Source organism: Streptomyces sp. NPDC029164, from assembly GCF_055563995.1.
This window is the reverse complement of record NZ_JBVHWW010000025.1, coordinates 55,672-110,956: the sequence shown is the minus strand read 5'-3', so window position 1 is coordinate 110,956 and position 55,285 is coordinate 55,672. Positions and strand designations below refer to the sequence as shown.

Annotated in this window: 54 protein-coding genes, 1 pseudogene and 1 riboswitch (2 of these 56 running past the window's edge); of the genes and pseudogenes, 24 read left to right on the top strand and 31 right to left on the bottom strand. The window is 72.7% G+C overall.

Going from position 1 to position 55,285, the window contains the following annotated elements:
• The 7 genes and pseudogenes from ACZ4VT_RS24015 to ACZ4VT_RS23985 all read left to right on the top strand — a co-directional run.
• A protein-coding gene (locus ACZ4VT_RS24015) for an inorganic phosphate transporter (RefSeq protein ID WP_467952527.1) crosses the window boundary here: on the top strand, positions 1–167 show its final stretch. The gene continues 1,102 nt to the left of window position 1, outside the view; only the last 167 of its 1,269 coding nucleotides appear in the window; the start codon falls outside the window, past its left edge; the stop codon is at positions 165–167.
• 46 nt (positions 168–213) lie between these two features.
• Positions 214–435 carry a hypothetical protein gene (locus ACZ4VT_RS24010; RefSeq protein ID WP_030012731.1) on the top strand — a complete coding sequence of 74 codons (222 nt, stop codon included), beginning with the start codon at positions 214–216 and terminating at the stop codon, positions 433–435.
• A gap of 112 nt (positions 436–547) precedes the next feature.
• A riboswitch (cobalamin riboswitch) is annotated at positions 548–701 on the top strand.
• Between the two features lie 37 nt (positions 702–738).
• Complete coding sequence (locus ACZ4VT_RS24005; RefSeq protein ID WP_467952525.1) at positions 739–1,734, top strand: cobalamin biosynthesis protein; 996 nt, start codon at positions 739–741, stop codon at positions 1,732–1,734.
• Positions 1,731–3,272, top strand: a pseudogene (locus ACZ4VT_RS24000) (cobyric acid synthase); the annotation flags it as partial. The gene ACZ4VT_RS24005 and the pseudogene ACZ4VT_RS24000, both read left to right, overlap by 4 nt.
• A gap of 130 nt (positions 3,273–3,402) precedes the next feature.
• Complete coding sequence (locus tag ACZ4VT_RS23995; protein ID WP_467952523.1) at positions 3,403–5,541, top strand: putative cobaltochelatase; 2,139 nt, start codon at positions 3,403–3,405, stop codon at positions 5,539–5,541.
• Positions 5,541–6,140, top strand: coding sequence for a cob(I)yrinic acid a,c-diamide adenosyltransferase (cobO, locus tag ACZ4VT_RS23990; protein ID WP_030716897.1), 600 nt, complete (start codon positions 5,541–5,543; stop codon positions 6,138–6,140). The genes ACZ4VT_RS23995 and cobO overlap by 1 nt, the downstream gene beginning before the upstream one ends.
• Positions 6,134–7,525: a cobyrinate a,c-diamide synthase gene (locus ACZ4VT_RS23985; RefSeq protein WP_467952522.1), complete on the top strand. Its 1,392-nt coding sequence runs from the start codon at positions 6,134–6,136 to the stop codon at positions 7,523–7,525. Before cobO ends, ACZ4VT_RS23985 begins: the two co-directional genes overlap by 7 nt.
• A 2-nt stretch (positions 7,526–7,527) precedes the next feature.
• Here the strand turns inward: ACZ4VT_RS23985 and ACZ4VT_RS23980 are convergent, their stop codons facing one another.
• Positions 7,528–8,253: a ZIP family metal transporter gene (locus ACZ4VT_RS23980; protein WP_376614064.1), complete on the bottom strand. Its 726-nt coding sequence runs from the start codon at positions 8,251–8,253 to the stop codon at positions 7,528–7,530.
• 131 nt (positions 8,254–8,384) lie between these two features.
• On the opposite strand from ACZ4VT_RS23980, the gene cobC reads away from it, so the two are divergent.
• Positions 8,385–9,830: an Rv2231c family pyridoxal phosphate-dependent protein CobC gene (gene cobC, locus ACZ4VT_RS23975; RefSeq protein WP_467952520.1), complete on the top strand. Its 1,446-nt coding sequence runs from the start codon at positions 8,385–8,387 to the stop codon at positions 9,828–9,830.
• Between the two features lie 91 nt (positions 9,831–9,921).
• Positions 9,922–11,157 (top strand): CapA family protein, encoded by a 1,236-nt coding sequence (locus ACZ4VT_RS23970; protein WP_467952519.1) that lies wholly within the window; start codon positions 9,922–9,924, stop codon positions 11,155–11,157.
• 119 nt (positions 11,158–11,276) lie between these two features.
• Here the strand turns inward: ACZ4VT_RS23970 and ACZ4VT_RS23965 are convergent, their stop codons facing one another.
• The 11 genes from ACZ4VT_RS23965 to ACZ4VT_RS23915 form a co-directional block, all read right to left on the bottom strand.
• Positions 11,277–12,251, bottom strand: a complete 975-nt coding sequence (locus tag ACZ4VT_RS23965) for an SCO1860 family LAETG-anchored protein (protein WP_467952517.1) — start codon at positions 12,249–12,251, stop codon at positions 11,277–11,279.
• Between the two features lie 283 nt (positions 12,252–12,534).
• The gene (locus ACZ4VT_RS23960) at positions 12,535–13,620 is read right to left on the bottom strand and encodes an amidohydrolase family protein (RefSeq protein ID WP_362805629.1); all 1,086 of its coding nucleotides are present in this window, start codon (positions 13,618–13,620) and stop codon (positions 12,535–12,537) included.
• Between the two features lie 42 nt (positions 13,621–13,662).
• On the bottom strand, positions 13,663–14,724 hold the full coding sequence (locus ACZ4VT_RS23955; protein WP_467952515.1) for an aminotransferase class V-fold PLP-dependent enzyme: 1,062 nt from the start codon (positions 14,722–14,724) through the stop codon (positions 13,663–13,665).
• 70 nt (positions 14,725–14,794) lie between these two features.
• Positions 14,795–15,502 carry a DsbA family oxidoreductase gene (locus ACZ4VT_RS23950; RefSeq protein ID WP_467952513.1) on the bottom strand — a complete coding sequence of 236 codons (708 nt, stop codon included), beginning with the start codon at positions 15,500–15,502 and terminating at the stop codon, positions 14,795–14,797.
• Between the two features lie 236 nt (positions 15,503–15,738).
• The gene (locus ACZ4VT_RS23945) at positions 15,739–15,945 is read right to left on the bottom strand and encodes an antitoxin (RefSeq protein ID WP_467952511.1); all 207 of its coding nucleotides are present in this window, start codon (positions 15,943–15,945) and stop codon (positions 15,739–15,741) included.
• A gap of 31 nt (positions 15,946–15,976) precedes the next feature.
• A complete protein-coding gene (locus tag ACZ4VT_RS23940; RefSeq protein WP_467952510.1) occupies positions 15,977–16,528 on the bottom strand; it encodes a GNAT family N-acetyltransferase in 552 nt (183 codons plus the stop codon).
• 63 nt (positions 16,529–16,591) lie between these two features.
• Positions 16,592–18,040 (bottom strand): peptidoglycan D,D-transpeptidase FtsI family protein, encoded by a 1,449-nt coding sequence (locus tag ACZ4VT_RS23935; protein WP_467952507.1) that lies wholly within the window; start codon positions 18,038–18,040, stop codon positions 16,592–16,594.
• Positions 18,041–18,102: 62 nt separating this feature from the next.
• Positions 18,103–18,825, bottom strand: coding sequence for a response regulator transcription factor (locus tag ACZ4VT_RS23930; RefSeq protein WP_467952504.1), 723 nt, complete (start codon positions 18,823–18,825; stop codon positions 18,103–18,105).
• A complete protein-coding gene (locus tag ACZ4VT_RS23925; protein ID WP_467952503.1) occupies positions 18,822–20,111 on the bottom strand; it encodes a sensor histidine kinase in 1,290 nt (429 codons plus the stop codon). The genes ACZ4VT_RS23930 and ACZ4VT_RS23925 overlap by 4 nt, the downstream gene beginning before the upstream one ends.
• Positions 20,108–21,091, bottom strand: coding sequence for a hypothetical protein (locus ACZ4VT_RS23920; RefSeq protein WP_467952501.1), 984 nt, complete (start codon positions 21,089–21,091; stop codon positions 20,108–20,110). Before ACZ4VT_RS23920 ends, ACZ4VT_RS23925 begins: the two co-directional genes overlap by 4 nt.
• 199 nt (positions 21,092–21,290) lie before the next feature.
• Positions 21,291–22,073, bottom strand: a complete 783-nt coding sequence (locus ACZ4VT_RS23915) for an IclR family transcriptional regulator (RefSeq protein WP_467952499.1) — start codon at positions 22,071–22,073, stop codon at positions 21,291–21,293.
• Between the two features lie 127 nt (positions 22,074–22,200).
• Here ACZ4VT_RS23915 and ACZ4VT_RS23910 point away from each other — a divergent pair, with 127 nt between their 5' ends.
• The 4 genes from ACZ4VT_RS23910 (at position 22,201) to ACZ4VT_RS23895 (ending at position 25,650) form a co-directional block, all read left to right on the top strand.
• Positions 22,201–23,724: an aldehyde dehydrogenase (NADP(+)) gene (locus ACZ4VT_RS23910; RefSeq protein WP_467952497.1), complete on the top strand. Its 1,524-nt coding sequence runs from the start codon at positions 22,201–22,203 to the stop codon at positions 23,722–23,724.
• A 128-nt stretch (positions 23,725–23,852) separates the two neighbouring features.
• Positions 23,853–24,041 (top strand): hypothetical protein, encoded by a 189-nt coding sequence (locus ACZ4VT_RS23905; protein WP_467952574.1) that lies wholly within the window; start codon positions 23,853–23,855, stop codon positions 24,039–24,041.
• Between the two features lie 62 nt (positions 24,042–24,103).
• Positions 24,104–25,372, top strand: a complete 1,269-nt coding sequence (locus ACZ4VT_RS23900) for a TerD family protein (protein ID WP_467952495.1) — start codon at positions 24,104–24,106, stop codon at positions 25,370–25,372.
• A gap of 101 nt (positions 25,373–25,473) precedes the next feature.
• Positions 25,474–25,650, top strand: coding sequence for a hypothetical protein (locus ACZ4VT_RS23895; protein ID WP_199808021.1), 177 nt, complete (start codon positions 25,474–25,476; stop codon positions 25,648–25,650).
• A gap of 33 nt (positions 25,651–25,683) precedes the next feature.
• Here ACZ4VT_RS23895 and ACZ4VT_RS23890 read toward each other — a convergent pair whose 3' ends face one another.
• Together ACZ4VT_RS23890 and ACZ4VT_RS23885 are read right to left on the bottom strand one after the other, a co-directional pair.
• Complete coding sequence (locus ACZ4VT_RS23890; RefSeq protein ID WP_467952493.1) at positions 25,684–27,123, bottom strand: alkaline phosphatase PhoX; 1,440 nt, start codon at positions 27,121–27,123, stop codon at positions 25,684–25,686.
• A 242-nt stretch (positions 27,124–27,365) separates the two neighbouring features.
• Positions 27,366–28,892 carry a hypothetical protein gene (locus ACZ4VT_RS23885; protein WP_467952491.1) on the bottom strand — a complete coding sequence of 509 codons (1,527 nt, stop codon included), beginning with the start codon at positions 28,890–28,892 and terminating at the stop codon, positions 27,366–27,368.
• A 391-nt stretch (positions 28,893–29,283) separates the two neighbouring features.
• Here ACZ4VT_RS23885 and ACZ4VT_RS23880 point away from each other — a divergent pair, with 391 nt between their 5' ends.
• From ACZ4VT_RS23880 to ACZ4VT_RS23870, 3 genes are all read left to right on the top strand, one after another.
• Positions 29,284–31,125 (top strand): endonuclease/exonuclease/phosphatase family protein, encoded by a 1,842-nt coding sequence (locus ACZ4VT_RS23880; protein WP_467952489.1) that lies wholly within the window; start codon positions 29,284–29,286, stop codon positions 31,123–31,125.
• Positions 31,126–31,192: 67 nt separating this feature from the next.
• A complete protein-coding gene (locus ACZ4VT_RS23875; RefSeq protein WP_467952487.1) occupies positions 31,193–31,675 on the top strand; it encodes a GNAT family N-acetyltransferase in 483 nt (160 codons plus the stop codon).
• A 143-nt stretch (positions 31,676–31,818) separates the two neighbouring features.
• Positions 31,819–32,073 (top strand): hypothetical protein, encoded by a 255-nt coding sequence (locus ACZ4VT_RS23870; RefSeq protein WP_467952485.1) that lies wholly within the window; start codon positions 31,819–31,821, stop codon positions 32,071–32,073.
• A gap of 35 nt (positions 32,074–32,108) precedes the next feature.
• Here ACZ4VT_RS23870 and ACZ4VT_RS23865 read toward each other — a convergent pair whose 3' ends face one another.
• From ACZ4VT_RS23865 to ACZ4VT_RS23855, 3 genes are all read right to left on the bottom strand, one after another.
• The gene (locus tag ACZ4VT_RS23865) at positions 32,109–32,522 is read right to left on the bottom strand and encodes a hypothetical protein (RefSeq protein WP_467952483.1); all 414 of its coding nucleotides are present in this window, start codon (positions 32,520–32,522) and stop codon (positions 32,109–32,111) included.
• A 151-nt stretch (positions 32,523–32,673) separates the two neighbouring features.
• The gene (gene dapD, locus ACZ4VT_RS23860; protein ID WP_467952481.1) at positions 32,674–33,654 is read right to left on the bottom strand and encodes a 2,3,4,5-tetrahydropyridine-2,6-dicarboxylate N-succinyltransferase; all 981 of its coding nucleotides are present in this window, start codon (positions 33,652–33,654) and stop codon (positions 32,674–32,676) included.
• Between the two features lie 9 nt (positions 33,655–33,663).
• A complete protein-coding gene (locus ACZ4VT_RS23855) occupies positions 33,664–34,893 on the bottom strand; it encodes an MFS transporter (protein WP_467952572.1) in 1,230 nt (409 codons plus the stop codon).
• A gap of 94 nt (positions 34,894–34,987) precedes the next feature.
• Between ACZ4VT_RS23855 and ACZ4VT_RS23850 the strand changes: the two genes are divergently transcribed.
• Positions 34,988–35,866: a winged helix-turn-helix transcriptional regulator gene (locus ACZ4VT_RS23850; protein WP_467952479.1), complete on the top strand. Its 879-nt coding sequence runs from the start codon at positions 34,988–34,990 to the stop codon at positions 35,864–35,866.
• A gap of 37 nt (positions 35,867–35,903) precedes the next feature.
• Here the strand turns inward: ACZ4VT_RS23850 and ACZ4VT_RS23845 are convergent, their stop codons facing one another.
• Together ACZ4VT_RS23845 and ACZ4VT_RS23840 are read right to left on the bottom strand one after the other, a co-directional pair.
• Positions 35,904–36,455: a TetR/AcrR family transcriptional regulator gene (locus tag ACZ4VT_RS23845; protein WP_467952477.1), complete on the bottom strand. Its 552-nt coding sequence runs from the start codon at positions 36,453–36,455 to the stop codon at positions 35,904–35,906.
• On the bottom strand, positions 36,455–36,775 hold the full coding sequence (locus ACZ4VT_RS23840; RefSeq protein WP_030659925.1) for a DMT family transporter: 321 nt from the start codon (positions 36,773–36,775) through the stop codon (positions 36,455–36,457). The genes ACZ4VT_RS23845 and ACZ4VT_RS23840 overlap by 1 nt, the downstream gene beginning before the upstream one ends.
• A gap of 374 nt (positions 36,776–37,149) precedes the next feature.
• On the opposite strand from ACZ4VT_RS23840, the gene ACZ4VT_RS23835 reads away from it, so the two are divergent.
• A complete protein-coding gene (locus ACZ4VT_RS23835; RefSeq protein ID WP_467952476.1) occupies positions 37,150–37,356 on the top strand; it encodes a hypothetical protein in 207 nt (68 codons plus the stop codon).
• On the opposite strand, the gene ACZ4VT_RS23830 is transcribed toward ACZ4VT_RS23835, so the two are convergent.
• The 9 genes from ACZ4VT_RS23830 to ACZ4VT_RS23790 form a co-directional block, all read right to left on the bottom strand.
• Positions 37,340–38,671: a hypothetical protein gene (locus tag ACZ4VT_RS23830; RefSeq protein WP_467952570.1), complete on the bottom strand. Its 1,332-nt coding sequence runs from the start codon at positions 38,669–38,671 to the stop codon at positions 37,340–37,342. The genes ACZ4VT_RS23835 and ACZ4VT_RS23830 overlap by 17 nt on opposite strands.
• A 241-nt stretch (positions 38,672–38,912) precedes the next feature.
• Entirely contained in the window at positions 38,913–39,257 is a 345-nt protein-coding gene (locus ACZ4VT_RS23825) for a metal-sulfur cluster assembly factor (RefSeq protein ID WP_030388904.1), read from the bottom strand.
• Positions 39,254–39,715, bottom strand: a complete 462-nt coding sequence (gene sufU, locus ACZ4VT_RS23820) for a Fe-S cluster assembly sulfur transfer protein SufU (RefSeq protein WP_351291359.1) — start codon at positions 39,713–39,715, stop codon at positions 39,254–39,256. Before sufU ends, ACZ4VT_RS23825 begins: the two co-directional genes overlap by 4 nt.
• A gap of 36 nt (positions 39,716–39,751) precedes the next feature.
• Positions 39,752–41,008, bottom strand: coding sequence for a cysteine desulfurase (locus ACZ4VT_RS23815; RefSeq protein ID WP_362050109.1), 1,257 nt, complete (start codon positions 41,006–41,008; stop codon positions 39,752–39,754).
• Positions 41,005–41,769 carry a Fe-S cluster assembly ATPase SufC gene (gene sufC / locus ACZ4VT_RS23810; protein WP_467952474.1) on the bottom strand — a complete coding sequence of 255 codons (765 nt, stop codon included), beginning with the start codon at positions 41,767–41,769 and terminating at the stop codon, positions 41,005–41,007. Before sufC ends, ACZ4VT_RS23815 begins: the two co-directional genes overlap by 4 nt.
• Before the next feature lie 7 nt (positions 41,770–41,776).
• Positions 41,777–42,094, bottom strand: a complete 318-nt coding sequence (locus ACZ4VT_RS23805; RefSeq protein ID WP_319723179.1) for a bifunctional 3-phenylpropionate/cinnamic acid dioxygenase ferredoxin subunit — start codon at positions 42,092–42,094, stop codon at positions 41,777–41,779.
• Entirely contained in the window at positions 42,094–43,272 is a 1,179-nt protein-coding gene (gene sufD, locus ACZ4VT_RS23800) for a Fe-S cluster assembly protein SufD (RefSeq protein WP_467952472.1), read from the bottom strand. The genes ACZ4VT_RS23805 and sufD overlap by 1 nt, the downstream gene beginning before the upstream one ends.
• Before the next feature lie 60 nt (positions 43,273–43,332).
• Positions 43,333–44,748, bottom strand: coding sequence for a Fe-S cluster assembly protein SufB (gene sufB / locus ACZ4VT_RS23795; protein ID WP_030707002.1), 1,416 nt, complete (start codon positions 44,746–44,748; stop codon positions 43,333–43,335).
• Positions 44,745–45,506 (bottom strand): helix-turn-helix transcriptional regulator, encoded by a 762-nt coding sequence (locus tag ACZ4VT_RS23790; RefSeq protein ID WP_467952470.1) that lies wholly within the window; start codon positions 45,504–45,506, stop codon positions 44,745–44,747. Before ACZ4VT_RS23790 ends, sufB begins: the two co-directional genes overlap by 4 nt.
• Positions 45,507–45,874: 368 nt before the next feature.
• Here ACZ4VT_RS23790 and ACZ4VT_RS23785 point away from each other — a divergent pair, with 368 nt between their 5' ends.
• From ACZ4VT_RS23785 to ACZ4VT_RS23770, 4 genes are all read left to right on the top strand, one after another.
• Positions 45,875–46,801 (top strand): ABC transporter ATP-binding protein, encoded by a 927-nt coding sequence (locus ACZ4VT_RS23785; protein WP_467952468.1) that lies wholly within the window; start codon positions 45,875–45,877, stop codon positions 46,799–46,801.
• Positions 46,798–47,580 carry an ABC transporter permease gene (locus ACZ4VT_RS23780; protein ID WP_467952467.1) on the top strand — a complete coding sequence of 261 codons (783 nt, stop codon included), beginning with the start codon at positions 46,798–46,800 and terminating at the stop codon, positions 47,578–47,580. The genes ACZ4VT_RS23785 and ACZ4VT_RS23780 overlap by 4 nt, the downstream gene beginning before the upstream one ends.
• Before the next feature lie 68 nt (positions 47,581–47,648).
• A complete protein-coding gene (locus tag ACZ4VT_RS23775; RefSeq protein WP_467952465.1) occupies positions 47,649–48,782 on the top strand; it encodes a hypothetical protein in 1,134 nt (377 codons plus the stop codon).
• A 4-nt stretch (positions 48,783–48,786) separates the two neighbouring features.
• Positions 48,787–49,776 (top strand): COX15/CtaA family protein, encoded by a 990-nt coding sequence (locus tag ACZ4VT_RS23770; protein WP_467952463.1) that lies wholly within the window; start codon positions 48,787–48,789, stop codon positions 49,774–49,776.
• 24 nt (positions 49,777–49,800) lie between these two features.
• Here ACZ4VT_RS23770 and ACZ4VT_RS23765 read toward each other — a convergent pair whose 3' ends face one another.
• The 3 genes from ACZ4VT_RS23765 to ACZ4VT_RS23755 form a co-directional block, all read right to left on the bottom strand.
• Positions 49,801–50,901: an amidohydrolase family protein gene (locus ACZ4VT_RS23765; RefSeq protein ID WP_467952461.1), complete on the bottom strand. Its 1,101-nt coding sequence runs from the start codon at positions 50,899–50,901 to the stop codon at positions 49,801–49,803.
• Positions 50,902–50,974: 73 nt separating this feature from the next.
• The gene (locus ACZ4VT_RS23760) at positions 50,975–51,346 is read right to left on the bottom strand and encodes a hypothetical protein (RefSeq protein WP_467952460.1); all 372 of its coding nucleotides are present in this window, start codon (positions 51,344–51,346) and stop codon (positions 50,975–50,977) included.
• Positions 51,347–51,370: 24 nt separating this feature from the next.
• Positions 51,371–52,318: a heme o synthase gene (locus tag ACZ4VT_RS23755; protein ID WP_467952568.1), complete on the bottom strand. Its 948-nt coding sequence runs from the start codon at positions 52,316–52,318 to the stop codon at positions 51,371–51,373.
• A 327-nt stretch (positions 52,319–52,645) separates the two neighbouring features.
• On the opposite strand from ACZ4VT_RS23755, the gene tkt reads away from it, so the two are divergent.
• The gene (gene tkt, locus ACZ4VT_RS23750; protein WP_467952459.1) at positions 52,646–54,748 is read left to right on the top strand and encodes a transketolase; all 2,103 of its coding nucleotides are present in this window, start codon (positions 52,646–52,648) and stop codon (positions 54,746–54,748) included.
• Between the two features lie 34 nt (positions 54,749–54,782).
• Positions 54,783–55,285, top strand: partial view of a transaldolase gene (tal, locus tag ACZ4VT_RS23745; RefSeq protein WP_467952457.1) — the start only. Its footprint extends 616 nt past the window's final position; only the first 503 of its 1,119 coding nucleotides appear in the window; the start codon lies at positions 54,783–54,785; its stop codon lies beyond the right edge, outside the window.

The window sequence follows — 55,285 nt, the reverse complement described above, 5'->3', positions numbered from 1 at the left end:
CGGCCGGCGCCGGGGAGCCGGGCGTCGTCACCACGGCGATCGCCGCGGTCACCGTCCCGCCGACCGTCGCCGCCGCCGGCACCACCGCCGCGGTCACGGACGAAGACCTCAAGGCCACCATCCCGGCCGCGACGCAGACCCCGGCGGCTCCGGCCGCCGCGGTCTGACCGAGACAGAGACACCCAGAGACCCGGACATTCAGAAAGTGGCAGTATGAAGATCGACTGGGAAGCGCTCGGCTCCGTCTTCGGGGTCAGCCTCTTCGCCACCGTCGCCCTCGTGGCCCTCTTCACCCTGGGCCTGGTGGGCCTGTCCAAGCACGAGACCGCCACTGAGCAGGGCGGCACCGCCACCCTCGCCCGCAGCGGCGCGTACGCCTGCTTCGCGGTCATCGCCGCAGCCGTGGGCTACGGGATCTACCTGATCGTCGCCTGATCCGCCGCCCCGCGGCCGACCAGGTGTGAAGGCTCCCTCCGGATTTGTCCCGGAGGGAGCTTTTCGCATCCCGTGCCCCTGCCGCGCCGCAGGTCAACGGCGAGTTGACGGGCCTTCTCGGTGCGTGGTGGACTGCCCGAGCCAATACGGCGGCATGGAGAGGAAGTCCGGTGCGAATCCGGCGCGGTCCCGCCACTGTCACCGGGGAGCGCACGCCGCGCGTGCGCCCCGGGAGCCAGGAACTCTCGCCGCCGGACACGTCGAACCAGGGCGCGGACCCTGAGTGAGGACATACCTGCCACCATGCGTGCCGATCGCGTCTTCGCGTACGGCGCCACGGCGGGCCTGATCGGCGACCGGATCCTCGGTGATCCCCGCCGAGGGCACCCCGTGGCCGCCTTCGGACGGGCCGCCGCCGCCGCCGAACGCGCCCTGTGGCGCGACGACCGCGCCCGTGGCCTCCTGCACACGCTGGTGTGCGCCGGAGGCGCGGCCGCCGTGGGTGCGCTGGGCGCCCGCGCCGTGCGCACCCGGCCCGCTGCCGTCCGTATCGCCCTGACCGCCGCCGCCACCTGGGCTGTCGTGGGCGGCACCTCGCTGGGCCGGGAGGCCCGCGCCATCGGCGGGGCGCTCACCGCCGGGGACACCGAGGTGGCCCGGGAGCGGCTCCCGCACCTGTGCGGGCGCGATCCGCAGTCCCTGGACGGGCAGCAGATGGCCCGCGCCGTCGTGGAGTCGGTCGCGGAGAACACCTCCGACGCGGTGGTCGGGGCCCTGGTGTGGGGCGCCGTCGGCGGCGTCCCCGGCCTGCTGGCCTTCCGCGCCGTGAACACCCTGGACGCGATGGTCGGCCACAAGTCCCCCCGCTACCTGCGCTACGGCTGGGCCTCCGCCCGGCTCGACGACCTGGCCGGCTGGCCGGGGGCCCGGCTGACGGCCGCCGCCGCCGTACTGGCCGGTCCCGACCGGCGGGGAGCCGTACGCGCCTGGCGCGCGGACGCCGCCGCGCACCCGAGCCCGAACGCCGGGCCCGTCGAGGCCTCCTTCGCGGGAGCGCTCGGCGTACGGCTGGGCGGCACCCTCGCGTACGGCGGCCGCGTCGAGCACCGGGCGGTGCTGAACGGCGGGGCCGGCCGGCCGGTGGAGGTCGCGGACATCGAGCGGGCGGTACGGCTGTCGCGACAGGTGACCTGGCTGGCGCTCGGGGCCTGTGTGGCCGCCCGGACGCTGGCCTCCGCCGTATCCGGTGTATCCGGCGTATCCGGCGCATCCGGCAGGAAAGGGAAGGGACGTCGATGAGCGGCGCGAAGCTCGGCGGCGGACTCCTAGTCGCCGGTACCACGTCGGACGCCGGCAAGAGCGTGGTCACGGCGGGCATCTGCCGCTGGCTGGCCCGCCAGGGCGTGAAGGTGGCGCCGTTCAAGGCGCAGAACATGTCGCTGAACTCCTTCGTCACGCGGGAGGGCGCCGAGATCGGGCGCGCTCAGGCGATGCAGGCCCAGGCGGCCCGCGTGGAGCCGACCGCGCTGATGAACCCGGTGCTGCTCAAGCCCGGCAGCGACCAGAGCAGCCAGGTGGTGCTGCTGGGCAAGCCGGTGGGCGAGATGAGCGCCCGCGGCTACCACGGCGGCAGGCAGGAGCGGCTGCTCGGCATCGTCACGGACTGCCTGGAGCAGCTGCGGGGCACGTATGACGCCGTGATCTGCGAGGGGGCGGGAAGTCCGGCCGAGATCAATTTGCGCCGGACCGACATCGTGAACATGGGGATCGCGCGGGCCGCCCGGTTCCCGGTGGTCGTGGTCGGGGACATCGACCGGGGCGGGGTCTTCGCGTCCTTCTTCGGGACGACGGCGCTGCTGTCGCCCGAGGACCAGTCGCTGATCGCCGGGTACCTGGTGAACAAGTTCCGCGGCGACGTCTCGCTGCTGGAGCCGGGCATGGAGATGCTCCGCGGGCTGACCGGGCGGGCCACGTACGGCGTCCTCCCCTTCCAGCACGGGCTGGGCATCGACGAGGAGGACGGGCTGCGGGTGTCCCTGCGGGGCGCGGTACGGGAGTCCGTGGTGGCACCGCCCGTGGGTGAGGACGTGCTGCGGGTCGCGGTGTGCGCGGTGCCGCTGATGTCGAACTTCACGGACGTCGACGCGCTCGCGGCGGAGCCCGGCGTCGTGGTGCGGTTCGTGGACCGGGCCGAGGAACTGGCCGACGCGGACCTGGTCGTCGTACCCGGCACCCGGGGCACGGTGAAGGCCCTGGCGTGGCTGCGCGAGCGCGGCCTCGCCGATGCCCTGGTCCGGCGGGCCGCGGAGGGGCGGCCGGTCCTGGGCATCTGCGGCGGGTTCCAGGTACTGGGCGAGCGGATCTCGGACGAGGTCGAATCGCGGGCGGGCGAGGTCGACGGCCTCGGTCTGCTGCCCGTACGGGTCCGCTTCGAGCGGGAGAAGACCCTGGCGCGGCCGGTGGGCTCGGCGCTCGGGGAACCGGTCGAGGGGTACGAAATCCACCACGGGGTGGCCGAGGTCCTCGGCGGGGAGACGTTCATCTCCGATGACCATGGACGCGGTCTGGAAGGCTGCCGGGTCGGGTCGGTGTGGGGAACCCACTGGCACGGCTCGCTGGAGTCGGACGGTTTCCGCCGGGCGTTCCTCCGTGAGGTGGCGGCGGCCGCGGGGCGCGCCTTCGTCCCGGCGCCGGACACCTCGTTCTCCGCGCTGCGGGAAGAGCAACTGGACCTGCTGGGCGACCTGATCGAGGAGCACGCCGATACGGACGCGCTGCTGCGGCTCATCGAAGGCGGAGCCCCGGCGGGGCTCCCCTTTCTCCCGCCGGGCGCGCCGTGAGGGGCCGCCGGGCCCCGCGGGGCTGTCCCCGACGCTCTGAAGTACAGCCCCGCCGGCGTTTGAGGCGCGGGGTCTGGGGCGGAGCCCCAGCAACGGTCCGCACCACCATCCAAGGAGTGAGCAACGCATGAGCACGCCCTACCCGTTCACCGCAGTGGTCGGCCAAGCCGACCTGCGGCTGGCGCTCCTGCTCAACGCCGTGAGCCCGGCGGTCGGTGGTGTGCTCGTGCGCGGCGAGAAGGGGACCGCCAAGTCCACCGCCGTGCGCGCCCTGTCGACCCTGCTGCCGCAGGTCGACGTCGTGCCCGGCTGCCGGTTCTCGTGCGCGCCGGGCGCGCCCGACCCGGCCTGCCCCGACGGCCCGCACGAGCCCGGCCCCGGCCGCGCCCGGCCCGCCCGGATGGTCGAGCTGCCCGTCGGCGCCTCCGAGGACCGCCTGGTCGGCGCCCTCGACATCGAGCGGGCCCTCGCCGAGGGCGTGAAGGCCTTCGAGCCCGGCCTGCTCGCCGACGCCCACCGCGGGATCCTCTACGTCGACGAGGTCAACCTCCTCCACGACCACCTGATCGACCTGCTGCTGGACGCCGCCGCCATGGGCGCCTCGTACGTGGAGCGCGAGGGCGTCTCCGTCCGGCACGCGGCCCGTTTCCTGCTCGTCGGCACGATGAACCCCGAGGAGGGCGAGCTGCGCCCGCAGCTGCTCGACCGCTTCGGGCTGACGGTCGAGGTCGCCGCCTCCCGCGAGCCCGCCCAGCGGGTGGAGGTGGTGCGCCGCCGGCTCGCCTACGAGGACGATCCCGCGGGCTTCGCCACCCGCTGGGCCGGGGACGAGAACGAGGTCCGCGCCCGGGTGGTGGCCGCGCGGGCGCTGCTCCCGCGGGTCGTGCTCGGGGACACGGCGCTGCTGCAGATCGCGGCGACCTGCGCCGGCTTCGAGGTCGACGGCATGCGGGCCGACATCGTGATGGCGCGCACCGCGACCGCGCTGGCCGCCTGGGCCGGGCGGACCTCCGTACGGAAGGAGGACGTACGGCAGGCAGCGCTGCTGGCGCTCCCCCACCGGCGGCGCCGCAACCCCTTCGACGCGCCCGGACTCGACGAGGACATGCTCGACCGGATCCTGGACGAGTTCCCCGACGAGGAGCCCGAGCCCGACCCGGACCCGGAGCCCGGCCGGAACCCGGACCCGGACCCGGACGCCGATCCGGATTCCGAGGGCCCGGACGACGGCGGTGGCCCCGACGGCGGTGGCGGGGTGCCCCCGCAGGGCGGCGGCCCGCACGGCTCGGACGCCCCGGCGGACTCCACCGACACCGGCGGACCCACCGAGGCCCCCGCGGACGCCCCCGAGTCCCCGCAGCCCTCCGCCCAGGAGAGCGGCGGGCCCGAGCAGGCCGCCGTACGGGCCGCCGAGCCGTTCCGGACGAAGATGCTGAGCGTGCCGGGGCTCGGCGAGGGCGCGGCCGGGCGGCGTTCGCGCGCCCGCACCGCCCACGGCCGGACCACCGGCGCCCAGCGCCCCCGCGGCCACCTGACGAAGCTGCACCTGATGGCCACGGTGCACGCGGCCGCCCCGCACCAGCGGGCCCGCGGCCGGGACGGGCGCGGCCTGGTCATTCGCAAGGACGACCTGCGCCAGGCCACGCGGGAGGGCCGCGAGGGCAACCTCGTCCTCTTCCTCGTCGACGCCTCCGGCTCCATGGCCGCCCGACAGCGGATGAGCGCGGTCAAGGGCGCCGTGCTGTCGCTGCTCCTGGACGCCTACCAGCGCCGGGACAAGGTCGGCCTGATCACCTTCCGGGGGGCCACCGCCGAGCTGGCGCTGCCCCCGACCTCCTCGGTGGACGCGGCCGCGGCCCGGCTGGAGCGGCTGCCGACGGGCGGCCGCACCCCGCTGGCCGCCGGACTGCTCAAGGCCCACGAGGTGCTGCGGATCGAGCGGCTGCGGGACCCCTCGCGCCGGCCGCTGCTCGTCGTCGTCACCGACGGCCGGGCCACCTCGGCCGGGACCGCCGCCGGACGGACGGACAGCACCCCGCGGGAGCTCGCGGGGCGCAGCGCGCGGCTGCTGCAGGCCGCAGGCGTCGCCTCGGTGGTCGTGGACTGCGAGTCCGGGCCGGTGCGGCTGGGGCTGGCGGGCGTACTGGCCGCCGACCTCGGCGGACCCGCCGTCACGCTCGACGGGCTGCGGGCCGACTCGCTGGCCGGGCTCGTGAAGAACGTACGTACCGCAGTGACATCCGACAGCAACAGGAGGGCCGCGTAATGCCTCAGGGACAGCCGTCCGTCGTTCCGGACGACGGACTCACCACGCGCCAGCGCCGCAACCGTCCGCTCGTCTTCGTGCACACCGGCCCCGGCAAGGGCAAGTCCACGGCCGCGTTCGGGCTGGCGCTGCGCGCCTGGAACCAGGGCTGGTCGATCGGGGTGTTCCAGTTCGTCAAGTCGGCGAAGTGGAAGGTCGGCGAGGAGAACGCGCTCAAGGTGCTCGGCGCCTCCGGCGAGGGCGGCGCGGTCGCCTGGCACAAGATGGGCGAGGGCTGGTCCTGGGTCCAGCGGGACGCGCAGCTCGACAACGAGCAGGCGGCCAAGGAGGGCTGGGAGCAGGTCAAGCGCGATCTGGCCGCGGAGACGCACAAGCTGTACGTGCTGGACGAGTTCGCGTACCCGATGCACTGGGGCTGGATCGACGTCGACGAGGTCATCGAGGTCCTGCGCGACCGTCCGGGTACGCAGCACGTGGTGATCACGGGCCGCAACGCGCCGGAGAAGCTGGTGGAGTTCGCGGACCTGGTCACCGAGATGACCAAGGTCAAGCACCCGATGGACACCGGCCAGAAGGGCCAGAAGGGCATCGAGTGGTGACCTCGTTCAACGTTCCCCGGCTGGTCATCGCCGCGCCCTCGTCGGGCAGCGGCAAGACCACCGTGGCCACGGGCCTGATGGCGGCCTTCTCGGAGCGCGGCCTCGCCGTGTCCCCGCACAAGGCCGGGCCCGACTACATCGACCCGGGCTACCACGCGCTGGCCACCGGCCGGCCGGGGCGCAACCTCGACGCCTTCATGTGCGGGCCGGAGCTGGTGGCTCCGCTGTTCGCGCACGCGGCGGACGGGTGCGACCTCGCCGTCGTCGAGGGCGTGATGGGGCTCTACGACGGGGCGGCGGGCCGGGGCGAACTGGCGTCGACGGCGCAGGTCGCGAAGTTGCTGCGAGCGCCGGTGGTGCTGGTGGTCGACGCCTCCTCGCAGTCGCGGTCGGTGGCGGCGCTCGTCCACGGCTTCGCGTCGTTCGACCCGCAGGTGCGGCTCGGGGGGGTGATCCTGAACAAGGTCGGCTCCGACCGGCACGAGGTGATGCTGCGGGAGGCGCTGGAGGAGGCGGGGATGCCGGTGCTCGGCGTCCTGCGGCGGGCTCCGCAGGTGGCCACGCCCTCGCGCCACCTGGGCCTGGTGCCGGTGGCGGAACGCCGCACGGATGCGCTGGCCGCGGTTGCGGCGCTGGCCGAGCAGGTCCGCCAGGGCTGCGACCTGGACGCCCTGATGACCTTGGCCCGTACGGCCCCGTCACTGGCCTGCGAGGCCTGGTCTCCGGCTTCGGCCTCGCCGGCGTTCGAGGCGCGGGGTCCGGGGCGGAGCCCCAGGAGACGGCCGGTGGTCGCGGTCGCCGGAGGACCCGCGTTCACGTTCTCCTACGCCGAGCACACCGAGCTGCTGCATGCCGCCGGCGCGGACGTCGTCACCTTCGACCCCCTCCGGGACGAGGCGCTCCCCGCCGGAACCACCGGCCTGGTGATCGGCGGCGGCTTCCCCGAGGTGTACGCGCCGGAGCTGTCCGCCAACGAACCGCTCCGCGAGGCCGTGGCCCGCTTCGCCGAGGCCGGCGGCCCGGTGGCCGCCGAGTGCGCCGGGCTGCTGTACCTCGCGCGGTCGCTGGACGGCAAGCCCATGTGCGGGGTGCTCGACGCCGACGCCCGGATGTCGGAGCGGCTGACGCTCGGGTACCGCGAGGCGGTCGCGGTGTCGGACAGCGCGCTCGCCGCCAACGGCACCCGGCTGCGCGGGCACGAGTTCCACCGGACGGTGATCGAGCCGGGCGCCGGTGCCGCGCCGGCCTGGGGGTTCACGCACCCCGAACGCCGGGTCGAGGGCTTCGTACAGCAGGGCGTGCACGCCAGCTACCTGCACACGCACTGGGCGGCGGAGCCGTCCGTCGCGCTCCGCTTCGTCGAAGCGGCGGCGGCCCGGCCGTGAGATCAGTCCGCGATGCCCACCACGAGCCAGATCCCGGCCACCCCGCCCACCGTGCACATCAGCGTGGACAGGGCGGGGTGCTTGTGGTGGGCCTCGGGCAGGATCTCGGCGGCCGCGAGGTAGAGCAGGACACCGCCGAAGAACCCGAGGTACGCGCCCAGAGGTTCCTCCGGAAGGGTGAACAGCAGAGTGGACGCCGCGCCGACGACCGGGGCGACGGCATCGGCGAAGAGCATCATCAGGGCCTTGCGACGGTCGTTCCCGTAGAGGCGGGTGAGCGTGTACGTGTTGAACCCGTCGGCGAAGTCGTGGGTGATGACGGCCAGCGCCACGGCCACGCCCATCCCGCCGCCGACCTGGAAGGCCGCGCCCAGGGCCACCCCGTCGGCGAGGCTGTGGCCGACCATCGCCGCGGCCGCGGTGAGCCCGACCTGCGGGACACGGGCGCCGTCCTCGGCGCCGTGCGCGGCCTGGCGGACCGCCAGGAGCCGCTCCACGACGTGGGCGACCAGGAATCCGCCCACGAAGAGCAGCAGGGCGAGCGGGACGCCGAACACCTCGTCGCCCGCCGCGTGGATGGACTCCGGGAGCAGGTCGAGGCCGACGACTCCGAGCATCAGCCCGCCGGCCAGGCCCAGCACGAGGTGGCGGCGGTCGGTGACGCGCTGCGCCGCCCATCCGCCCGCCAGGGTCATCAGGAACGCGCCCAACGCCACGATCACGGCCATGTGCCCCTGAATACAGACTCCGCGCCCCGTGCGCACTTCCGCGCGCGGGTGGCGGGCATCGGAGTGTTGACGCCGTACCGCTGCCGGTGAGGTACGGGTGCCGGTGACGTGCCGGTGATGTGAGGGTGACGATGACTACGGAGGGAGGACTCCCGGTGGGCGATTACACGACCCGTCTGGTGGTCGGGGTCGGCGGACGCGCGGGGGTGTCCGTCGCGGAGGTCTGCGCCCTGATCGAGGAGACGCTGCGGGGGGCCGGGCTGACCGCGCAGGCGGTGACGGCCCTGGCCACGGTGGAGTCGAAGGTGTGCGAGGCGGGGATCGCGGGTGCGGCGGAACGTTTCGGCGTGCCCCTCGTCGGCTATCCCGCCGAGCAGCTGGCCGCGATCAGCGTGCCGCACCCCTCGGACACGGCGCGCACCGCCGCCGGGACCGCTTCGGTGGCGGAGGCCGCGGCCCTCGCGACGGGCGGGGAACTCCTCGTGCCCAAGCGGCGGTCGGTGGCGGCGACCTGCGCGGTGGCCACGGCACACGCGCACGACCTGCGCCACCACGGGGACGCCGAGGTGGTCGACGCGGGCTCCGCGCTGGTGGACCTCGCGGTCAACGTACGGGCGGACACCCCGCCGGCCTGGCTCAAGCAGCGGATCGCCGCTTCCCTCGGGGACCTCGCCGCCTACCCCGACGGCCGGGCGGCCCGCGCGGCCGTGGCGGCCCGGCACGGGCTGCCGGTCGAGCGGGTGCTGCTGACGGCGGGGGCCGCGGAGGCCTTCGTCCTGATCGCGCGGGCGCTGGACGCCGTACGGCCGGTGGTGGTGCATCCGCAGTTCACCGAGCCGGAGGCGGCTCTGCGGGACGCGGGGCACCGGGTGGAGCGGGTGGTGCTGCGGGCGGCGGACGGGTTCCGGCTGGACCCGGCGGCGGTGCCCGAGGACGCGGACCTGGTGGTGATCGGCAACCCGACCAATCCGACGTCCGTCCTGCACCCGGCGGCGACGCTGGCCGCGCTGGCCCGGCCGGGCCGGTTCCTGGTGGTGGACGAGGCGTTCATGGACGCCGTCCCGGGCGAGAGGGAGGCCCTGGCGGGACGGATGGACCTGCCGGGGCTGGTGGTGCTGCGGAGCCTGACGAAGACCTGGGGGCTGGCGGGGCTGCGGATCGGCTACGTGCTGGCCGAGCCGGAGGTGATCGCGAAGCTGGCGGCCGCGCAGCCGCTGTGGCCGGTGTCGACCCCGGCCCTGGTGGCCGCCGAGGCCTGTGTGGCTCCGGCGGCGCTGGCCGAGGCGGAGGAGGCGGCGCGGCGGATCGCGGTGGACCGGGCCCATCTGCTGGCCGGGCTCGCGGAGTTCGACGAGGTGACGGTCGTGGGGGTGGCGCAGGGGCCGTTCGTGCTGATCCAGGTGGCGGGGGCCGCGGAGGTCCGCACCCGGCTGCGCGCCCTCGGCTTCGCGGTCCGCCGCGGGGACACCTTCCCGGGGCTGGACCGCTCCTGGCTGCGGCTGGCGGTCCGGGACCGGGTGACGACGGGCCGGCTGCTCCAGGCCCTGGACCACGCCCTGGCGCTCGCCGCGCGTTGAACCGGGGCTCTGGGCCGGTGGGCCCGGTCGCCGGGCCGGGGGTGCGGGTCGCGCCTACGATGGCGGGACGAGCGGATGACGGGGGCGGTCCATGAAGGCGGCGGGGCGGATAGGGGTCGGCCTGGCGGGGCTGGTGGTGATCGGCGGCGGGGTCCTCGCCGCACCGCGGCTCCTCGACGACGGCGGCAGGGCGGCGGCTCCGGAGCAGCGGCTCCGCGGCGAGCCCGTCCCGGCGGCGAGCGCCACGGCCCCCGTCCCCGCCAGGCCGGGGCACGGGCCGTTCACCCTCGTGGCGACCGGCGACATCATCCCGTACCCGTCGATCGTCCAGCGGTCGGCGGACGACGCGGACAAGGCCGGGGAGTACGACTTCCGGAAGATACTCGCCGGGGTCAAACCCCTGGTCTCCACCGCCGACCTGGCGATATGCCACCACGAGATACCGTACGGGCGCCCCGGCGGCCCCTATACGGGCTATCCCACCTTCAAGGCCCCGCACCAGCTGGCGGACGCCCTCAAGGACGCCGGGTACGACGGCTGTTCCACCGCCTCGAACCACACCCTGGACGACGGCTACGAGGGTCTCGCCCGCACCCTGGAACACCTCGACCGCGTCGGCATCCCGCACGTCGGCTCGGCCCGCAGCGCGGAGGAGGCCAAGGCCCCGGCCCGGCTCACGGCCGGCGGCGCGCAGGTCGCCCAGCTCTCGTACACGTACGGCACGAACGGCATCCCGCTCCCCCAGGACAAGCCGTGGGCCGTGAACCTGATCGACAAGGAGCGGATCATCGCCGACGCCCGCGCCGCCCGGGCCGGCGGCGCGAACGTGGTGGTGCTCAGCGTGCACTGGGGCACCGAGTGGCAGACGGCGCCGGACGAGCAGCAGAAGGAACTGGCGCAGGCGCTGACCGCCTCCCGCTCAGCCGACGGCCTCCCCGACATCGACCTGATCATCGGCACGCACAACCACGTGCCGCAGCCCTACGAGAAGATCAACGGCACGTGGGTGGTCTTCGGGATGGGCGACCAGGTCGCCAGCTTCGTACCGGCCGACAAACTCCGCGGCAACCAGTCCTCGGTCCCCCGGTTCACCTTCGCCCCGGCGGCGGCCCACCCCGGCCGCTGGGAGGTGGTGAAGGCCGAATACCTCACGCAGTACTCGGACATGGGACCGCCCTTCCGTGTCGTCTGCGCCTCCTGCGCGGCCTCCGACACCTCCCTGCCCGCCGCGAAGCGGAGCGAGTACGACCGGATCGACCAGCAGGTCACCGAGGCCGTGATGTCGCGCGGCGCGGGCGGGCAGGGCCTGGAGCACGCCACCCACTGAGCACTCCCCTCCGTGTGCTCCCCGGGGCGGCGGCCCGGTGGCCCGAGCGGCTCGGGCGGCTCGGGCGGCTCGGGCGGGTCCGGCGGGTCCGGCGGGTCCGGCGGGTCCGGCCGGCGGTCCTACGAGGCCCTGCCCCGACGGGTCACCAGGAGCGCGACCCCGCCGATGCCGAGCAGGAACAGCGCCCCGCCCGCGACGTACGGGGTCAGTGAACCGCCGCCGGTCTCGGCCAGGTTGGCGTCGGCGGTGACACCGGAGGCGATGCCGGTCCCGGTTCCGGTCCCGGTTCCGGTCCCGGTTCCGGTCCCGGTGCCCGTCCCGGTCTGGGGCTTGACGTCCGGGTCCGCCGCCGGCGGCGCGGATGAGGGCGCCGGGCCCGACGGGGTCTCGCAGTGCGCCTCGGCGAGCACGATTTCGCCGTCCACCTGAGCCACGTTCAGGTTCAGCGGGTTCACCGAGACCTTCAGGCGCAGCGCGGCCGCGGCGGCCGTGGTGGAGGTGGTCTGCGTACCGGACAGCTCCAGGTTGACCACGCCCACGCCCGGGACCTCCAGCTTGGTGGGGCCGCCCGCCGACAGGGTCACCTTCTTGCCGAGCGCCGTCACCTTCCCGAGGACGTTCGCGCTGGCCACCGGCTTCTTGCCCGCCTCGCAGACGGCCTTGGAGGTGACCTTCTCCACCTCGACGAGGGAGAGCAGGGGCAGCCCGGGCACGTGCACCGAGGCCTTGGCGAGGTTCGCCTCCGCCTCCGCCCGGTTCTTGTCCGCGCTCGCCTTGGAGGTGGCCACGTCGGCACGCAGGACGCTGACCGGCTTGTTGCCCTCGACCCCGTCGAGGGTGACCGTCAGCGCCGTCTTCTCGGCCGTCGCGGGGGCGCTGACCTCGTTGAGGGTCGCCTTCAGCGGGACGTGCACGGTCTTGTTGAGCAGGCCCACGTCCAGTCCCGCGCGCAGGACGACGGCGCCGGCCTTGCCCTCGGCGCCCGCCCCGGCTCCGCCTCCTCCCGTGGCGAGGGCGGGCGGGGCGGTGAGGAGGGCCACCGCTCCCGTGGCGAGCAGGATGGCCGCGGGCATGCGGAAGGTGTTGCTGTTCAAGGTGGTGGAACCCCCGGGGAGATGGGTGCCGTCGCGCCGCCAATGGGGGACATTGCGCGCGCCGACGGCCTCGACCCCGGAATTTTTACGCACGGTGAGTGAACGGGCGGCAACCTGACGTGAGTTCACTCCAAAGGATGGTTTCTATGCATGTATTCGATTTGCCGCGCCTCAGGAGGAACGCGAGTTCCCTCCTTTCACAAGAAGTCGGCCCGTGCGGCCGTCTTCAACGACCGACGGGCCGCCGATGTCACGCGGCGTCAACAGGGCGCCGGTGCACGGCTCAGGCCCTGACCTTGCCGTTCACGACGACCCGCAGCGGCTGGGCCAGCGCGCGCACGTCGGCCCGCGGGTCGGCGCCGTAGACCACGAGGTCCGCCGGCGCCCCCTCCGTGAGACCGGGCCTGCCGAGCCACTCGCGCGCCGCCCAGGCCGTCGCCGAGAGGGCGTCCAGCGGCGGAATCCCGGCCTTCACCAGCTCCTCCACCTCCGCCGCGACCAGGCCGTGCGGCAGGGAACCCCCGGCGTCGGTGCCGACGTAGACCGGGATGCCCGCGTCGTAGGCGGCCCGTACGGTGTCGTACCGGCGCTCGTGGAGCCGCCGCATGTGCGCCGACCAGCGGGGGAACTTCGCCTCGCCGCCCGCCGCCATCTTCGGGAACGTCGCGATGTTCACCAGGGTCGGGACGATCGCGACCCCGCGCTCCGCGAACAGCGGGATGGTGTCCTCGGTGAGGCCGGTGGCGTGCTCGACGCAGTCGATGCCCGCCTCGACCAGGTCGCGCAGCGAATCCTCGGCGAAGCAGTGCGCGGTGACGCGGGCGCCCAGCCGGTGCGCCTCGGCGATGGCCGCCTCGACCTCGGCGCGCGGCCAGCAGGCGGCCAGGTCCCCGGCGTCGCGGTCGATCCAGTCGCCGACCAGCTTCACCCAGCCGTCGCCGCGCCGCGCCTCGCGGCCGACGTACTCGACCAGGTCGGCCGGCTCGATCTCGTGCGCGTAATTGCGGATGTAGCGGCGGGTGCGCGCGATGTGCCGGCCGGCCCGGATGATCTTCGGCAGGTCCTCGCGGTCGTCGATCCAGCGGGTGTCGGAGGGCGATCCGGCGTCGCGGATGAGGAGGGTGCCGGCGTCGCGGTCGGTGAGCGCCTGGCGCTCGGCGGTCGCGGCGTCGACCGGGCCGTGGGAGTCGAGTCCCACGTGACAGTGCGCGTCGACCAGCCCCGGCAGTGCCCAGCCGGTCACCGTGGTGACCTCGCGGGCCCCGGGCGGGCGCTCGTACGAGACCCGCCCGCCGACCACCCAGAGCTCGTCGCGGACCTCGTCGGGCCCGACCAGCACCCGCCCCTTCACGTGCAGCACATCGCTCATGGCGGCACTGTACGTGCGCGCCGTCCGGGCGCGCCGTCCGCCTCAGGGCGCGGAGAGGACGTCCAGCAGCCGGTCCACGTCCGCCTCCGTGCTGTAGAGGTGGAACGAGGCCCGCAGGGATCCGGCGCGGGCCGAGGTGGCGATGCCGGCGGCCTGCAGGCCGGGCTGGCGGTCCGCGAGGCCCGGCACCGAGACGATGGCGGCCGCGCCGGGCACGGGCTCGTGGCCGAGGCGGGCGAGGCCGGCGCGGTAGCGGGCCGCGAGGGCGGTGTCGTGGGCGTGGATGGCCTCGATGCCGATCCGCTCGATCAGGGCGAGCGAGGCCTCGGACGCGTGGTAGGCGAGGAAGGCCGGTGACTCGTCGTACCGGCGTGCCCCGTGGGCCAGTTCCGGGATCGGACCGTAGGTGGAGTCCCACATGGACTCGGCGGCCACCCAGCCGGCGTGCAGCGGGGTCAGGGTGCGCTGGGCCTCCTGCGAGACGGTCATGAACGAGGCCCCGCGGACGGCGAGCAGCCATTTGAAGCCGACGGTGACCGTGTAGTCGTAGGGCGAGGCGTCGAAGGGCAGCCAGCCCACCGCCTGGGACGCGTCCACGAGCATCCGGGCCCCGTTCGCCGCCGTCACCGCGCGCACCGCGGCCAGGTCGGCCGTCCGCCCGTCCGCGGACTGTACGGCGCTCAGCGAGACCAGGGCGGTGTCCGGGCCGACGGCCTCGGCGAGGGACTCCAGTGGTGCGAAGCGGACCTTGAGGTCGTTCCGCACCATGAAGGGGTTGATCACCGAGGAGAAGTCGCCCTCCGGGCACAGGACTTCGGCGCCGGACGGGAGCGAGGCCGCGATGAGGCCGACGTGGGTGGACACGGCCGAGCCGACGGCCACCCGCTCGGCGTCCACCCCGACGAGGCGGGCGAAGGCCTCCCGGGAGCGGTTGACGCGGTCGAAGTCACCGAAGCCGGCGGGGACGCCGGCCCCCGCCGCCTCGGCCAGCTCACGTACGGCTGCGACGGCGGAACGCGGGAGGACCCCGCAATTGGCGGTGTTGAGGTAGGTGGTGGAGTGGGCGAACTCGGCACGGGTCGCTTCCGCGAGCGAAAGATCCATGCCTTCAACTCTGCGCCAGGGACGACCCAAAGTCCATTGCCGAATTATCTGCGCCCTCCCCAAGTCATCCTTATGCCGGCGGGACGGCGCAGGCCCCCTCGGGCTCGCACGCCTCGGCCGCGGCGGCCGGCTCCTCGATCTCCCGCCCGGCCCACGCCTGCTCCAGGGCCCGGGTGAACACCTCGGCCGGCTGCCCATCGGAGATCCCGTAGCGGCGGTCGAGGACGAAGAACGGTACGGCGTTCGCGCCCAGCTCGGCGGCCTCGCGCTCGTCGGCGCGGACCTCGGCGGCGTAGGCGGAGTCGTCGGCGAGCACGGCGCGGGCCTCGGCCTCCTCCAGCCCGGCCTCGACGGCGAGCGCGACCAGGGTCTCGGGGTCGAAGACGGAGCGCTCCTCGCCGAAGTTGGCCCGGTAGGCGAGGTCGAGCAGCTCCTCCTGGCGGCCCCGGGCGGCGGCCAGGTGCAGCAGGCGGTGGACGTCGAAGGTGTTGCCGTGGTCACGACCCTCGGTCCGGTAGTCCAGCCCCTCGGCGCGGGCGCCGGCCGCGACGTGCTCCTCCATGCCGCGGGCCTCGTCGAGGGTGCGGCCGTACTTCTTGGCGAGCATCTCCACGACGGGAGCGGTGACCCCCTTGGCACTGCCCGGGTCGAGCTCGAAGGACCGGAACACGACCTCCACCTCGTCGCGGTGCGCGAACTCGGCCAGCCCCTTCGTGAAACGGGCCTTTCCGATGTAGCACCAGGGGCAGGCGATGTCGCTCCAGATCTCGACGCGCATGATCCTTCTACTCTCCGGGTTCAGGGGACAAAACAGTTTCCCCTTCAACCACCCCGGGCTCCGTCTCATTCCCCGGACACGGCGGAGAGCGGACGTACGGGCGGCGGGTGTGCGGGGCGGGCGGGTGTGCGGGGCGGGCGGGCGTGCGGGGCGGGCGGGCGGACAGCCTGCGGGGACTGCGCCGCCGCTGTGAGCGGGCGCAGTCCCCGTGGGCATACGGGTCCAAAGGCCTGTCGTCAGCGCTGGGGCGGCCGGGGGTCCCCGGGGGCGGGCGGCTCGTTGCCGCCGATCTGGTCGTTGAGCTTCTGCTGCGCCGTGTCGACCTGGCTCTGGTACTTGCTCCCGGTCCTCGTGTCGAAGGCATCTCCGGCCTTCTCGACTCCTTGGCGGGCCTGGTCAGGGTGACCCTTGATCAGGCCTTTGAGCTTGTCGAGCATGGACATGGGGCGTCCTCTCTACGGAATGCCGGTCGCTTCAAGCTTCTCCGCGAACGGCGCCGTCCGCACCCGGAGCACCCGCGGGCTCCCCGGCCCCGTCCGCGGCGGGCGGGGGGCCGATCCGGAGCCAGAGGGTGCGGTGGGTGCCCGCGCGGGAGGCGGACGGGTCCGGGCGCCAGCCGTGGGCGGCGTAGAAGGCCTGGGCCCGCAGGTTGTGCTCGTAGACCTCGAGGCGGACCCGGCTGACTCCCGCGCGGCGCCAGACGTCGAGGCAGGCGGCGTGCAGGGCGGCCCCGGTGCCGCGCCGCCAGTGGACCGGGTCGACGTGGAGCTGGGTGAGGGTGGTCTCGCCGTGCTCCGTGCGGAAGGCGGCGACCCCGGTGAGCTCGCCGCCCTGTTCGGCGCAGAGCACCGCGCCCTCGGCGGGGTCACGGGCGACGGCCCGGGACCAGCCCTCGCGCGTCCGCCGGAACTCGACATCGCCCGCGTAGGCCTGCTCGGGGAGGTGGCCCCGGTAGTACGTGGCCCGTGCCCGGGTGTGCAGGGCGGCGATGGCGTCGAGGTCTGCGGGCTCCGCGGCTCTGATCACGGGAAGGCAAACGCGCCGCGAACCCCTTCGGTTCCCGGCGCGTCGGCCCTGTCCGCGGCGCGGCTACTTCTTCAGCCACGCCTCCATCATCTTCTGGGCGATGGGGGCGGCCAGCTTGCCGCCGCCGATCTCGGAGCGGTCGGTGTCCGAGTTCTCGATCACCACGGCGACCGCGATCTGCTTGCCGCCCAGCTTTCCGTACGAGGTGAACCAGGCCAGCGGGGCGAGGCTGTTGTTGACACCGCGCTGGGCGGTGCCGGTCTTGCCGCCCACCTCGGCGCCCGTCACCTGGGCCGGCTTGCCGCCGCCCTCGGTGGCGACCGTGCGCATGGCGTCCCGGATCATGGACGCGGTCTTCTCGTTCATCACCTGCTGGGACTTCGGGTTCTTGAAGCTCTCCAGCACGTCGCCGTTGCCGTCGGTGACCTCGGAGACCATGTGCGGGGCGACGAGCTTGCCGCCGTTCTCGATCGCGGCCGTCACCATCGCCATCTGGAGCGGGGTGGCCTGCACGTCGAACTGGCCGATACCCGTCTGCGCGACCTGGTCGATCGACATCTTCTTCGACGGGTACTTGCTCGACGGGTTGGTGCGGACCGGGGTGTCGATCTGCACGTTGAAACCGAGCTTCTCGGCCGTCGCGCGCATCTTGTCCTGGCCGAGCTTGGACGCGAGCTCGGCGAAGACGTTGTTGCAGGACAGCCGCAGGGCGGTGCGCACCGAGACGTTGTTGCAGGCCGCGGAGCCCGCCTCGCTGGGCAGCAGGGTGCGGGTGCCGGGGATCGTGTACGGGTCGGCGATGCCGGTCTGCTGGTCGAGGTTGGTGACGAGGCCGTTCTCGATGGCCGCGGCGAGGGTGACCAGCTTGAAGGTGGAGCCGGGTGCCTGCGGCTTGCGCAGCGCCACGTTCTCCAGGGCCTTGCCCTTGTCGGCGGAGAGTGCGTCCCAGGCGTCCTGGTCGTTGGCGCCGGCGATGGTGCCCGGGTCGAAGGAGGGGTTGTTCACCACGGCGAGGATCTCGCCGGTCTTCGGGTCCATGGCGACGGCCGCGCCCTGTTTGCCCTGGAGCGCGTCGTAGGCGGCCTTCTGCACGTCCTTGTCGATGGTGGTCAGGACGTTGCCGGGGGCGGCCCGCTTGTTGGTGAGCGTGTCCATCACGGTCTTCAGCCGGTTGTCCGAACCGTTGAGGACGTTCTTGTAGATGCCCTCCAGCATGGTCGTGCCGTAGGCCTGGGAGCTGTACCCGGTGATCGGCGCGTAGAGGGGGCCGTCGACGTACGTGCGCTTGTAGCCGAAGTCCTTGCCGCCGGTCTTCACCGAGCCGGTGATCGCCTCCCCGCCCACGATGATGTTGCCCAGCGGGTTCTCGTACTGCCCGATGAGGTTCCGGCGGTTGTGCTTGTCGTCTGCGAGGGCCTGGCCTTGGTATGCCTGCACCCAGGTGACGCGGACCAGCAGGGCCAGCACCAGAAGCAGACAGAAGACCGACGCACGCCTGATCGTCTTGTTCATCCCCCAGAAGGACGTCTCAGTGGCCCCGGCCGTTCCGCTCTGCCCCGATTGTGGCGGGGTTCTCAGCTTTTCTTCATGATGAAGCCCCCCTCGTAGGCCGCGATGACCGCCTGGGTGCGGTCGCGGGAGCCGGTCTTGGTGAGGACCGACGCGACGTGCGTCTTGACCGTCTGCGGTCCGACGCCGAGGCGCTCGCTCATCTCGTGGTTGGACAGTCCGGTGGCCATCAGGCGCAGTACGTCGGCCTCGCGGTCGGTGAGCCGGGCCACCCAGGGGGCGGTGGCGGGCGGGGCGCCGCCCGCCGTGCGGGCGGCCGCGAGGGAGCGCACCGCGGCGGGGAAGAGCAGCGAGTCGCCGCGGGCGACGAGCCGGACCGCGCCGATCAGCTCGTCGGGGTCGGCCCGCTTGAGGAGGAAGCCCGCGGCTCCCGCGCGCAGCGCGTCGTAGACGTGGGCGTCGTTCTCGAAGGTGGTGACGACCACGATCCGGGGCGGGTCGGCCATGGTGGCGAGGATCTGCTCGGTGGCCCGGATCCCGTCTATCTCGGGCATCCGGACGTCCATCAGCACCACGTCCGGGGCCAGCGAGCGGACCAGCGGGACCGCTTCGGCGCCGGTGGCGGCCTCGCCGACGACCTGCAGGTCGGGCTCGGCCTCCAGGATGACCCGCAGCGCGGTGCGGACCATCCGCTCGTCGTCACAGAGCACGACGCGCAGCCGCGGACGACCCGCCTGTGCCGCCGGCGTCGGCGGGGTCGGCGGGGTCGGCGGGGTCGGCGCGTTCATCGGCCGCCTCCGGCGAGCGGGAGGACGGCCCGCAGCCGCCACCGGTCCTCGTACGGTCCGGCCTCGACGCTGCCGCCGAGCAGTGCGGCCCGTTCCGCGGAGCCGCGCAGTCCCCGGCCCCCGGTGGTGCGGGGTTCCCGTTCGCCGGCGGCGGCGGGCGCATTGGTCATGGTGATCTCCAGTTCACGGTGTCCGTTCTCGTGGCCGGCCCGTACCCGGATCCGCAGGTCCACCGGGCCGGTGCCGTGGCGGAGGGCGTTGCTGAGGCCCTCCTGGACGATCCGGTACGCCTCGCGGGAGGCGATGGCCGGAAGCCCCGCCCAGTCCCCTGCGGGACCGGGGTCCTGGTGCGCGGTGACGGTGGCGCCGGCCGCCCGGGTCCGGGCCAGCAGCCCGTCGAGGTCGACGGCCAGGGTCGGCGCGGGCGCGGCGTCCGGCCGGGCCGGGTCCCCGTCCCGCAGCAGGCCCAGTACGGCGTCCAGCTCGCCCACCGTCCGCCGGGTGGTGTCCTCGATCGCGGCCAGCGCCTCCCGTACGAAGCCGGGGTCGCGCTCCAGCATCCGCCGGGCGGCGACCGCCTGGAGGGTGACGGCGCTCAGCGCGTGCCCGACCGCGTCGTGCAGCTCCCGGGCCAGCCGGTTGCGCACCGCTAGGTCGGCGGCCCGCTCCTCGGCGGCGGCCAGCCGGTCCGCCGCCGTCGGCCCGAGCAGTACGGGCGCCATCCGGGCCACCAGCGCCCCGGCCCCCGCGGCACAGAGGACGAGCCCGCCCAGCAGCCCGATCCCGAGCAGGGGGGCCACGTACGGATCGGCCTCGGTGCTGAACCAGCCCAGTCCGAGCTCGGCCTTCCGCAGTCCGCTCACGAGCGGCAGCGTGATCAGCACCACCGCCATGGGCGGCACCGCGAGGGTCATCCCGCTGATCAGCGCGCCGAGCCCGAGGTGCAGGGTCCACCACGCCGAGGTCCGCCCCCGCGCGGCCCAGGACCGCGCCGGCCCCTCGGCCAGTCGCTCCCCCGGCACCCCGCACATGGCCCGGACGGCCACCACCGACAGCGGCCGGACCAGCCCGAAGACGGCGGTCACCGCGACCAGCGGCAGGGCCGCGACATAGGCCGCGAGCGTCAGGGGGAGGGAGCTGAGGGCATTGACCCCGCCGGCCGCCATCCCCACCCCCACCTGGGTGAGCAGGAAGTACGGCATCAGCAGCGCCCCGCCGAGGACCAGGTGCACCCAGCGCAGCCGGGCCCGCGCCCCCAGCAGCCGGCTCAGGGCGCCCCGCGTCATCCTTCGCGGCGGGATATGAGGAACCGGCTGAGGACGACGGCGGCGAGCGATCCGGTGATCATCTGGCCAGCGTAGGCCAACAGGGCTGCTGCGGACGCCCCTTCGCCACCGCCCGGCTGCGGTCCCAGCGAGGCGATCAGCACCCAGGCCCCCCAGCTCAGGGCCGCCGACGAGCCCACCCAGGCGAGGGCGAGCGGCCACCACGCCCGGAGCCCCCTGCCACGGGCCAGCAGCAGCGCCCCCGCTCCGGCGGCGAGCGCGCACATCGCGTGGGCCACCGCCACCACGCCCGTCTCCGCGGAGTGCGCGGCCGCCGGCTCCGCTCCCAGCCCGGCCGTGCCGCCGAAGGCCCAGTACGCGTACACCGCCGCGACCGCCGCCCCGGCCGCGGCCGCGGCTACCGCCACCACCCCCGTGGACGACGGCAGCCGCGCCCCCGTCACGCCCTGCCACCGCCGGCTCCAGCGCTCTCGCGCATAGGGCACGAACAGCCCGGCCAGGGCGAGTCCTTGGATCATGAAGCCGCCGTAGACCACGTTGAACACCCAGGGGTCCAGGAACGGCTCGCGCGCGGCCGCAGAGGCCGGGTCCGCCCCGAAGCCGAGCGCCCGTATGAGCAGTTGGCCCGGGAACGCCATGATGATCGGGGTCAGCAGTCCCGTGGCCACGAAGACCGGGACGGCCAGCAGCCAGCCGGGCACCCGTATGCCCCAGGGCCTGGTGAGCACCAGGACGAGCAGGACGACGCTCGCGTCCATGGCCAGCGTCACGGTATTGGCCGCGACGAAGAACGGCCCGGGCTCCAGAAGCACGCTGCCGTCCGGTATCCCGATCCGGCTCCCGGCCAGCCAGGCGGCCTTCAGCGCCAGGTACGGCACGGTGGCCGCGATGGCCACCGCCCCCAGGATCCGCCGCCCGGCCCCCGAAGCGGGGGCCGGCGGCCTCGTCGCGTATGCCGTCCGAACGGCTCGTGTGCTCATGACCCAACGGTCCCGCGCCGACCGCCCCCACCACCTCCCCCTCACAGGGGAACCGTCTCCCCCACCCGGGGGAGGAACCACACACTCCACCACCCCCCTCGGGGCGGCGCGCCCCAAGCAGCCAGTCACATCCGGCACACACGCCACACGCACCGCCTCACATGCGGCCCCTCACACGCACCGCCTCACATGCGGCGCCTCACATGCGGCGCGTCACCACCGACAGCCGGTCCCGCGCCTCGAACAGCGCCGCCTTGATGACCTGTTCGTGCGCCGCCGTCAGCCGGGCCACCGGCACCGAGCAGCTCACCGCGTCCCGGGCCGGCGTCCGGTACGGGACGGCCACGCCGAAGCAGCACAGCCCGAGCGTGTTCTCCTCCCGGTCCAGCGCGTACCCCTGCTCCCGCACCAGCGCCAACTCCTCGACGAGCTGCTCGCGGTCGGTGATGGTGTGCTCGGTGACGGCCTCCAGCCGCTTCGGCAGCAGGGCGCGCACCTCGTCGTCCGTGTGCGTGGCCAGCAGCGCCTTGCCGAGCGCCGTCGAGTGCACGGGCAGCCGCCGCCCGACCCGGGTGAAGGGCCGCAGGTAGTGCTGCGACTGCCGGGTGGCGAGGTACACCACGCTCGTCCCGTCCATCCGCGCCAGGTGGATGGTCTCCGTCGTGTCGTCGGAGAGCCGGTCCAGGGTCGGCCGGGCCGCCGCGACCACCTCGTCGCCGTCGATGTACGAGCTGCCGACCAGCAGGGCCCGTACGCCGATGCCGTACCGGGTGCCCGTCGCGTCGGTCTCCACCCACCCCAGGCTCACCAGCGTGCGCAGCAGCATGTAGAGGCTGGACTTCGGCAGGGAGAGGTCGTGCTGGATGTCGGCCAGGCTGTGCAGCCCGGGCCGGGCCGCGAAGTGCTCCAGCAGCAGGACGGTCCGTACCGCCGATTTGACCGGCGCCGCCGCAACCGGGATCCCCGACTCGGTCGTCGTCATACGCCTGCTTCCCCTCTGGTCGCCTCTTGTCACGCGGAGGACGCGGAAATAGAGTCCGCAGCAGATATGATCATTCATCCACCGGAACCGCGTTCAGAATACTGAACGATCCAGGAGGCAGTGGGCCATGACAACGACACCAGTCTGGAGTGTGGACCCCCGCACCGGGAAGCAGCGCGAGCAGGTTGCGGTGGAGGCCACGTCCCAGGAGGTGGACGAAGCCGTACGGGCGGCCCACGCGGCCCGTGGCCCGCTCGCCGACGCCACCGTCCGCGCCGCCTTCCTGCGCGCCGCCGCCGCGCTGCTCGACGAGGCCGCCGCGCACGTCATCGAGGCCGCCGACGCCGAGACCGCGCTCGGCCCCGGCCGGCTCACCGGCGAACTGGCCCGCACCACCGGCCAGCTGCGCGCCTTCGCCGACGCCGTGGACGAGGGCGCCTACCTCGACATCCGGATCGACCGCGCCGACCCCTCCCTCAGCCCGCCCCGCCCCGAACTGCGCCGCTACAAGGTGCCGCTCGGCGTGGTCGCGGTCTACGCCGCCTCCAACTTCCCGCTCGCCTTCTCCGTCCCCGGCGGGGACACCGCGAGCGCGCTGGCCGCCGGCTGCCCGGTGGTCGTCAAGGCGCACCCCGACCACCCGGCCACCTCCGAGCTGTGCGCCTCGCTGCTGCGCCGGGCGGCGACCGCCGTCGGTCTCCCGGCCGAAGTGGTCAGCGTGGTCCACGGGTTCGACGCCGGCCTGGAGCTGATCCGCCATCCGCTCGTGGCCGCCGCCGGATTCACCGGTTCCATCCGGGGCGGGCGGGCACTGTTCGACGCGGCCGCCGCCCGGCCCGTGCCGATCCCCTTCCACGGCGAACTGGGCTCCCTCAACCCCGTCGTCGTCACCCCGGCCGCGGCCGCCGAGCGCGCCGAGGAGATCGGCGCCGGACTCGCGGGCTCGGTCACCCTCGGCGTCGGCCAGTTCTGCGTGAAGCCCGGGCTGGTACTGGTCCCCGAGGGGGCGGCGGGCGACCGTCTGACCGCCGCGCTCACCAAGGCGCTCGGGGAGACCGAACCCGGGGTGCTGCTCGACCACCGGATGCGCGAGAACTTCATCTCCGGGGTGCGCGAGCGGGCCGGGCTGCCCGGCGTCGACGCGCCCGTCACCCCGGGCTCCGGCGGGGAGCACACCGTCGGCGCGGGCTACCTGACCGTGGCCGCCGGGGACCTGCTCGGCGGCGGGGCGCACGACCTGCTCCTGGCGGAGTGCTTCGGTCCGGTCACGGTCGTCGTGCGGTACGCCGACCAGGGCGAGGCCGGTGCGGTGCTCGGCCGGCTCCCCGGGAACCTGAGCGCCACGCTCCAGCTCTCGGACGCCGAGACGCAGGGCGCGCCGGGCCCGGCCACCGAGCTGATCGGGCAGGTCACGGGGCTGGCGGGGCGGATCGTGGTCAACGGCTGGCCGACCGGGGTGGCGGTGGCCCCGGCCCAGCACCACGGCGGCCCCTACCCGGCGGCGACCTCGCACTCCACCTCGGTGGGCGGGACCGCGATCGAGCGCTGGCTGCGGCCGGTGGCCTACCAGTCGGTGCCGGACGCGCTCCTTCCGGCGGAACTGCGCGAGGCGAACCCGCTGGGGCTGCCGCGCCGGGTCACGGGCGGCTGAGCGAAGCCGGCACCCCGGCCGGCGGAGGCTCGGCCGGGGCCCCGCCGTCAACCCGTTGCCCGCCCCGCCCGGGGCGGGCAGGCTGCGCCGCATGCCGAAGCCGCACGGATTCACGTACGTACGGAAGACTGGGCGCCCAGTGCCTCGTCATCACCCGCCAGGGCCGCGCCGCCGCCACCCTGCGCGGCGCCCGGGCCGAGAAGTTCCTGGCCGGCGTGGAGTCCGGCGACGCGCAGCTCGTGATGGCCCGCTGGACCGGCTCGTACAGGTTCGGCAACGAGCGCACGGCCCGGAACCACCCCCGCAACCGGCGCTGAAATCCGGCCCGAGAGTAAGGGAACGGCAAAGCCCCTCCGGTCGTTCTCCGGGCATGACCGCTATGACCCCTGGTTCCAACCTGCCGCTCAATGCCGTTCGTGTGACGGTGGACGTGGCTGCGCCGGTGCGGCTCGACGTATCGGCCCTGCTCCTGACGGCCGACGGCAAGGTGCGCTCCGACGCCGACTTCATCTTCTTCAACCAGCCCTCCGGCCCCGGTGTCAGCTACCGGTCCGGCGGGGGTGCGGCGCCGGACTCGATCACCGTGGACACCGGCGCGGTGCCGCCGGGCATCGAGCGGATCGTGGTGACGGCCAGCCCCGACGCCGCCGGGCAGACCTTCCAGGGCATCGAGCCCACGGCCACCGTGCGGGGCGCCGACGGCGGCGCCGTGATCGCCTCCTTCACCCCGCCGCAGCTGGGCTCCGAGACCGCGCTCGTCGTCATCGAGATCTACCTGCGCGGTGGCGCGTGGAAGGTGCGCGCGGTCGGCCAGGGGTACGCGAACGGCCTCGCCGGCATCGCCACCGACTTCGGCGTCTCCGTGGACGAGGAGCCGGCTCCCGCGGCCACCGCCGTCGCCCCGCCCGTCGCGCCGGCACCCCCGGCGCCGCCCGCGCCGCCGGCCCCGCCGGTCTCCTACCCGCCCTCCCCCTGGCTCGGCGGCGCCACGACCCCGACGGCGCCCACCCCGGCCGCGCCGGTCCCGGCGGCGGCTCCCGCCGCGCCCCCGGCCGCTCCGGCCGGCGCGGGGAAGATCAACCTCGACAAGGGCCGGGTCACCCTCCAGAAGAACCAGAGCGTCTCCCTGGTCAAGGGCGGCCGCCCGCTGCTCTCCCAGGTCAAGATGGGCCTGGGCTGGGAGCCCGCCTTCGGCGGCCGGGACATCGACCTCGACGCCTCCGTCATCGCGTACGGCCCCCAGCGCAACCACATCGACAGTTGCTACTTCGGCAAGCTGTCCATCCTCGGCGGCTCCGTCAAGCACTCGGGGGACAACCTCACCGGTGAGGGCGCGGGCGACGACGAGGTGATCGTCGTGGACCTCGGCCGGCTCCCCGCCGAGGCCACCGGCCTGGTCTTCACGGTCAACTCCTTCTCCGGCCAGAAGTTCACCGATGTGGCGAAGGCCTACTGCCGCCTGATCGACGCGGCGAGCGGCGAGGAGCTGGTGCGCTTCGACCTGACCTCCGCCGAGCCGCAGACCGGCGTGATGATGGCGAAGCTGATCAAGCAGTTCAGCGGCGAGTGGGAGATGACGGCCATGGGCGACTTTGTGAAGTCGCGCACAGTGCGCGGCATGGTCAAGCCCGCCGCACAGGCACTCTGAGCAGGTGGGCGGGCACCGGCAGCCACGGCGGCGCATCCGGGTGATGGATGCCACGCGTCATCCGTAAGTGGCTGTCAGTGTCCGCCCGTAGCCTTGAAACCATGCACGAGACACTCACACCCGCGGGTCCCGCCCGCCCGTCCGCCGCCGAGGCGAACGAGGCGATTCGGCACCTCGTCGAAACCCGGGTGGACGGCGAGTGGCCCTCGGAGGCGTATGAGTTCCTGCTCTCCGAGTGGGCCGAGGCCTCGCGTGCGGAGGTTTCCGCAGGCCCGTGAGCGCGGGCGGCCCGCCGCCCGCGCCCGTCCGCGTCAGTGGCCGCGCCGCCACGGCCCGGTGACGGCCAGCATGATGCCCGGGTCCTGGATGTTGGCGTACAGCGTGCGCCCGTCCGGCGAGAAGCAGACACCGGTGAATTCGGAGTACTCCGGCTCCTCCGCCGACCCATTGTTCAGCTCGTTGCGCGCCAGCGGGTAGGTGCGGCCCGACTCGGTCGCGCCGAACAGGTGCTGGAGCCCCGAGCCGTCCTCCGCGATGACCAGGCCGCCGTACGGGGACACGGTGATGTTGTCGGGGCCGTCGTAGCCACCGTCCACCGACGGGTCGGCGTTGACCCCGATGAGGACCGTGAGCCGGACCGTGCGCCGCTTGGGGTCGTAGAACCAGACCTGGCCGTCGTGGGCCGTGCCCGGGCTCTCCTCACGGGCGTAGGACGACACGAAGTACGCGCCGCCGTCCGCCCACCACATGCCCTCCAGCTTGCGCCCGCGCGTCACCACCCCGTCCGCGAACTGCTTGCGCACCGGGACGGTCCGGGCGTCGCGGTCGGTGACGTCCACCCAGTCGACACCGTAGACGGTGCCGATCCTCGTCGCGCGCGAGAAGTCGTCGACGAACCGGCCCGAGCTGTCGATGCACTTGGCGGCCTGGAGCACGCCGGCGTCGGCCGCGAGCGTACGGAGCCTGCCGCGCCCGTGGTGGAAGCCGCGGGGCGGGGTCCAGCGGTAGAGCAGCCCGTTGGGGCCGGAGGCGTCCTCGGTCAGATAGGCGTGGCCCTGGCGCGGGTCGATGACCACGGCCTCGTGGTCGTACCGCCCGAACGCCTTGATCGGGCGCGGGTCGCGGTTCGCGCGGCGATCGTGCGGGTCGACCTCGAAGACGTAGCCGTGGTCCTTGGTCATGCCGTTCTTGCCGGCGAGGTCCGAGTTCTCCTCGCAGGTCAGCCAGGTGTTCCAGGGGGTTGAGCCGCCCGCGCAGTTGGTGGACGTACCGGCGATGCCCACCCATTCGGCGACCTCGCCGCCGCGCCGGACCTCGACGACCGTGCAGCCGCCGGCCGCGGCCGGGTCGTAGACCAGGCCCTCGGTGAGCGGGACGGGGTGGGTCCAGCCCGAACGGGGGCCCTTGAGCTCGTGGTTGTTGACGAGGAGGGTGACTCCCCGGTGGCCCTCGAATGCGGCGGTCCCGTCGTGGTTGGACGGGGTGCTCTCGCCCGATTCCAGCGTGGTGACCCCGCTGTGCGTGATCACGCGGTACTTGAACCCGGCGGGGAGGGCGAGGATGCCGGCCGGGTCGGGGACGAGCGGGCCGTAGCCGGACTCGCAGGGCCGCCCGTGCTCGTCGCGGTGGGTGCTGTCGTCGGCCGCCAGCGCTCCCGGGGCGGTGGCGAGTGCGCCGACCGTCCCGGTGAGGGCCACGCCCGCGCCGGCGATGACGGTACGGGCGGTGAAGTCTCTACGGCTGAGCGGCATCGGGTCTCCTGGGGTGGGGAGGTGGTGCGCCTGTCGTGCGGTCGTCGGCGCACACGCTCTCGCCCGCACGTGAACGGCGGCTGAACTACCCACGAAGAGGATCAGTCCCCTTGCCGGTGGCCGGAATGGCCAACTCCGGCCCCAGGAACGGCGCATTGTCGCCACCCGACCAGCCGCCCCACCGGCCACGCCGACAGCCGCCCCACCGGCCACCCCGACGGCCACCCCACCACCCACCCGGCTCAGGGGCGGCGGGAGCGCGCCTTGAACGCGGCCTTGCGGGCCTCCTTCGCCGCCTTCTTGTCCGGGTGCAGCCGGCCCATCGCCTCCAGAACGTACGCCGTCGCCGGGTGCTCCACCCGCCACACCTGCTCGAAGAAGCCCGCGTGATGAGCGGTCAGGGTCTCCATCAGGAGCGGCAGCTCCTCCGTCTCCCCGTCGGCGGCCAGCTGCGCCGCGATCGTGTCGACGGTCAGCCAGAACACCATCTCCGGGTCCGGCGCCGGTACGTCGGCCACCCCGCGCTCCGCCAGCCAGACCCGGGCGAGCCCGCCGAGCTCCGCGTCGTCCAGCACCGCCCGGACCGCCGGCTCGGCCTCGGGCCCGGCCGGTGCCAGGGCCTGCTGGCACCGGAGCCGGCGCAGCGGGCCGCCCTCGTCGTCCCCACGGGCGGCGGCCAGCAGTTCGGCGACCGCGGCGGGCAGCTCGCGGCCGGCCAGCCACTGTTCGATCTCGGCCTGGGCGGCGTTCTCGGGGTAGTAGGAGACCGCGTCGAGCAGTGCGTCGGCGCCCTTGTCGGCCAGTTCGCCGACGGCGGGGGCGTCGACCCCGGCCTCCAGCATCCGGGCCCGGATCCCGTACAGGCCGAGCGGGGTGAGGCGGACCATGCCGTAGCGGGAGACGTCCTCTTCGTCCGCGGCGCTCGCGGCCTCCGGCTCCAGGGATCCGTCGGCCTCCGCCATCAGCTCCTCGTCGACGGGCCGGAACTCGACCAGCCCGATCGGCTCCAGCTGCCTGAACTGGTCGTCGAGGCGCATCATCGCGTCCGAGACCTGCTCCAGCACGGCGTCGGTGGGCTCGCCCATGCCGTCGGGCACGACCATCGACGCGGCCAGCACCGGCAGCGGAACCGGCCGGTCCGCCGCCCCGCCCTCGGTGACGGTGAGGAGGTAGAGGTTGGCCAGGACCCCGTCGAGGAAGTCCGCCTCGCGGCCCGGGTTCCAGTCCAGCTGGTCGAAGTCGATCTCGCCGCCCGCGTCCAGCGCGTCGACGAGGCCGTCCAGGTCGGGCACCGCCGCGTCGGCGAGCACCGTGTCCAGGGCCGCCAGCCAGAGGTCGAGCACGTCGCCGGGGGCGCCGCTCGTCACCAGCGCCAGGTCCTCGCCGGGCGCGGCCGTGCCGAACCGCTCCTCGCCGCCCTCCGCGCCCTCCGCCCGGTCCGCGCCGTCCGCGCCGTCCGCGCCGCTCTCGCCGGCGTCCTCCTCCGGCTCCGTCACGTCGACCAGGCCGGTGTCCACGGCCACCCGCCAGGCCTGCCCCGCGTACCCGGCGGAATCCTCGTCGGCGGCGTCGAGGCCGAGCACGGCGACGGCCTCGGGCAGCTGCTCCGCGACGAGTTCGCCGCCGATGTCGACGCGCGTTGCGGGTCCGGCCCAGCGGGCGAGGCGTACGGCGCGCGCGAACAGCGGGGCGACGAGGGCGTCGCGGGCCAGTTCCCCGTCGGAGTGCAGCCGTACCGGCGGCAGCGTGGGGTGCGACTCTGCGGACATGGTGCTGTTCTCCTCGCGGACGCGGTGGGGCCGGGCGCGCAGCCGGGCGGGTGGGTCGTAACGGCCGGTTGGTCCGTCATGTGCGCACGGACATCGGCGACATGGCCGACATGGCAGGCAGGGCGGCGCAGAGCAGATGTGGCGCAGATGACAGCGGTGGCCGTCGTTCGGCGCCCCAGCGTAGACGCATTTCGGGACCATCCGGCGGGCCATCACCTTTGGTTCATCCCACAGTCAGCTGTCGTATTCCCTGGAGGGCTTGACAACTTTGCTGGCCACACAGGAAATTGACGCGCGTAGATGTATCGGGAGCGGCACGCCTCCCGCAGATCTCGCTGCGACCCCGCTGCCGCACCCCTCCTTTCCCTCTCCCACACCGGAGTTCCTGCCCATGCGCTCCTCGCATCCCCGTTCCGCCGCCGTCGCGGCCCTCGTCGCCACCGCACTGGCCACCGGCCTGCTCGCGGGCTCCGCCGACGCGGCCGAAGGCGCCGTGTCCGCCGATCCGATACGCATCCACGACATCCAGGGCACCACCCGGATATCCCCGCTGAACGGCAAGCAGGTCACCGACGTCGAGGGCATCGTGACGGGCGTGCGGACGTACGGCTCGCGCGGCTTCTGGATCCAGGACCCGGACGCCGACGACAACGACGCCACCAGTGAGGGCGTGTTCGTCTTCACCAGCTCCGCCCCGACCGTCGCCGCGGGCGACGCGGTCAAGGTCTCCGGCACCGTCGGCGAGTACGTCCCCGGCGGCCTGACCTCCGGCAACCAGTCGGTGACCCAGATCTCCAAGCCGACGGTGACCGTGGTCTCGTCCGGCAACGCGCTGCCCGAGGCCACCGCGATCAACGAGTACTCGGTGCCCGCCGAGTACGCCCCGGCGGGCGACCCGGCCGCCGCCGGCAGCATCAACGGCCTGACCCTGGAGCCCGCGCGCTACGCCCTGGACTACTACGAGTCGCTGGAGGGCATGAACGTCAAGATCGGCACCTCCCGCGTGGTCGGCGCCACCGACCCGTACTCGGAGCTGTGGGTCACGGTGAAGGGCTGGGAGAACACCGCCAAGCGCGGTGGCACGATCTACGGCTCCTACGAGTCCCAGAACACCGGCCGCCTCCAGATCCAGCAGCTCGCGCCCATCGCGCAGCAGCCCTTCCCGGTGGCCAACGTCGGCGACAAGCTGACCGGCACCACCGAGGGTCCGCTGGACTTCAACCAGTTCGGCGGCTACACGCTGGTGGCCCGCACCCTGGGCACGGTCAAGGCGGGCACCCTCGCCCCCGAGAAGACCAAGCCGCAGGTCGAGCAGGAGCTCGCGGTGGCCACGTACAACGTGGAGAACCTCGACCCGACCGACCCGCAGGAGAAGTTCGACGCGCTGGCGAAGGCGGTCGTCGAGAACCTCGCCTCCCCCGACATCCTCGCCCTGGAGGAGATCCAGGACGACAACGGCGCCAAGAACGACGGCACCGTCTCCGCCGAGCAGACGCTGACGAAGTTCACCGCGGCGATCACGGCGGCGGGCGGCCCGGCCTACCAGTGGCGGACCGTCAACCCGGAGGACAAGAAGGACGGCGGCGAGCCCGGCGGCAACATCCGCCAGGTCCTCCTCTTCAACCCGGCGCGCGTCTCCTTCACCGAGCGCGCCCCGGGCGACGCGGTGACGGCGACCGGCGTGGTCAAGGAGAACGGCAAGGCCGCCCTGACCCACTCCCCCGGCCGCGTCGACCCCGCGAACCCGGCGTGGGCGGACAGCCGCAAGCCCCTCGCGGGGGAGTTCGTCTTCCGCGGCAAGACGGTCTTCGTGATCGCCAACCACTTCGGCTCCAAGGGCGGCGACGAGGGCCTGACCTCGCACCACCAGCCGCCGGTCCGTTCCTCGGAGGCCAAGCGCCTGCTGCAGGCGCAGGCCGTGAACGGCTTCGTCAAGGAGATCCTGGCGGCGGACAAGAACGCGAACGTCTTGGTCCTCGGTGACATCAACGACTTCGAGTTCTCCGCGACGACGGACGCGCTCGCGGACGGCGGGGCGCTGTACCCGGCGATCAAGTCGCTGCCGAAGGCGGAGCGCTACTCGTACGTCTACCAGGGCAACGCGCAGGTGCTGGACCAGATCCTGACCAGCCCGGCGATCAAGAAGTTCACGTACGACAGCGTGCACATCAACGCGGAGTTCGCGGCGCAGAACAGCGACCACGACCCGCAGGTGCTGCGCTTCCGCCCGTAGTCCCCGCTCCCGTGAGCAGCAGGGGGTCCGGCCGCCGTCCCGGCCGGGCCCCTGCCACAATCCGGCCATGACCTTCCGCAACGCCACGCGCCGGGACCTGCCCGCCGTACTCGCCCTGCTCGCCGACGAGGACCAGGTCCTCGACCCGTCCTCGATCGCGGTCGGCGAGGCGCACGAGCGTGCCTTCGCCGCCATCGAGGCGGACCCCCGCAACGAGATGCTGGTCCTCACGGACGGGGCGGACGAGACGGACGGGGCGGCCGAGACGGACGAGGTCGTCCTCGGCTGCCTCCAGCTGACGTACATACCGGGCCTGGGCCAGAACGGCCAGGAGCGGGCCGTGGTGGAGGCCGTACGGGTCCGCGCGGACCGGCGGGGCGCCGGACTCGGCGCGGAGCTGATGCGCCTGGCCGTAGAGCGGGCCCGCGAGCGCGGCTGCGGCCTGGTCCAGCTGACGAGCAGCAAGCGACGCACCGCGGCCCACCGCTTCTACGAGCGGCTGGGCTTCGCACGCAGCCACGAGGGCTTCAAGCTGCGGCTGAAGCCGTAACGGGCCCTTCCCGGGCAAGATGGGGACTTTCGGCCCTGGCGTGACGCTCGACACATCCCTACCCAATCCCCCGGTTGTGGTGTTGAGTGTCTGCACGCCCGATCTTGTCCGGCTTGTACTGCCCGCCTCCCTGGAGGATCCGCGTGTTCCCCTCCATCTCCCTCGCCCGGGAAATCGGCCTCGCCGTGCTGCTCGTTGCCGCGATCGTCTGGGTCGCCGGCCTCGGCCACATGCTGTGGGACAGCCGCTTCCACCACCCGGAGCCCGCCGCCCCCGAGGGCCTGCCGATGATCCCGGCCCAGCGCGGTCGCGCCGGACACCCGATGGAGTCGGTGGAACTGACCGAGGCGGAGCAGCAGGCCTTCGCCGGCCTGATCCGCACGATCCCCCTGCACTGACGACCGCCCCCCGAAGCGGTCGCCGCGTCCTCGGCCTACTCGTGGGCGCGCCCCGGGGGCTGTCGCCGTCCCACCGCGCCGATCAGGGCGCAGACGCCGGCGGTCACCGCGAGGCTCCCCACCATGACCATCCCCACGCCGATGACGAAGAGCCCGCTGGCGTCGTCCGACCAGTCGTAGGCGGCGGCGATCGTCAGGCCGGCCGTGACGCCCGCGACGGTGCCCGCCGCGTGGCCCCGGAATGCCGCCCAGCACACCGGCACCAGCAGGGTCACCACGAGCCCGATCACCTGCCAGGCCTCGTAGGGCCCGGTCTGCGAACCGTCGGGCTGCACATCGCGCTGCTGGTCCCAGCCCAGCCAGGCGGCCCAGGCCGCCGAAGCCACCACGGCGAGCAGCAGGGCGGTCAGGAGGCGGGGAGCCGGGCCGGAGAGGAATCGTCGTCTCATGCACCCCAGCCTTCCCTCCGGCCCCACCGCCGACCAGAGCGCACGTACTCAGTCCCGGCCGAGTACCAGCCCCGCCCACGACCGAGCGCCCTCCCGGCCCACGAGGGGCCGAAAGGGCGCTCGGTGCTGACCGCCGGCAACCGGCCAAGCGTCAGTTGTGGCTGTGCAGGACCTCGTTCAGGCCGCCCCAGGCCGCCTTGTACGGGCGGGCCTCGACGGCGCCGGTGACGGAGTTGCGGCGGAAGAGGATGTTGTTGGCGCCGGAGAGCTCCAGGGCCTTGACGATCTGGCCGTCCGGCAGGGTGACGCGGGTGCCCGCGGTCACGTACAGGCCGGCTTCGACGACGCACTCGTCGCCCAGCGCGATGCCGACGCCGGCCTCGGCGCCGATCAGGGTGCGCTCGCCGATCGAGATGATCTGCTTGCCGCCGCCCGAGAGGGTCCCCATGGTGGAGGCGCCGCCGCCGATGTCGGAGCCGTCGCCGACCACGACGCCCGCGGAGATGCGGCCCTCGACCATGGAGGTGCCGAGGGTGCCGGCGTTGAAGTTGACGAAGCCCTCGTGCATGACGGTGGTGCCCTCGGCGAGGTGCGCGCCGAGACGGACGCGGTCCGCGTCGGCGATGCGCACGCCCTTGGGGGCGACGTAGTCGGTCATCCGCGGGAACTTGTCGATCGAGGTCACCTGGAGGTGCAGGCCCTCGGCGCGCGCGTTGAGGCGGACGGTCTCGACCTGGTCGATCGCGACCGGGCCCAGCGAGGTCCAGGCGACGTTGGCCAGCAGGCCGAAGAGGCCGTCGAGGTTCTGGCCGTGCGGCTTGACCAGGCGGTGGCTGAGCAGGTGCAGGCGCAGGTACGCGTCGTGCGCGTCCAGCGGCTTGTCGTCCAGGGAGGCGATCACCGTGCGGACGGCTACGACCTCGACACCGCGGACCGCGTCCGTGCGGATCGCCTTGGCCGCGGCGGCGCCGAGGAGCTCCACGGCCTGCTCGGCGGTGAGGCGCTCGGTGCCGGCCGGGCCGGGCTCGGCGATCAGCTCGGGGGCGGGGAACCAGGTGTCGAGGACGGTGCCGTCGGCGGTGAGGGTGGCAAGTCCGGCGGCGACGGCGCCGGTGGTACGCGTAGCAGTCATGCCCGAAACCTAACCGGCGACGGCCTGAGGTTGCGAACCGGTCTCATGTGCCGGTCGGACCTCGTGTCGCCGCTGCCTGGCGTGGGCCCACAGGACCGCCCCGCCGGCCCCCGCCGCCAGCACCGCGCACAGCGGCCACAGCAGCCCGGGCGCGGCGGAGTACAGGGCTCCGCCCAGCGGCGGGCCGATGACGACCCCGCTGACCGAGATCCCCGCGTACAGGCTCTGGAACCGCCCCACGGCGTGCTCGGGCGCCTCGTCGGCGACATAGGCGGTGGCGGTGGTCTTGTAGAGGATCTCGCCGAGGCTCAGCAGGACCATCATCGCCACGGCGCTCGCGATCCCGGCCCCGAGCAGCAGCGCCGCGTACCCGGCTCCGACCAGCACCAGCCCGGTGCCTACCACCGGCAGCGCCGGCCGCTCGCGCAGCGCGACCGCGGCGGGCAGCTCCAGCAGCAGGATCACCCCGCCGTTGAGGGCGATGACGAGCCCGAAGGCCCGCGGGTCCAGCCCGTGGTCGGTGAGGAAGACGGGGAAGGTGAAGTACTGCTGGCGGTAGACGACGTCGGTCACCAGGATCGCGCCGAGCAGCACCAGCAGGGCGGGCCTGGCCCTCAGTTCGGCGGCCAGTCCGCGGCCCCGACCCCCGTCCGGGGCCGCGGAGGTCTTTCGGGAGGCGCCGCGGGCCGGGACGACACGGGCGGTCCAGAGCGCGAAGAAGAGCGTGCCGACACCGTCGGCGACGAACAGCCAGTCGTAGGAGAGTCCCGTCGCGACCAGGGCCCCCAACGGCGGCCCGAGGGTGAATCCGCCGTTGGAGACGCAGCGCACGACGGCGAAGGCCTGCCGGCGGGCTCCCTCCGGGACGGTGACCGCGACCAGCGCCGAGTTGGCGGCACGGATCACGCCGGAGGCGTACTGGGCCACGGGCAGCGCCGCCCAGAGGAGCGGGGTGGGCAGCAGCGGGACGACTCCCAGGGCCACGCCGCCCGCGGTGGCGGCGACGAGGAGCACCCGGCGGTGGCCGAAGCGGTCCCCGTACCAGCCGCCGGTGAAGTTCCCCGCGACCAGACCGATGCCGCCGATGCCGGTGACGAGGCCGGCCTGGGCGGCGCCGAGGCCGCGCGGGCCGGTCAGGTAGAGGAAGACGAAGACGAAGGTGAAGCTGACGACGGCGTTGACGAAGACCCCCGCAGCCAGCAGCCACACGACCCTCGGTATGTCCTTGAACCCCTGCAGCACACCCGTGCCCCCCACATCCGACGAGTAAGTTCCCTTTGGGAACTGACTATGTCAGCATGACAACCTCGGGTCAACGGACAAAGGAGCTCCCATGGCCCAGCGCACACACCTCGGCGACGCGGACTGCGCCATCGCCCAGGCCCTCGACGTGGTGGGCGACTGGTGGACGCTGCTGATCGTGCGCGACACCGCGCGCGGCCTGCACCGCTTCGACGAGCTCCAGCGCGAGCTGGGGATGTCCCGCAAGGTGCTGACGGAGCGGCTGAAGATGCTCGTCGAGGCCGGGGTGCTGACGCGCGAGCCGTACCAGGAACGACCGGTGCGGTACGAGTACCGGCTGACCCCGCGCGGGCGGGGGCTGCTGCCGGTGCTGGTGGCCCTTCAGGACTGGGGAGACACCTGGGTCCTGGGAGAGGGAGAGATGACGGCGACGACCGACGAGGCCTCGCGGGAGGCGGAACGGGTGCACGCGCTGCGCGGCACGCGGGTGCCGGAGCTGCTGCTGCCGGACCGTTTCGGCGGGCTGAGCGATCCGGTGGCCGACACCCCGTTCACGGTCCTGTACTGCTTCCCGGGCGCGTACGCGCGCGCCGAGGCCTATCCGCCCGGCTGGGCCGGCATCCCCGGCGCCAAGGGCTGCACGTTCGAGTCGTGCACGTACCGCGACCAGCTCGCGGAATTCACCGCGGCCGGCGCCACCGTGCACGGGGTGTCGTCCCAGCGCCCGGACGAGCAGCGGGAGTTCGCGGAGCACGAGCGACTGCGGTTCCCGCTCCTCTCGGACGCGGACCTGGCGCTGACGGCGGCGCTGCGGCTGCCGACGTTCCGCGCGGCGGGCGTGACCCGGATCAAGCGGCTCACCCTGGTCGTGGACCGCGACCGCACGGTCCGCGAGGTGATCTACCCGATCCGGGACATCGAGGCGAGCGTGGCCGCGGCGCTGGCGACGGTCCGCTCCGCGGGCAGGTAGCCGGGTCGAAAGCCAGGCCGGATCCGAAAGAGTCGGATCACGCCCCGCGGAGCACCCGCCCCAGGACCTCGCGGGCGTACGGCTCGTCGTACGGGGCGTCCGTCAGCAGGACCTGGAGGCCGATGCCGTCCATGACGGCCACCAGCGCCCGCGCCGTCACCGGATCCGTCCGCGCGGCGAGCGCGGCGGACATGGACGCGCACCACTCCGACGCCACCGGCCGCAGCGCCGGGCGGCGCAGGGCCCCGAGGTAGAGCTCGTACTCCAGCTCGACCCGGCTCCGGTCCGCCGCCAGGAACTCCCCCAGCAGCCGGGCCAGGGCCCAGGCGAGGTCCGCGTCCGGGTCGGCCAGCGCCGCCGAGCGCGCCAGCGCCCGCGCGAAGCCCTCGTTGGCCTGGCGCAGCGCGGCGACCAGCAGGTCGTCCAGGGTCTTGAAGTGGTACGTCGTCGACCCGAGCGGTACGTCGGCCTCCGCGGCCGCGCTGCGGTGGCTCAGCCCCGCGATGCCCTTGGCGCCCACCACCCGGATCGCCGCGTCGATGATCCGCTGCCGCCGGTCCGGGTCGTAGCGCCGCACGCCGGGGGACATCAGTGCGCACCGCCGAGGTTCAGCAGGACCACCCCGCCGATCACCAGGGCGATCCCGGCGATCTTCGCGGCGGTGGCCGCCTCCCCCATGAACACCATGCCGATGGCGGCGATGGCGGCGGTGCCGACGCCCGCCCATATCGCGTAGGCCGTACCGACCGACATCGACTTGAGCGTCTGCGCGAGCAGGGTGAAGGCGATGACGTACCCCAGCAGGGTGCCCAGCGAGGGCCACAGCTTGGTGAAACCGTCGCTGTACTTCATGGCGGTGGTTCCGGCGACCTCGGCGGCGATGGCCGCGGCAAGCAGTACGTAGGGCATGTGTACAACGGTACACATCGATGCGTACACCTGTACATACCAGCGGCCGCGCACGACCCGGGACTCCTGCGGCCCGCGGCGCTACCCTGTCCGCCTCCTCGGGAGACGAAGGCTGCTCGGTGCCCTGGTCCTCGGCCGGCTCGGCGGGCTGCTGCTGGTCGCCGCGGTCGCCGGGGCGGCCACCCTCGCCTGCCTCACCCGTAGCACCGGCAGCCGGGCCTTCGTCTACGGCCTCGTCCCGGCCTTCGCCCCGTTCCTGCTGTTCGGCTGGGCCCTGTCCGGCGCCCTGGCCGCGGCCCTGCTCCGGCCTGCCGTGCTCGGGCGCCGCGTCGCCGCGCGAGCTGCTGCGCGGCGCCTGGTGGCGGACCCTGTGCGTGACCGCTCCGGGGGGCGCGTGCGCGCTGGGGGCCGCGTACGCCCTCCGCTACTGGTTCGGCGCCCTCGGCGTGCTGCTCGCGCCGGCCCTGCTGCCGGCCTTCCCCCAGCTGACCGCCGGGCTGCTCTACGCCGACCGGCGGCTCCGCCGTGAGCACCTCTCCGGGTCCTTCACGGCGGAGCCCCTGATCACGGGTTCAGCGTGAACCAGGCCGCCCGCGCCTTCTTCCACTCGGCGTGGGTGAGGTCCTTGGCCGCGGTGCCGTCGCCGTAGAGGTCGGCGGACCCGCCGTCGGTGACCAGCTGCACGCGGGCGCCCGCGGCCGTCAGGTCCGGGACGTCCACGATGGCCTCCCAGCCGCCGGGGTCGGTGGTCGGCAGGTCGGCCCGCTTGACCGGGGCGTGCCCGGCGACGCCGTCCCACTGGAAGAGCGCGTACGGGTCGGAGTTGTCGTCCGCGGCCCAGGAGCCGGCCAGGATCAGGTACTGCCCGGCCGCGTTCTTGCGGAGGTCCCGGACGGCCAGCCCGCCGAGGTCGAGCTCGATGCCCGCCCCGAAGACGGCCTTGGACCCGTTCGCCAGGACCTTGTCGAAGTTGGTGACGGGCACGATCAGTGCCTTGCCGCCCGGCACGGCCGGCGCCAGCGGGGCCCGGAAGCCCAGGTAGGCGGTGGTCGTGGAGCCGGGCGCGAACTCCAGCCCCTCCACGTTGAAGCCGTCGATCTGCTTGGGCGCCTCGCCTGCCGCGGTGCCCGCCGCGAAGCCGTAACGGTCGCCGTTCGCCGTGTCCCAGGCGACCAGGTCGTCACGGAGCTTCTTGTACGAGCGCCCGTACGCCAGCTGCGTGCCCGTGCCGGACCCGCTCACCGTGGTGGTGAACACCGTGTTCCGGGGCGCCTTGTACTCGCCGTCCTTGTTGTTGCCGAGCGAGCCCGTCCAGTAGATGGTGTCGCCGATCCGGGTCGCCCCCTCGATGTCCACCTCCTTGCCGACCCCGAGCTGCGAGCTGAAGTCCCACGTCTTCACGGGTGCGCCCGAACGGGACCTGTCGTACAGGCGCAGCACGTTGGACTCGTCGTCCGCCACCACCGCGTACCCGCCGCCCACGTCCACGGCGGCCGAGGCGTCCGCGGAGCCGGTGAAGTAGCGCGCGTCGGCCGGGTTCTGCACGGCGGCCGAGGCTGCGTAGGAGAGGGTCTTGGTGGCGGTCTTGCCGCCCAGCCCGGTCACCTTGACGGTGAGGTTGGTGTAGCCGCGGCCGCGCGCGGCGACGGCCAGCTGCCGCACCGCGCCGGCGCCGGTGACGGTGACGTCGCCGGTCCCGGCGACCGAGGCCCGGCTCGACGCCGAGGCGCTGACCGTCAGGGCCGAGGCATTGGCCCCGCTCTGGCCGACGGTGACGTTCACGACCGGGTCCCCGGCGGCCCCGACGGCCCCGGACAGGTAGGACGCGGACAGGGCGATCGTCGGCGTCCCGTACGTCACGGCCTGTGCGGGCGCGGTCAGCCCGACGATCAGCAGGGCGGCGGCGCCGGCTGTCCCGGCGGCGAAACGAACGGTCACAGAGGGTCCTCTCGTATGCGGCGCCACATCGTGACGGCCGTCGAGAAGGTTCGGCGACGGTGGACAACTCCGGGTGCACGCCGTCCGTCCACCCGGAGAACAGCCTCCGGGATCAAGAGGACAACCGCGGGACGTACCCGGAAAGCAGAGAGGGCCCCCGGCACGACCGTGCCGGGGGCCCTCATCCACAGGCGGTGATTCAGACGTTGAAACCGAGCGCGCGGAGCTGCTCACGACCGTCGTCCGTGATCTTGTCCGGGCCCCACGGCGGCATCCAGACCCAGTTGATCCGCAGTTCGTTGACGATGCCGTCCGTCGCCGACTTCGCCTGGTCCTCGATGACGTCCGTCAGCGGGCAGGCCGCCGAGGTCAGCGTCATGTCGAGGGTGGCGATGTTGGCGTCGTCGATGTGGATGCCGTAGATCAGGCCCAGATTGACGACGTCGATGCCCAGCTCGGGGTCGACCACGTCGTAGAGGGCCTCGCGGACCTCTTCCTCGGTGGCCGGCTTGATCGACGCCTCGGGCGTCGCGTTCTCGGTCATGCCGTCTTCCTCTCCGCGTCGCCCAGAGCCTGGGCGGTCGCGTCCTTCCACGCCATCCAACTCAGCAGAGCACACTTCACGCGAGCCGGGTACTTGGAGACCCCGACGAACGCGACCGCGTCCTCCAGCACGTCCTCCATGGCCTCGTCCGGCTCGATCTTGCCCTTGGACTGCATCATCTCCAGGAACACGGCCTGGATCTTCTGCGCCTCGGCCAGGTCCTTGCCGACCAGCAGCTCATTGAGTACGGACGCGCTGGCCTGGCTGATGGAGCAGCCCTGGCCCTCGTACGAGACGTCGGTGAGCGTCTCGCCGTCGTACTTCACGCGCAGCGTGATCTCGTCGCCGCACGTCGGGTTGACGTGGTGCACCTCGGCGTCACCGTCGCGCAGGCCACGCCCGTGCGGGTGCTTGTAGTGGTCCAGGATCAGTTCCTGGTACATCGAATCCAGCTTCACAGCGTCCTCGTCAGCCTCATCGTCGTCGACTCGTCGTCACCCGAAGAAGTTCCGTACGTGCTCCAGCCCGTCGACCAGTGCGTCGACCTCGGCCGGAGAGGAGTACAGATAGAAAGACGCTCGCGTCGTCGCCGGAATTCCGTAGCGCAGGCAGACGGGGCGCGCGCAGTGGTGTCCCACGCGGACCGCGATGCCCTGCTCGTCCAGCACCTGGCCGACGTCGTGCGGGTGGATGTCGCCGAGGACGAAGGAGATCGCGGCGCCGCGGTCCTCGGCCGTGGTGGGGCCGATGATCCGCAGGTCAGGCACCTCGGCGAGGCGCTTGATCGCGTACTCGGTGATCGCGTGCTCGTGTGCGGCGATCTTGTCCATGCCGATCGCGGTCAGGTAGTCCACGGCCGCGCCGAGGCCGACGGCCTGGGCGATCGGGGGCGTACCGGCCTCGAACTTGTGGGGCGCCGGGGCATAGGTCGAGGCGTGCATCGACACGGTCTCGATCATCTCGCCGCCGCCGAGGAACGGGGGCAGGTCCTCCAGGAGCTCCTGGCGGCCCCAGAGGACGCCGATGCCGGTCGGGCCGCACATCTTGTGACCGGTGAAGGCCACGAAGTCGGCGCCGAGCGCCTGCACGTCCAGCGGCATGTGCGGAGCGGCCTGCGAGGCGTCGATCAGCACCAGGGCGCCGACGTCCTGGGCGCGCCGGACGATCGCCTCGACCGGGTTGACCGTGCCCATGATGTTGGAGACCAGCGTGAAGGAGACGATCTTCGTCTTCTCCGTGATGACCTCTTCGATGTTGGACAGGTCGAGCCGGCCGTCGTCGGTGAGGCCGAACCACTTCAGCTTCGCGCCGGTGCGCTGCGAGAGCAGCTGCCACGGCACGATGTTGGAGTGGTGCTCCATCTCCGTGATGGCGATCTCGGTCTCGCGGTCGACCCGGTAGGGCTCGTCCGCCCAGCCGAGCATGTTCGCGACCAGGTTGAGCGACTCCGAGGCGTTCTTCGTGAAGATCACCTCGTCGCGGCTCGGCGCGTTGATGAAGGCGGCGACCTTGTCGCGAGCGCCCTCGTACAGCGCCGTGGCCTCCTCGGCGAGCACGTGCACGCCACGGTGGACGTTGGCGTTGTGCTGCTCGTAGTACTCGTTCAGCGCGTCGAGCACCTGGCGCGGCTTCTGCGAAGTCGCCGCGTTGTCCAGGTAAACGATCTTCTTCCCGTCGTGGACCACGCGATCCAGCAGGGGGAAGTCCTTGCGGATCGCCTCGATGTCGAGGAGGCCAGGCAGCTGTGTCACGCGGTCGCGCCACCCTTCACATACTTGTCGTAACCCTCGGCCTCCAGCTGGTCGGCGAGCTCGGCGCCACCGGACTCGGCGATACGGCCGTTCGCGAACACGTGCACGAAGTCGGGCTTGATGTAGCGCAGGATGCGCGTGTAGTGGGTGATCAGCAGCGTGCCGACGTCACCGGTCTCGCGGACGCGGTTGACGCCCTCCGAGACGATGCGCAGCGCGTCGACGTCGAGGCCGGAGTCGGTCTCGTCGAGGATCGCGATCTTCGGCTTGAGAAGCTCCAGCTGCAGGATCTCGTGGCGCTTCTTCTCACCGCCGGAGAAGCCCTCGTTGACGTTGCGGTCGGCGAAGGCCGGGTCCATGTGGAGCTGCTCCATCGCGGCCCTGACCTCCTTCACCCAGGTACGCAGCTTCGGCGCCTCGCCGCGGATGGCGGTGGCCGAGGTGCGCAGGAAGTTGGAGACCGAGACGCCGGGGACCTCGACCGGGTACTGCATGGCGAGGAAGACGCCGGCGCGGGCACGCTCGTCGACGGACATCTCCAGGACGTCCTCGCCGTCGAGGGTCACGGTGCCACCGGTGATGGTGTACTTCGGGTGACCGGCGAGCGAGTACGCCAGGGTGGACTTGCCGGAGCCGTTCGGACCCATGATGGCGTGCGTCTCACCCTGCTTGACGGTGAGGTCGACGCCCTTGAGGATCTCGCGGGCGCCGTTCTCGGCCTCGACGGAGACGTGCAGGTCGTGGATTTCAAGCGTTGCCATGGATACCTCAGGACTCCTGGGTGAGGGAGACGAGCACGTCGTCCCCTTCGATCTTTACGGGGTATACGGGTACGGGGCGCGTCGCGGGCAGACCGGAGGGCTTGCCGGTGCGCAGGTCGAAGGCCGACCCGTGCAGCCAGCACTCGATCATGCAGTCCTCGACCTCGCCCTCCGAGAGGGAGACGTTCGCGTGCGAGCAGATGTCGTTGATCGCGAACACCTCCCCGTCGGTGGAGACGATGGACACCGGCGTGCCGTCGAGTTCCACCCTCTTCGGGGTGTTCTCCTCCAGCTCGCTCAGCGTGCAGGCCTTGACGTAATTCATCAGACGGAACCCTGGAGCTCGGTCTCGATCTTGGCGAGCAGGCGCTCCTCGATGTCCGGGACGCCGATCTGCTGGACGAGCTCGGCGAAGAAGCCGCGGACGACCAGGCGGCGGGCCTCGTCGGCCGGGATGCCGCGGGCCTGCAGGTAGAAGAGCTGCTCGTCGTCGAAGCGGCCGGTCGCCGAGGCGTGGCCGGCGCCGACGATCTCGCCGGTCTCGATCTCCAGGTTCGGCACCGAGTCGACGCGCGCGCCGTCCGTGAGGACGAGGTTGCGGTTCATCTCGTAGGTGTCGGTGCCCTCGGCGGTCTTCTCGATGAGCACGTCACCGATCCACACCGCGTGGGCGTCCTGACCCTGGAGCGCGCCCTTGTAGACCACGTTCGACTTGCAGTGCGGCGCGGCGTGGTTGACCAGGAGGCGGTGCTCCTGGTGCTGGCCGGCGTCCGTGAAGTACAGGCCGAAGAGCTCGGCCTCGCCGCCGGGGCCGGCGTAGGTGATGCGCGGGTGGATGCGCACGACGTCGCCGCCGAAGGTGACCACGATCGACTTGAAGGTCGCGTCGCGGCCGACCAGCGTGTTGTGCTGCGAGCAGTGGACGGCGGTGTCGTCCCAGTCCTGCACGGAGACGACGGTGAGCTTGGCGCCGTCGCCGACCAGGAAGTCGACGTTGGCGGCGCGCACGGCGTCACCGGTGTGGTCGATGACGATGACGGCCTCGGCGAAGGCCTGCACGTCGAAGACGGTGTGCCCGAAGGTGGTGCCGCCCTCGCCGTGCAGCGTGAGGCGCACCGGCTCGGTCAGGACGGCCTCCTTGGGCACGGTGACGACCGTGGCCTTGGCGAAGGACGAGAACGCCTGGGCGGCGATCCGGTCCACCGGGGTGCCGGCCTTGCCGATGCGCGCGTCGCCCCGCTCCACCGACTCGATCGTGACGCCCTCGGGCGCGTCGATCTGGGCCTTGATGGCGCCGTCGGCGACCGCGGTGCCGTCGTGGAGACCACGCAGGCGGGCCAGCGGAGTGAAGCGCCACTCCTCCTCGCGGCCGTGGGGCACGGGGAAGTCCGCCACGTCGAAGGACGGGGGGGCACTCATCCGGGTGGCGACGGTGGACTCGGCGGCCACCGCGATCGCGCCGGCGGTGGTCGAACCCGCCGGAATGTTCTGAGCCTCAGCCATGGCTGTCTTCGTGCTCTCTTCCTACGTCAAAGAATGTCTGCGGGACTCGGGCGGTCGGGACTAACCGACCGAACCCTCCATCTGCAGCTCGATCAGCCGGTTCAGCTCGAGGGCGTACTCCATGGGCAGCTCGCGCGCGATGGGCTCGACGAAGCCGCGCACGATCATGGCCATCGCCTCGAACTCCGTCATGCCGCGGCTCATCAGGTAGAAGAGCTGGTCGTCGGAGACCTTGGAGACGGTGGCCTCGTGGCCCATGGAGACGTCGTCCTCGCGGACGTCCACGTACGGGTACGTGTCCGAGCGGGAGATGGTGTCGACGAGGAGCGCGTCGCACAGCACGTTGGACTTCGAGCCGTGGGCACCCTCGCCGATCTCGACCAGGCCGCGGTACGAGGTGCGGCCGCCGCCTCGCGCCACCGACTTGGAGACGATGTTCGAGGAGGTGTTCGGCGCCATGTGGACCATCTTGGAGCCGGCGTCCTGGTGCTGGCCCTCGCCCGCGAAGGCGATGGAGAGGGTCTCGCCCTTGGCGTGCTCGCCCATCAGGTAGACGGCCGGGTACTTCATGGTGACCTTGGAACCGATGTTGCCGTCGATCCACTCCATGGTCGCGCCCTCGTACGCCACGGCGCGCTTGGTGACCAGGTTGTAGACGTTGTTCGACCAGTTCTGGATCGTCGTGTAGCGGCAGCGGCCGCCCTTCTTGACGATGATCTCGACGACGGCGCTGTGCAGCGAGTCCGAGGAGTAGATCGGGGCGGTGCAGCCCTCGACGTAGTGGACGTAGGCGTCCTCGTCGACGATGATCAGCGTCCGCTCGAACTGGCCCATGTTCTCCGTGTTGATACGGAAGTAGGCCTGGAGCGGGATGTCGACCTTGACGCCCTTGGGGACGTAGATGAACGACCCGCCGGACCACACGGCGGTGTTCAGCGACGCGAACTTGTTGTCGCCGACCGGGATGACCGTGCCGAAGTACTCCTGGAAGAGCTCCGGGTGCTCCTTGAGCGCGGTGTCCGTGTCGAGGAAGATGACGCCCTGCTCCTCCAGGTCCTCACGGATCTGGTGGTAGACGACCTCGGACTCGTACTGGGCGGCGACGCCGGCGACGAGGCGCTGCTTCTCCGCCTCCGGGATGCCGAGCTTGTCGTACGTGTTCTTGATGTCCTCGGGCAGGTCCTCCCAGGAAGCGGCCTGCTTCTCGGTGGAGCGCACGAAGTACTTGATGTTGTCGAAGTCGATGCCCGAGAGGTCGGAGCCCCAGTTCGGCATGGGCTTCTTGTCGAACAGCTTGAGACCCTTGAGGCGGAGCTTCAGCATCCACTCCGGCTCGGACTTCTTCGCCGAGATGTCGCGCACGACATCCTCGGACAGACCCCGCTTGGCAGCGGCACCGGCCGCGTCGGAGTCGGCCCAGCCGTATTCGTAGGTGCCCAGGCCATCGAGCTCAGGGTGAGCAGTCTCCGTGGTCATGCGGGGTTCCTCCCGGCCGTACTTGCAGATACTGATGTGTCGGTCTGTGTGGTGCCCGCGCTGCGCGGAATGAACGTCGTGCACACTCCGTCGCCGTGGGCGATCGTGGCGAGGCGCTGCACGTGCGTTCCCAGCAGGCGTGAGAAGACCTCGGTCTCCGCCTCGCAGAGCTGCGGGAACTGCTCGGCCACGTGGGCGACCGGGCAGTGGTGCTGGCAGAGCTGTTCACCGCTGTGCGGACCGGGAGCGCTCTTCGCCGTAGCAGCGTACCCGTCCGCGGTCAACGCCTTGGCCAGGGCCTCCGCGCGGTCCCCGGGGGCGGCCGCCTCGACGGCCTCCCGGTAGCTCCGCGCCTGCGTCTCCATCCGTGCCCTGGCGAAGGCGGCGACGGCCGCCTCACCCTGTTCGCCGCCGCCGACCGACTGCGCGATCCAGCGCATGGCGTCGGCGGCGAGGGTGTCGTAGGACTGGTCGAAGGCGTCGCGGCCGCAGTCGGTGAGCGCGAAGACCTTGGCGGGCCGACCCCGGGTGCGCGCACCGTACACACGCTGCTCACGGGGTTCGACCACGTCGTCGGTGACGAGCGTGTCGAGGTGGCGGCGGACGGCGGCCTGGGTGAGGCCGAGGCGCTGCGCGAGGTCGGCGACGGTGGACGGACCGTGGTCCAGGATCGAGCGCGCCACTCGGTTGCGGGTTGACCGCTCCCCGGTGGCGAGCTCCCCCTGGGGGGTCTCGATCTGCCGTTCGCCGTATTTCACAACGCCATTGTTGCGTAATTAGTCGAGCCCCGACAAGCCGTGACCGACGCCACTCCTGGTGGCCTCCATCACTAAGGGTTACCTTATTTATCGACGCAGAGTTATTTGGAGGTGTGCGTTCCGCGATCCTCCCGGCCTGCTCCGGTGAACCGGTAAACCGCCCCCCACCAGCACACCTCCCCCCATTGACGTTCCCCGGCACGGTGAACGCCGAGTTCCGGAAAAGATCACGGAAAGCGGCTGGGCCATCCAGGACAGCCGGACCGAAAAGAGCCGTAATTCGCTACGCCAGGTCGGGAACGAGCCGTCCTTCACCCCTCGACCCCGGGGCCCCTGCCCCCTCCCGCGGCTCCGTAGACTCACCCCTCATGAGCAACGACCCCGCCGTGGAGATCCGCGGACTGGTGAAGCGGTACGGCACCAAGACAGCGGTGGACGGCCTGGACCTCACCGTCCGTGCGGCCTCCGTCACCGCGGTCCTCGGTCCCAACGGCGCGGGCAAGACGACCACGGTGGAGACCTGCGAGGGCTATCACCGCCCCGACGCCGGAACCGTCCGCGTCCTCGGCCTCGACCCCGTCGCCCAGGCCGAGGCGCTGCGCCCGCGGATCGGCGTGATGCTCCAGTCCGGAGGCGTCTACTCCGGAGCCCGCGCGGTCGAGATGCTGCGCCACATGGCCAAGCTGTACGCCGACCCGCTCGACGTCGACACCCTGGTGGAACGCCTCGGACTCGGCGGCTGCGGCCGCACCGCCTACCGCCGGCTCTCCGGCGGCCAGCAGCAGCGCCTGGCCCTGGCCATGGCCGTCGTGGGCCGCCCCGAGCTGGTCTTCCTGGACGAGCCCACCGCCGGCCTGGACCCGCAGGCCCGCCGCGCGACCTGGGACCTCGTACGGGAGCTGCGCACCGACGGGGTCACCGTCGTCCTCACCACCCACCACATGGACGAGGCCGAGCAGCTCTCGGACGAGGTCGCCATCGTCGACGCGGGCCGGGTCATCGCCCACGGCAGTCCCGAGCAGCTCTGCCGGGGCGGCGCCGAGAACACCCTGCGCTTCACCGGCCGCCCCTCCCTCGACCTCGCCTCGCTGCTGAAGGCGCTGCCCGACGGCACCCAGGCCGCCGAGCTCGTCCCGGGCACCTACCGGGTCACCGGCGACGTCCACCCGCAGCTGCTGGCCACCGTCGCCTCCTGGTGCGCGCAGCACGGCGTGATGCCGGACAGCCTCACGGTGGAGCGGCACACCCTCGAAGACGTGTTCCTCGAACTGACCGGTAAGGAGCCGCGCGCATGAGCGCCGGCACGTTCACCCCCAACCCGGGGGCCGCGCCCGTCTCCCGCATGATCCTCGCGCAGACGGCTCTGGAGACCCGGATGCTGCTGCGCAACGGGGAGCAGCTGCTGCTGACCGTGATCATCCCGGCGCTGCTGCTGACCCTCTTCTCCGCCGTGGACATCATCACCGTGCCCGTTCAAGAGGGAGGCGGCGAGAAGTCCGTGGACTTCCTCGCCCCCGGCATCCTGGCGCTCGCCGTGATGTCCACCGCCTTCACCGGCCAGGCCATCGCCACCGGCTTCGACCGCCGGTACGGGGTCCTCAAGCGGCTCGGGGCCTCCCCGCTGCCGCGTTGGGCCCTGATGGCCGCCAAGACCCTGTCGGTGCTGGTCACCGAGGTGCTCCAGATCGCCCTGCTGACGGTGATCGCCTTCGCCCTGGGCTGGTCCCCGCACGGGAACCCGCTGTCGGTGGCCGCGCTGATCCTGCTGGGCACCGCCGCCTTCTCCGGGCTGGGGCTGCTGATGGCGGGCACGCTCAAGGCCGAGATGACCCTGGCCGCCGCCAACCTGGTGTTCCTGCTGCTGCTGGTCGGCGGCGGGGTGATCGTGCCCCTGGAGAAGTTCCCGGAGGCGGCCCAGTCCGTCCTGGGGCTGCTGCCCATCGCGGCCCTGTCCGACGGTCTGCGCGAGGTGCTCCAGCACGGGGCCGCGCTGCCGTGGGGCGACGCGGCCGTGCTCGCCGGCTGGGCCGTACTCGGTCTGGGGGCCGCCGCGCGCCTCTTCCGCTGGGAATGAAACCCTTCCCCTCGCGCCGAGAATGCCGCGAGGATGGGCGCCTCCACACATGAAGCCGGGGGGCGGACATGGTGCAGCGGGAGGCCGTACTTCGGCTGGACGAGCAGTGGGCACAGGTGCGGTCGGGGGCGGCGCACGCGGAACCGGAGGAGCGCGAGCGACTCCTCGACGAGCTGATCGGCGCCCTGCGCCCCCTCTCGGACGACCCGCAGTGCACCGCGCTGCTCGGGCTGCGGCTCGCCGACCGGGCCGCCCTGCGGTTCGCCGCGGGGGACCGCGCGGGCGCGCTGGCCACGATCGAGGAGGGGCTGCGCAGCTCCGAGCGCGCGGCCCGGTACTCCCCCGAGTTCGCCCGCTGGTACGCCCGCGGGCTGATCAACCACGGGGTGTGGCTGGCCTGGCCGCTGAGCGACGGGGCCCGGCTGCCGAAGCACCCGCTGGGTCCGGCCGCCGGCGAGGGGCCGAGCGCGATGGAGCGGGCGGCCGGCGAGCGGGCCCGTGACCTGACCCGGAGCGCGGTGGAGGTGTGGGCGGGACTGGACCAGCACGATCCGGTCAACCGGCGGGGCCTCGCCCAGGCCAAGGTGTTCCTCGGGGACCGCCTCGCCGAGCTGGGCTTCGCCGAGGACGCGGTGGCCTGGGCGGTGGACGCGGAGTCCGACTTCCGGCAGCTGCTGCTCGCGGATCCCGCCGCGGCGGAGTCGGAGGAGGCCGAGGAGGCCCTGGACCACATCGGCCGCCAGCTGGAACTGCGCCTGCGCTTCCTGGCCTTCGAGTCCCTGGTCGGCCTGCGCGCGCGGGGGCTGATGCCCGAACGGCTGCTGCCGCAGGCCGTGGTGGCCGCCCGCATCCAGGGGGTGGAGGAGTCCGAGGTCTCGGCCCGGCTGCGCCTCGACCCCGAACAGGTGGGGACGATGCTGGAGGTCACGCCCTGGCTCGCGGTGTGGCGCGTCGAGGTGCGCGGTCCTGACGGGCTGTGGACCGTACTCGAACATCCCTGGCACAGCGCCACAGAAGTAAGGAATCGGACAGCTGAGGACGTAGCGGGCGAACTGGTGCGCGGGTTCGCCGGCTCGGCGGACTACCCGGGCGACGGCGTCCCTTGGCGCCTCCTGCTCTGGTGGCACGAGGAGGGCGAGCCCGCGGGAGCGAAGTACCGCCTGATCGCCGGCCCCGACGCCGGCATGGGCACCCCCTCGTGAAACTTTGCACAAGGGGTCGCCTACGATATGTGGCGTGTTGAACCCCCTCGCCCACATCGCCAGCCGCTGGACCCCGTCACCCCGGACCGTCCAGCGGGCCGCACTCGCCGCGCTCGTCATGAGCGTGGTCATCGTCGTCACCGGCGGCGCGGTACGGCTGACCGGGTCCGGCCTCGGCTGCGACACCTGGCCCAAGTGCACCGACGACAGCCTGATCGTGACGCAGGAGCAGGGCTTCCACGGCGCCATCGAGTTCGGCAACCGCATGCTGACCTACGTGCTCAGCGCGGCCGTCGGCTGGGCGATCATCGCCGCCCGCTCGGCCAAGCCCTGGCGGCACTCCCTGACGAAGCTCGGCTGGGTGCAGTTCTTCATCGTGATGGCGAACGCCGTACTGGGCGGCATCACCGTCCTGACCGGGCTCAACCCCTACAGCGTGGCCGGGCACTTCCTGCTCGCCACCGCGCTGATCACCGTGACGACGGTCACCTGGCAGCGCACCCGCGAGGGCGACGGCTCCCCCAGGCCGCGCGTGCCCGGCCCGGTGCGCAAGCTGTCGTGGGCGCTGCTCGCGACCACCCTCGTCCTGATCGCGGCGGGCACCGTCGTGACCGGCTCCGGTCCGCACGCCGGTGACAGCAGCGAGATCCGGCGCATGCCCTTCGACTGGGACGCCACCGTCCACGTGCACGCCGTCGCCGCCTGGGTGGTGTGCGCGCTCGCCGTCGCGATGTGGCTGGTCCTGCGCGTCGTGGACGCTCCGGCCGACACCCGGGCACGCGCCCGCGACCTGCTGATCGTGCTGCTCGCCCAGGGCGGCATCGGCTACGTGCAGTACGCCACCCAGGTCCCCGAGGCCCTGGTCGCCGCCCACATGCTGGGCTCCTGCCTGGTGTGGATCGCCGTGCTCCGGGTCGCGCTGAGCCTGCGCGAGCGGCCGGCCGAGCAGGTGGAGACCCCCTCCCAGGGCGACCCGCAGCTCTCCGCCGTCTGATCCCCCCGGACCCGTCAGGGCCTCTCAGGTCCTGACGGGCCCGTCCAGGCGGTAGACGCGGCGGGCATTGCCCGCCGCGACCAGGCCCGCCACCCGGTCCGCGTCCCGCCAGGACCAGGACCCCTCGGCGACCCAGCCGCCCAGCACCCGGCCCAGCGCCTCCCGGAACACCAGGGCCCCCACCGCGTGCAGTTCGGGCAGCTGCCGGCCGCCGCTGGAGAACAGCACCTTCCCGAACGGCGCCAGCTCCAGCAGCTCCGCCAGGACCGCCGCCGCCCGCGCCCCGGTCTGCCCGAGGGCCGCGCCGGCATCGGCGTAGACGTGCGGGAAGGCCGCGGCGAGCTGCGCCGTGTGCCGGTGGCGGGGATAACCGCCGATCAGCACCAGCCGCGCGCCCAGGCCCGCGGTGGCCCGTACGAACTCCGTCAGCGGGGCGGGATCGCCCGCGCCCGTGTGCAGCTGGAGCGGCAGCCCGGACGACACCGCGCTCCACAGCAGGTGCCGCAGGAGTACGGGATCCCGTACGGCCCCGCCCCGCGGCCGCCCGGCCAGCCACCGTCCGGCCGCCCCGCGCACCTCGCCCGGACCGGGCGGATCGGGTACGGAGGCCGGGGCGCCGGCTCCGTCGAAGGCGGCCGCGCAGGTGAAGGCCGCGGCCCCGGCGGCGGCGTGGTGGACGGCCTCGGCCAGATTGGCGAGGAAGGCGGACACCGTCCCGGAGGTGTCGGCGACCTGCTCGGCCAGTAACTCCAGCCGGACCGACTCGAAGGCCTCGGCGTCCCCGGCGAGCGCCAGCTCCTTGGGCCCGGTGAGGTCTCCGGCCACCCCGGTGTCGACCAGGTACGCGGCGACCCCGGACCCCCTGAGCAGCCGCCGGGCGGACTCGGCCGCGCCCAGCTCGCGCCGCCGTGCCAGATAGCGGGCGGGGGCGGCGTGCGGCTCCAGCCCCAGCAGCGGCGGGCACCAGCGGCGCACCGCGAAACCGGTCTGGGTGTCGAAGAAGGTGGTGCCCGCGGCGGGCGGGCCGGCCGAGCGGATCAGCTGGGCCTCGAAGGTGCCCAGGCCCAGCTCCGTACGGAGTACTCCGTGGCAGTACTGGTCCACCAGGGGCGGCGTTTCGATCATCCGGGCATCCCGTTGCGGACGTGAGGAAGGGGCTTCCACACGTCCTAACGGGTGAGCGGGGTGTGAGGTGTTGCTAGCGCTGTTGACCGAGAACCTGGTTCTCGTGTCCGCCGAGCTGGATGCCGGCCATCCGCGTCCACTCGTACGGGCCGGTGCGCACGCGCGCGGCGAACTCCCCGTCGAACTCCTCGTGGAGGGTCAGCCCGGCCTTCTCGGCGGCCAGCCGCGCCACGGCGAACGTCGGCGCCACCAGGTCGCCCCAGCCGCCGTCCGTTCCCACGAGCACGATCCGGGTCCCGGCCTGCCCGAGGTGGGCGAGCTGGCCCTCGGCGCCCCCGTGCTTCCTGGCGAAGGCGCCGATCTGCTTGGCGAGCTTCGCCGCCGTACGGTCCTGCTTCTTGTCCGCGGCGCCTGCGGCGGCTGCGGTGTCTGCGGTGTCTCCCATGGAGGGCATGCTACCGGCGAGTAATCAGCGGAGGAAGGGATCCACGGCCACCGCCACGAACAGCAGCGACACGTAGGTGATCGACCAGTGGAACAGGCGCATCTCCTTGAGCTTCGCGCCCGTCACGCCCGCCTTGGCCCGCGCGTGCAGCGCGTGGGCCTCCCACAGCCACCAGCCGCCGGAGACCAGCGCGACCGAGGTGTAGAACCAGCCGGTGTACCCCATCGGGGTCAGCAGCAGCGAGACCGCCACCATCACCCAGCTGTAGAGGACGATCTGGCTCGCCACGGCCTTGCTGCCGGCCACGACGGGCAGCATCGGCACGCCGGCGCGCGCGTAGTCGTCCTTCACCTTCATCGACAGCGGCCAGTAGTGCGGCGGCGTCCAGAAGAAGATGACGAGGAAGAGGACGACCGCGGCCCAGGAGACCTCGTTCGTGACCGAGGACCAGCCGATGAGCACCGGCATGCAGCCCGCGATGCCGCCCCAGACGATGTTCTGGGCGGTGCGCCGCTTCAGCAGCATCGTGTAGACGACGACGTAGAAGAGGAGCGCGCCGAGCGACAGCGCCGCCGACAGCCAGTTGACGAGGAAACCGAAGAACAGGGTGGAGACCACCGCGAGGGTGAGGCCGAAGGCCAGGCACTCCCGCGGGCTGACCATGCCGGTCACCAGCGGGCGCTGCGAGGTCCGGTCCATCAGCGCGTCGATGTCGCGGTCGATGTACATGTTCAGCGCATTGGCGCCGCCCGCGGACAAGTAGCCGCCGAAGCAGGTCACGAGGACCAGCCACAGGGACGGCACGCCCTGCTCGGCGAGGAACATCACCGGCACTGTGGTGATCAGCAGAAGTTCGATGATCCGCGGCTTGGTCAATGCCACGAAAGCCATGACGCGGGCCCCGAACGGCCGGTGACCGGGGCTCGTCCCGAGCACCGCCGCTGGACGGGATTCGACGGCCGTCACGCACACCCCTGAGAGAGAATCCAGCAAGCTACGACTCGGACCACCACGAAGATGAAGGCCCGGTTAAGGCTTGCGCGTACCACGCCACTGTAGACGTTGCGCTTACGTCGCCCCGCGCCGGGGTCGCCTCGTGTTGGGCCGATCGGACCGTGCATACCTACGGGGGACGACGCGCTCCGGCCCCCCGTGAGCGGGTGAACACCGGTCGGCGGCGCGGTGACGGACTGCGTGCACTCGAATAGCTGCACGCCGTTGCGGGGGTAGGCTCGGAATCGCGCCGGTGCACCGTTCGTCACCGGGATTCATACATGTGGAGAGGAGCCCTGACCCACGGTGAGCACCAAGCCGACCACCACAGAGCTCGAGTGGACCGAACTGGACCAGCGGGCCGTCGACACCGCCCGCATCCTGGCCGCTGACGCGGTCCAGAAGGTCGGAAACGGCCACCCCGGTACGGCGATGAGCCTGGCCCCCGCCGCGTACACCCTCTTCCAGAAGGTGATGCGGCACGACCCGGCGGACCCCGAGTGGGTGGGCCGCGACCGCTTCGTGCTCTCCGCGGGGCACTCGTCCCTGACGCTCTACACCCAGCTGTACCTCGGCGGGTTCGGGCTCGAACTGGACGACCTCAAGGCGTTCCGCACGTGGGGTTCCAAGACCCCCGGTCACCCGGAGTACGGCCACACGGCCGGCGTGGAGACCACCACCGGCCCCCTCGGCCAGGGTGTCGCCAACGCGGTGGGCATGGCCATGGCCGCCCGCTACGAGCGCGGCCTGTTCGACCCGGAGGCCGCCCCGGGCACCTCCCCGTTCGACCACATGGTCTACGCGATCGCGGGCGACGGCTGCCTCCAGGAGGGCATCTCCCACGAGGCGTCCGCGCTGGCCGGCCACCAGAAGCTCGGCAACCTCGTCCTGCTCTGGGACGACAACCACATCTCCATCGAGGGTGACACGGAGACGGCCGTCTCCGAGGACACCATCAAGCGCTACGAGGCCTACGGCTGGCACGTCCAGCGCGTCGCGCAGCAGGAGAACGGCGACCTCGACCCGAAGGCGCTGTTCGCCGCCCTCCAGGCCGCCAAGGCCGAGACCGGGCGCCCCTCCTTCATCGCGGCCCGCTCGATCATCGCCTGGCCGGCCCCGCACGCCCAGAACACCGAGGCCGCGCACGGCTCGGCGCTCGGCGACGACGAGGTCGCGGCCACCAAGCGCCTCCTCGGCTTCGACCCGGAGCAGAGCTTCGAGGTCTCCGACGAGGTCATCGCGCACACCCGCAAGGCCCTGGACCGCGGCCGCGAGGCCAAGGCCGCCTGGGAGAAGGACTTCTCCGCCTGGCGCACGGCCAACCCGGAGCGCGCCGCCTCGTTCGACCGCATCAACGCCAACGAGCTGCCCGCGGGCTGGGAGGACGAGCTCCCCGTCTTCGAGGCCGGCAAGGCCGTCGCCACCCGCGCCGCCTCCGGCAAGGTGCTCCAGGCCCTCGGCGCGGTCATCCCGGAGCTGTGGGGCGGCTCGGCCGACCTGGCCGGCTCCAACAACACCACCATCGACAAGAACTCCTCGTTCCTGCCGAAGGACAACCCGCTGCCGGAGGCCGACCCGTACGGCCGCACCATCCACTTCGGCATCCGCGAGCACGCCATGGCCGCGGCCATGAACGGCATCGCCCTGCACGGCCACACCCGTATCTATGGCGGCACCTTCCTGGTGTTCTCCGACTACATGCGCAACGCCGTGCGCCTGTCGTCGCTGATGCACCTGCCGGTGACGTACGTGTGGACGCACGACTCCATCGGTCTCGGCGAGGACGGCCCGACGCACCAGCCTGTCGAGCACCTCGCCTCGCTGCGCGCCATCCCGGGCCTGAACGTCGTCCGTCCGGCCGACGCCAACGAGACCGCGATCGCCTGGCGCGAGATCCTCAAGCGCCACACCAAGGTCTTCGGCAAGGGCGCCCCGCACGGCCTCGCGCTCACCCGCCAGGGCGTGCCGACCTACGAGCGCAACGAGGACGCCGCCAAGGGCGGGTACGTCCTGTTCGAGGCCGAGGGCGGTCCGGCGCAGGTCCTCCTCATCGCCACCGGCTCCGAAGTGCACGTGGCCGTCGAGGCCCGCGAGCAGCTCCAGGCCCAGGGCGTTCCCACCCGGGTCGTCTCGATGCCGTCCGTCGAGTGGTTCGAGGAGCAGGACCAGGATTACAAGGACAGCGTCCTGACGCCGTCGGTGAAGGCCCGCGTCGCGGTCGAGGCGGGCATCGGCCTGACCTGGTACCGCTACGTCGGCGACGCCGGCCGGATCGTCTCGCTGGAGCACTTCGGTGCCTCGGCCGACGCGAAGGTGCTCTTCCGCGAGTTCGGGTTCACCCCCGAGAACGTGGTGGCCGCCGCCCGGGCCAGCATCGATTCAGTTCGCCTCGCCGCCGCCGCGCGCTGACGCCGTTACGCAACCAAGTAGGAGATGTAATCCCATGACAGACGCACTCAAGCGCCTCTCCGACGAAGGCGTCGCGATCTGGCTGGACGACCTGTCCCGCAAGCGCATCACGTCCGGCAACCTGGCCGAGCTCATCGACCAGTCGCACGTGGTCGGCGTCACCACCAACCCGGCGATCTTCCAGAAGGCCATCAGCGGCGGCGAGGGCTACGAGCAGCAGCTCACCGACCTCGCGACCCGCAAGGTCACGGTGGAAGAGGCCCTGCGCATGATCACCACGGCGGACGTCCGCGACGCCGCCGACATCCTGCGCCCGGTCTACGACCGCACCGACGGCCAGGACGGCCGCGTGTCGATCGAGGTCGACCCGCGCCTGGCGCACAGCACCCCGGCGACCATCGCCGAGGCCAGGCAGCTGGCCTGGCTGGTGGACCGCCCGAACACGCTCATCAAGATCCCGGCGACCAAGGCCGGCCTGCCGGCGATCACCGAGGTCATCGGCAAGGGCATCAGCGTCAACGTCACGCTGATCTTCTC

What these genes read in the sequence shown, in the direction of transcription:
- ACZ4VT_RS24010 (WP_030012731.1), top strand. Translation starts at nt 214, where the DNA reads ATGAAGATCGACTGGGAAGCGCTCGGCTCCGTCTTCGGGGTCAGCCTC.
- ACZ4VT_RS24005 (WP_467952525.1), top strand. Translation starts at nt 739, where the DNA reads ATGCGTGCCGATCGCGTCTTCGCGTACGGCGCCACGGCGGGCCTGATC.
- ACZ4VT_RS23995 (WP_467952523.1), top strand. Translation starts at nt 3,403, where the DNA reads ATGAGCACGCCCTACCCGTTCACCGCAGTGGTCGGCCAAGCCGACCTG.
- cobO (WP_030716897.1), top strand. Translation starts at nt 5,541, where the DNA reads ATGCCTCAGGGACAGCCGTCCGTCGTTCCGGACGACGGACTCACCACG.
- ACZ4VT_RS23980 (WP_376614064.1), bottom strand. Translation starts at nt 8,253, where the DNA reads ATGGCCGTGATCGTGGCGTTGGGCGCGTTCCTGATGACCCTGGCGGGC.
- cobC (WP_467952520.1), top strand. Translation starts at nt 8,385, where the DNA reads ATGACTACGGAGGGAGGACTCCCGGTGGGCGATTACACGACCCGTCTG.
- ACZ4VT_RS23970 (WP_467952519.1), top strand. Translation starts at nt 9,922, where the DNA reads ATGAAGGCGGCGGGGCGGATAGGGGTCGGCCTGGCGGGGCTGGTGGTG.
- ACZ4VT_RS23960 (WP_362805629.1), bottom strand. Translation starts at nt 13,620, where the DNA reads ATGAGCGATGTGCTGCACGTGAAGGGGCGGGTGCTGGTCGGGCCCGAC.
- ACZ4VT_RS23955 (WP_467952515.1), bottom strand. Translation starts at nt 14,724, where the DNA reads ATGGATCTTTCGCTCGCGGAAGCGACCCGTGCCGAGTTCGCCCACTCC.
- ACZ4VT_RS23950 (WP_467952513.1), bottom strand. Translation starts at nt 15,502, where the DNA reads ATGCGCGTCGAGATCTGGAGCGACATCGCCTGCCCCTGGTGCTACATC.
- ACZ4VT_RS23945 (WP_467952511.1), bottom strand. Translation starts at nt 15,945, where the DNA reads ATGTCCATGCTCGACAAGCTCAAAGGCCTGATCAAGGGTCACCCTGAC.
- ACZ4VT_RS23935 (WP_467952507.1), bottom strand. Translation starts at nt 18,040, where the DNA reads ATGAACAAGACGATCAGGCGTGCGTCGGTCTTCTGTCTGCTTCTGGTG.
- ACZ4VT_RS23930 (WP_467952504.1), bottom strand. Translation starts at nt 18,825, where the DNA reads ATGAACGCGCCGACCCCGCCGACCCCGCCGACCCCGCCGACGCCGGCG.
- ACZ4VT_RS23925 (WP_467952503.1), bottom strand. Translation starts at nt 20,111, where the DNA reads ATGACGCGGGGCGCCCTGAGCCGGCTGCTGGGGGCGCGGGCCCGGCTG.
- ACZ4VT_RS23920 (WP_467952501.1), bottom strand. Translation starts at nt 21,091, where the DNA reads ATGAGCACACGAGCCGTTCGGACGGCATACGCGACGAGGCCGCCGGCC.
- ACZ4VT_RS23915 (WP_467952499.1), bottom strand. Translation starts at nt 22,073, where the DNA reads ATGACGACGACCGAGTCGGGGATCCCGGTTGCGGCGGCGCCGGTCAAA.
- ACZ4VT_RS23910 (WP_467952497.1), top strand. Translation starts at nt 22,201, where the DNA reads ATGACAACGACACCAGTCTGGAGTGTGGACCCCCGCACCGGGAAGCAG.
- ACZ4VT_RS23900 (WP_467952495.1), top strand. Translation starts at nt 24,104, where the DNA reads ATGACCCCTGGTTCCAACCTGCCGCTCAATGCCGTTCGTGTGACGGTG.
- ACZ4VT_RS23895 (WP_199808021.1), top strand. Translation starts at nt 25,474, where the DNA reads ATGCACGAGACACTCACACCCGCGGGTCCCGCCCGCCCGTCCGCCGCC.
- ACZ4VT_RS23890 (WP_467952493.1), bottom strand. Translation starts at nt 27,123, where the DNA reads ATGCCGCTCAGCCGTAGAGACTTCACCGCCCGTACCGTCATCGCCGGC.
- ACZ4VT_RS23885 (WP_467952491.1), bottom strand. Translation starts at nt 28,892, where the DNA reads ATGTCCGCAGAGTCGCACCCCACGCTGCCGCCGGTACGGCTGCACTCC.
- ACZ4VT_RS23880 (WP_467952489.1), top strand. Translation starts at nt 29,284, where the DNA reads ATGCGCTCCTCGCATCCCCGTTCCGCCGCCGTCGCGGCCCTCGTCGCC.
- ACZ4VT_RS23875 (WP_467952487.1), top strand. Translation starts at nt 31,193, where the DNA reads ATGACCTTCCGCAACGCCACGCGCCGGGACCTGCCCGCCGTACTCGCC.
- ACZ4VT_RS23865 (WP_467952483.1), bottom strand. Translation starts at nt 32,522, where the DNA reads ATGAGACGACGATTCCTCTCCGGCCCGGCTCCCCGCCTCCTGACCGCC.
- dapD (WP_467952481.1), bottom strand. Translation starts at nt 33,654, where the DNA reads ATGACTGCTACGCGTACCACCGGCGCCGTCGCCGCCGGACTTGCCACC.
- ACZ4VT_RS23850 (WP_467952479.1), top strand. Translation starts at nt 34,988, where the DNA reads ATGGCCCAGCGCACACACCTCGGCGACGCGGACTGCGCCATCGCCCAG.
- ACZ4VT_RS23845 (WP_467952477.1), bottom strand. Translation starts at nt 36,455, where the DNA reads ATGTCCCCCGGCGTGCGGCGCTACGACCCGGACCGGCGGCAGCGGATC.
- ACZ4VT_RS23840 (WP_030659925.1), bottom strand. Translation starts at nt 36,775, where the DNA reads ATGCCCTACGTACTGCTTGCCGCGGCCATCGCCGCCGAGGTCGCCGGA.
- ACZ4VT_RS23825 (WP_030388904.1), bottom strand. Translation starts at nt 39,257, where the DNA reads ATGACCGAGAACGCGACGCCCGAGGCGTCGATCAAGCCGGCCACCGAG.
- sufC (WP_467952474.1), bottom strand. Translation starts at nt 41,769, where the DNA reads ATGGCAACGCTTGAAATCCACGACCTGCACGTCTCCGTCGAGGCCGAG.
- ACZ4VT_RS23805 (WP_319723179.1), bottom strand. Translation starts at nt 42,094, where the DNA reads ATGAATTACGTCAAGGCCTGCACGCTGAGCGAGCTGGAGGAGAACACC.
- sufD (WP_467952472.1), bottom strand. Translation starts at nt 43,272, where the DNA reads ATGGCTGAGGCTCAGAACATTCCGGCGGGTTCGACCACCGCCGGCGCG.
- sufB (WP_030707002.1), bottom strand. Translation starts at nt 44,748, where the DNA reads ATGACCACGGAGACTGCTCACCCTGAGCTCGATGGCCTGGGCACCTAC.
- ACZ4VT_RS23785 (WP_467952468.1), top strand. Translation starts at nt 45,875, where the DNA reads ATGAGCAACGACCCCGCCGTGGAGATCCGCGGACTGGTGAAGCGGTAC.
- ACZ4VT_RS23780 (WP_467952467.1), top strand. Translation starts at nt 46,798, where the DNA reads ATGAGCGCCGGCACGTTCACCCCCAACCCGGGGGCCGCGCCCGTCTCC.
- ACZ4VT_RS23775 (WP_467952465.1), top strand. Translation starts at nt 47,649, where the DNA reads ATGGTGCAGCGGGAGGCCGTACTTCGGCTGGACGAGCAGTGGGCACAG.
- ACZ4VT_RS23765 (WP_467952461.1), bottom strand. Translation starts at nt 50,901, where the DNA reads ATGATCGAAACGCCGCCCCTGGTGGACCAGTACTGCCACGGAGTACTC.
- ACZ4VT_RS23760 (WP_467952460.1), bottom strand. Translation starts at nt 51,346, where the DNA reads ATGGGAGACACCGCAGACACCGCAGCCGCCGCAGGCGCCGCGGACAAG.